Raw genomic sequence first — 57252 nt, forward strand, 5'->3', positions numbered from 1 at the left:
CACGGCAACGCTGACCAAAAACAGCGCGCGGTTTGTGGGTTTGGCAAGGTTATCCATCGGGTCCTCCCGTGGTCAAAATCGACAAAGATACGTTTTATTGTAGAGCGAGCGTTGCCCGAACGAGCCAACCGTCTGCACCGCAAACGGCACCATTGGGAGTCATAGTGGGGCAGGCTCAAGACTCATCCATTAATAATCGAGGCAATCTCGCGCAAATCGTCGGCAAAGTAGATGCCGTGCTGGCGCTGCGGGCTCGAAAGTCCTTTATCAATCATGTGCTCGAGCAGCGCCTTAAGATCGTTGTAGTAGCCCCCGAGGTTGCACAGGATGCACGGCGCACTCAAGTGCCCCAACGACACGGCGGACATGACCTCGGCAATCTCCTCGAGCGTGCCCGTACCGCCCGGGAAAGCGATGAACGCGTCGCCGAGCTCGATCATCTTGGCCTTACGCTCGGCCATGTCACTCGTCACGATGAGGTCGTCAATACCGTCGTGTTGAAACTCTGCCTCGATAAAAAAGCTCGGCTCAACACCCGTCACGTGTCCACCCGCCTCGAGCACGCTATCGGCAAGCGCGCCCATCAGGCCCGACTTGGAGCCGCCGTATACCAGCGCGTGGCCGTTGGAGCCAATCCACGTGCCGAGCTCTCGCACTGCAGGCAGAAACGCCGGGTCGTTGCCGACGCTCGCGCCCAGGTACACCGTGATGTTCATATGCAATCCCCCTCGTCGTGACGCGCGGCACCCGTTCTATCGTTGCCGGCGACGGTACTCGCGCACGCGGCGCGACAGGTCAGCGAGCTCGTCACGATCGAGCTCTTCCAAATGCTCAAGATCGTCCATAAAGCGCGCCATGGTGTCCTTTTGGCGCATCTTGATGAGCGTATTGCAGTAGTTCACCGCCACGCCCGTGAGCACGGCGATGTAGAAGATGCTGATGACGCTCAAAACGACAGTGATAGCGCGGGCAACCGGCGTCTCGGCCGGGATATCGCCAAAGCCGATGGTCGATACGGTTTCAAAGCTAAACCAGAGGCCGTCGCCAAACGTAAGGGTCGTGGGCTCGGACAGCCAGACGGCCGTCGAGCACAGCAGATAGAAGACGAGAAACAGGCCCGTGATGCGTGCAAAGCCAGCCTGGCGCAACACGTCGGCAAGCGTCCTCAACTTGTTCATCGCGACCCCTTTTCCAGACGCCCAATCACATTCGCTCGGTATTGTCCCACGCCTCCCCCGCAAACGGAACCAGTCATTGGGGACGTTCTTGTTTGACTAGTCATTTAAGAACGTCCCCAATGACTACCCAACCGGCAGTTAGGGACTGTCCCAACTGCCGGGCGGGACCGTTTAGCGGTGCGGCTGCCGACTAGGCAGGCTGAGCTGGTATCCTTGTGTGATACTGTCTCGACTCGATAGGATTTCATGTGAGACCTTCTGCCGTCCTTCGCTTAGCCCTACGTCGCACCCTGGCTGTCGCGCTTGCCGCACTCGCCATACTGAGCACCATCATGCCCGCCCCCGCCTTTGCCGCCGACTCCGACCAGCAGGTCAAGACAGTCCGCGTTGGCTGGCTCGTCAACAACAAAGGCTTCCAGGAAGGCATGCCGGGCGAGCGACTTTCGGGATGGGGTTACGAGTATCTTCAGACCCTCTCGTATTACACAAAGGGCTGGCAATACGAATACGTTAGCGGCACCTTCTCCGAGCTTATGGACATGCTCGAGGCAGGCGAGATCGACCTCATGCCCAACATCTCGTATTCGGCAGAGCGCGAGCAGAAGCTGCTCTTTTCCTCGAACCCCGAGGGCACCGAGCGCTACTACATCTACGCCAGGCCCGACCGCGACGATCTGGCCAAGGGTGACCCTCAGGCGCTCCAAGGCCTCACCATCGGCTGCAACTCTGGCGTTATGCAAACTATCGTCGGCCAGCAGTGGCTCGCCGACGAAGGCGTCACCTGCACCTATAAAGAAATCGACACCGGCAGTGCCCTCTTTGAGGCGCTTGCAGACGGCGAGGTCGACGCCGTCATCATGAACGATACCATTTCGTCGCCCGATGCGTCACCCATGTTCTACGTAGGCTCGAGCGACTACTATTTTGCCGTTCCCAAAAGCCGCCCCGATCTGATGAACGACATCAACGCCGCCATGACGACCATCGCCCGCGATAACCCGCGCTATAACGAGGAAGTCAAATCGAGTTACTCGACCCAAAACAGTGGCTCGTCATCGCTCACCGGCCCCGAGACCACCTGGCTCAAAGCAAACGGCAATACCATCACGCTCGGCTATCTTAAAAACCAACTTCCCTACTGCACGCAAAATGACGACGGCGAGATGGAAGGATCGCTCGCCTCGCTTGCAACGACGTTGCACGACAAGTTTGGTATTACGGTCAAAACAATCGCACTCTCGAACAACAAGCAAATGATCAAAGCCCTTTCCAACGGAACCATCGATGTCGCCCTGCCATTGTTTCGCGACTACTGGCTCGCCGAGCAGACAGGGGTCATCCAGTCAAACTCGATGGGAACGGTTTCGCTGACCGCCATTCACAGTGGCAAAAACCTGAACAGCGACCTTAAGAACATCGCTTGTACAAAGAGCACAATCGTTAACCGTTTTGAGCTCGAAAGTCTCTTCCCGAACGCAACAGTAACCGAGTACTCGAATGACGGCGAGGTGCTCAAAGCCCTCAATGAGGGGAAGGCACGTTGCATCATTGTCCCCAGCACGCGCCTGGAAACTCTCCGCGACACCTACGACATCGAGGATTTCGAAACACAGGAACTCACCAACACGGCGCAGCTATCGTGTTTAATTTCGCGCGGCAAGCCCGAGCTGCTGGGAATCATCAATAAGGGCATCGTCAATGCAGGTGAATCGCTCTCTGCAAACAGCTATTTCCCCACATCGTACTCGGCGCAAGAATCGGATGCGTTCCGACTTCTCTACCGCAACCGCATCGTCATTGCGGCAGTCGTCATTTGCATTTTGCTCACCGGCATCGTCATCCTTGTCTGGTCGCTTTACCGCGCACAGGAGGAACGGCAGAAAGCCGATGCCGCCAACGCCGCCAAAACCGCTTTCCTCACGCGCATGAGCCACGACATCCGCACGCCGCTCAACGGCATCCTGGGCCTTATCGAAATTGAGGAATTGAGAGAAGGCGACATGCAGGTCGCCCGCGAAAGCCGCGCCAAGGCGCGCGTTGCCGCCAATCACCTGCTGTCACTGATTAACGACATCCTCGAGATGGGCAGGATCGAGGAGCGCAAAGTGACGCTCGAGCACGAATCATTCAACCTTAAAGAGCTGTGCGACAATGCGCTCGTACTGTGCAAGCTCCGCGCATCGGACCGCGGCATAACCATGCTCGACACCAGCGAGCCCTACGCTGTCGACCAATATATGATCGGCAGCCCCACCCATATTCGGCAGATCCTTGTCAACCTGCTCGACAACAGCATCAAGTACAACAAGCACGGAGGCACCGTCACGTTCTCATCGACCATCAAGCCGGTCGACGACGAGCACGCCGTGTTTTGCTTTAGCGTCTCGGACACCGGCATCGGCATGTCGCCCGAGTTTCTAAAGCACATCTACGAACCGTTTGCCCAAGAGGGCAACGATGCCCGCAGTAAATTTCAGGGAACTGGCATGGGCATGCCGATCGTCAAATCGCTCATAGACATGATGGGCGGCACGATTGAGATTTCGAGCGAGGTCGGCATGGGAAGTACGTTCAACGTCCAGATTCCGCTCGATATCGACAAGAACCCTCAGGCAAGAGAAGGTGCGGACGAGCAGGCGATCAGCTGCTCGCTTGCCGGCATGAACGTTCTTTTGGCCGAAGACAACGAGCTCAATGCCGAAATTGCCCAGGCCCTGCTCGAAAGCGAAGGCATCGTCGTAACTCGCGCCGCCGACGGCAAAGAAGCGGTCGAACTATACACTAGTCGTCCCGCCGGCAGCTTCGATGCGATCCTGATGGACATCATGATGCCGGGTATGGATGGCTACGAGGCAACTCGCGCGATTCGTCTGAGCGAGAAGGCCGATGCAGCCGACATCCCCATCATCGCGCTCACCGCCAATGCCTTTGCCGAGGACGCCAAGGCGGCACACGATGCCGGCATGAACGCCCATCTGCCCAAACCGCTCGACTTTAACAAGCTCAAAAACATCCTCGCCCGCATCAAGAAAAACGGAACTGTTTCGCTATAGTTTGTGCCCACCCACCATGCACAGTTAGAAAGGAAGCCAACGATGTTTAGGCCCTTACGTCGAAAGAAACGCGCCATCACTGACGAGGAAGCGCGCGAGTTGCTCGCTATCTGCAAGCGCGGTGTCTTTGCCGTCAACGGCGATGGTGGCTACCCGTATGCCATTCCCGTCAACTACTTCTTTGACGCCGAGCACGACAAGATTTATTTCCATGGTGCCAAGGCTGGCCACAAGGTCGATTCACTCAGGCGTGATGATAAAGTCTGCTTTACCGTTTACGGCAACGAGTGGTACAAGGACGATGACTGGGCTCCCTATGTTATGAGCACCGTGGTCTTTGGTCGTTGCCGTCTGGTAGATGAGACACCTGCGTTTATCGAGGACAAAGTCCGCCAGCTCGCGCTTAAGTACTACCCCTCTGCCGAAGAAGTTGAAGAGGAAATCGCCAAAGACATCAAGGGCGTCCAACTCTACGAGATTTCGATTGAGCATCTTTGCGGCAAGCAGATCCATGAAAAGTAAGCCCAAAAACAGGTCCTGCAAATAGCAAAATGGCTCGGTTCCAACCAGTATTGGAACCGAGCTATTTGTTTATGAAGCGTCGGCGGCTATGTGCGCAAGCGCCTCAACGAGATCCTGAGAACTCACGGGTTTGCTCAGATGCGCGTTCATGCCCGCCTCGCGCGAAAGCCTACGGTCGTCGGCAAAGGCATTGGCGCTCACGGCGATAATCGGCGTGGTCGCGGCGTCCTCGCGATCGAGCGTCCGAATCTGCCGCGTGGCCTCAAGGCCATCGATGCCGGGCATCATGATGTCCATCAATACCACGTCGTACTCGTGCGGCGTGCTCGCGGCAAACGTCTCGACGGCAGACTCGCCATCTTTAACATGTGTCACGACGGCACCGGCGCGGTCGAGCGTAAACTGTGCGATCTCGGCATTCAGGTCGTTATCCTCTACGAGCAAAACACGCAGGCCCTGGAGCACGTCGCTGTCGCCTGCATCCACGCGAACTGCCTGGGGAATCTCGGAACTCTTGCACTTCTCAAACGGCAGGCAAATGGTAAACGTCGTCCCCTGCCCCAAGGCGCTCGTAAAGCTCATGGTTCCGCCCATAAGCTCGACCAACTGTTTGGCAATAGACGCGCCCAGGCCAGTTCCCGATGAAGCGCCTTCCACCTGTTGTTCCTCGCGGCTGAACGGCTCGTAGAGGTGCTGTTGAAACTCCTCGCTCATGCCAATGCCGTTATCGGCGATCGCGTATTCATAGACGGGGACACCGTCCACCGGCTCCACCTCGCGGCATGTCAGGCGAACATAGCCGCCCTGGCGGTTGTACTTGACGGCATTACCGGCAATATTGAGCAACAGGCGCTTGAGGTGCGTCACGCTCACCCGGGCATAGGGATGATCAAGAGTCCGTTGGTCGCAGATAATTGTCACCAGGCGCTCCTCGGCCTGGCGCTCCAGGATATCGCACACCTCACGGTTGAGGGCCACCATATCTGTAGGCACGAGATTCAGGTCGACCTGCCCGCTCTCCAAGCGGCTCATATCGAGTGCCTCATTCGCAAGGTCGAGCAGCAGTCCCGACGCCGTCCAGATCTTTGAGCGGCACTCAGTCTGCTTTTGCAAGTCGTTCGCGTTGGCATTGCCCACCTCGACCATACCGCGAATGCCGTTGATGGGCGTGCGCAGGTCGTGACTCATGCGACGCAGGAACTCCGTCTTTGCAGAGTTGGCAGACGAAGCTTCGCGCGCCGCTTTTGCCAGCTTGTCGCCATAGTCGCGCTCCTGCAGCAACAGGTCGGCAAAGCGTTGGCTCTCGGCGCGGCGGCGCACCAACACAACAGTGGCTATAACACCGCCGTAGAGCGCCAACACACTGGCAACAACAGCGGCAACAACCTCAAAGTAACGCTGCGCGGGAGCATAGGTGTACACGTAAAAATCGCGCGCTTTACCAAATGTGCCCAGATACCACTCACCGCTGTCGTTGACCAATCTGACCTTACCAGCCAGGCAACGCTCCTTAATGCCGTTGACAACGATGGCATCCGTCGCAGGCAAATCGAGCACGCCTGACACGGCGGGCTCAACAGCGTTGGTCGCAACGACCTTACCGTCGTTTTCAATCACGATGTTACCGCTATCGATGGTCTCATAACCATCGAGCAAGCTCTGCAACTTGAGCGTATTGCTCGCGACCGCCTTGGCGCTCTGGTGCCTCACCGCGACAACGATGCCCTCACCGTCCGGCCGGGCCACGCAGCCAATGTCTACGACCGAATCGTCCGCAAGCGTAATGCGAGCGGTATAGGACTTAAGCGGATGGGCTGCCACCTCCAGCACAGGTGCCTCTTTGAGATTCGCAGCGAGCGACTCGTAGCCCACGTCATCCTTCGAGGACTCGGACACCAAGTTGCCCGATGCATCCGTTACGATCAGCGCTGTCACATTAAACTGGTCAGCATATTGCTCCAACGTAGCGTTATCCACCGAGCCGTCGCGCTCCATATCGCGCGCCGCCTCTCCGGCGATCTCCATAACGCGAATCAGGTTTTTGGTCGCATAGGCGCTGTTGAACGCATCATAGGAAAGGCTCTGTGTCGCCACGTAATCGACAACGTCGGCAAAGCGCTGCTCGGCCTGAGCTGTCGTGTAGGCGTAGCTCGTCACGCCGGCAACAATCGAGAGCGCTATCCCCAACAGGACGACGATGAGCCATTCCCGTGCCGAACGGTCGCCCCGCTTCTCTGTGGTGTGGTCGGGTGCATCGATCACGACAGGCCCTCCATATTCAAAAAGGGCGAAGGGTCATCAAAATACTTTGACACCAGGCGCTCCATGGTGCCATCGGCAAGCATTTCTTGGTAGGCATGGGTGAGCTTAACGTCGATGCCGCGTGTGTCGTTGATATCGAAAGCGGTGCCCAAACCAACCTCTAGCAGCGGCTCAGACAAAATGCGATACGTCACGCCATAGTCTTTTTCGTAGGTGAGCAGCGAGGACTCATGCGCGGCGATGGCATCGACCAAGCCCTCGACAAGCGCCGGGTTCAGGTACGAGCGGTCCGAAAAGCTGTAGAGTTCCTTAATCTGCGGAACGTTTTCATTGGTGTGATTGAGCAGAATCGATTCGGGCTTGGTGGTGGACTGGACCGCCACGACCCTACCCTCAAGATCGGCAAGCGTGTATATATCGCTTTCGGGATCGACGGCAACCACCTGTCGGCTTGCAAGATACGGTCCGGCCCAACGATACTCGTTTTCGCGGCCCGTCATACTAAAGCTGCCCATGACGCAATCGAGCTCACCGCTCGCCAGCAGTTCTTTCTTCTTTTCCCAGTCGATCAGCTGGTATTTTGGCTTGTACCCAATGCGGGCCAAAGCCTCGGTCAAAATCTCGACATCCAGGCCAACGATATTGCCGTACTCGTCGCTATACACAAACGGCGGATAGAGGTCGCTGCCAACGTTGAGCGTCTTAAGGCTGCCGTCTTTGACCTGCGAGGCGGCCGGGTTTTCTGATGCAGACGCCGCGGCCCCGTCATTCGACCCGGAACAGCCAGCTATCGCCACGACAAAGGCGCTCACCACTGTAAGCGCAACAAACAACGATATGGCGGCCGAGCGACGAGGTCTTTTCATCGAGCTCCAGACGATCCTGTTTACAGACTCAAGAGCAAAGATATTAGCAGACAAAACCGCACTTGTGCTCAATGGTTACAGATGCTTTACCATACGGGGCCTTCCAGCCAATCTGGCAGACAACCCCGCATGCAGCGCTCACTTATTGTGCATTAAAAACGTAGCGGTCCAAGCGCTCGCACGCCTCCCTTACGCGCGAAAGCGGCAGCGCCAGATTCACGCGAATGTGGCAAGGCCCGTGGAACGGACGGCCGTCCTGATAGCCCACGCCCACACGCGCCCCCTCGTCGAGCAGCCACTGAATATCGCAGCCATGCTCGCGGCACCACTATGGGAATGCGGACAAATGGCCGGTTAGTCCTGCGTGTCGTCGACGGCGGTTACCGTCAGCCTGGTTCCGTCAACCGTAAACGATATATCGAGCCCGGCGTAAGCCAAGTGGTACACGCGGTTTGGCTCGTGCTTGCTGCCCGCGCGGCGCGGATCTTGGCGAAGGACCTCTATCAAGCCGGAGAGCTTTGTGGGCGGGACCATCTCCTGCAGCGTTTGCGGGAAGTCAACGTCGAGCTCTTGCCACGGCGCATCCTCAATCCAGCCGCCGGTCGCATCCGGGTGACAGTCCGCAAACGGAATGTAGGGCTTGATGTCGTAGATGGGCGTGCCATCGCGCAGATCCGCTCCCAGCACATGGATGATGGGACCGTCGTCGGTAAGCTCGACACGATCGAGCTTGACGCAGGTAAGACCGATGGGATTGGGGCGAAACGGGCTGCGTGTGGCAAATACGCCCACGCGCTCGGCTCCACCCAAGCGCGGCGGACGCACGGTCTTCGACCACTTGGCGTTGGTGCCGGACCTGTCCTGCGTCTTGGCATCGGCGGCGATGTCTTCGGCCGTGCCACCGGGCGTTCCGTTTTCAAAGCGCCAGAGCAGCCACAGGTGAGAGAAGGAGTCCAGACCCTCAACTGCCGCGTTGGAGGCAAATTCCGGCTCAAAGACGATGCGTCCCTCAAGATGGGGCGCCAAAAAGCTGTTGCGCGGGATGCCGAACTTCTGCGGCAGGTCGGTATGTATGTGTGCAATAGGTTCCATGCCGGTCATTGTACGGCATGAGGGCATGGACGCTGCGTGCAATCCCCCACCACGACCGCCCTTTTTGCAACCAACGGTTGCTTGGAAGGGCATCGGCCGCCGCGTATGCTTAAAGCCGCAAGCAGCAGAAAGGAACTATCATGGCCTTTGCAGAAAAACTCATCGCCGTCCGTCGTGCCAACAGCCTCACCCAAGAGCAGCTCGCCGCCAAGCTCTATGTCACGCGCCAGGCCGTGAGCCGCTGGGAGCGCGGCGAAGTCATCCCGGGCATCGACATGATGAAGCTCATTGCCGCCGTAACCGGAGAACCGCTGTCGCACCTGCTCGAAATGCCTGAGCACTATTGCCAGAGCTGCGGCATGGTGCTCACGCCCGACGACTGCGGTACCGATGCCGCGGGCGCCGCGACCGACCATTACTGCAAGTGGTGCTACGACCGCGGCAAGTACACCTATGAGACCACGATGGAGGCAATGATCGAAGATTGTGCCCCGCGGCTGGCACAAAGCACCGGCATGTCGCTCGATGAAGCCGTCTCGCTCATGGGCGCCGTGCTGCCGCAACTGGAGCGCTGGCGCTCCGTGCACGAAAACGAGGAGCGCTACGGTGCCGAGGCGCGGGCGCGCTATGGCGATGAGGCTATCGATACGGCAAACGAAGCGCTGTTGGACATGGACCCCGAAACCTGGAACGACATGAAAGAACTCGAGCGCGCGATTTTAGGCCAGCTCTCGATTGCCATGGACGACGGCGATCCAAAGAGTAACGAAGCCCGCAAGCTTGTCGCAATGCACCGCCGATGGGTTGGCCTTAACTGGGGACACGAGCCCCAGGACGAAGCATACCTGGGCCTCGCCAATGGTTATCTTGCCGACCAGCGCTTTGTTGACTACTACGACAAGCCCTGCGGCACCGGAGCCACGGCGTTTCTGGTACAGGCAATCGAGTCGTCGTTGACGCGTGCATAGACCGCGGCGGCTTTGGGTATTTCAATCGAAACCTCAACCGATTGGAGACCTATGGCTACTGATCACGAGCTCGCGCTCTACGTTATGACCGGCTGCCCGTATTGCATAAAGGTCAAGCGCTTCCTGGCCGATAACGGCGTGACCATCCCCGAGCGTAATATCTCGACCGATTCCGATGTCGAGCAGACGCTCATCGCCGTCGGCGGAAAGCGCCAAGTTCCCTGCCTGTTCATTGACGGCACGCCACTCTACGAGTCGGGCGACATCATCGCGTGGATACAGAAGAACCTGCTCTAGCGTTCTATTGCGGTCGGCCGGCCCCAACGCACAAACCCATACGGCACAAACATGTACGTCAGCATCCAAAGTCGATATTTTTCGACATCTTTGGATGCTGACGTACAGCTATTTGTGGGCAGTCGTTGGGGACGTTCTTAAATGACTAGTTACTTGTATTTTTGTCTACAAAATTGTATACAAAAAGAGAAGCCGCCTCATGGAGCTCATCGCTCGATGTTGCCCCGATCGGGATGGTTACATCATTTACCACGCCCTTGTCCCTCCTACGCGCAAGGTGCTCAGGGAAATCGGAATCGATCGATAGGAGGCGCTATGGACGCTAAACAGCTCGAAAAGATGATGGGGTTTGCTCCCGGTGAGCTAGAAAAAGCCGCAGCGGCATACGAAAAAGATGAGTGGCCGAAGGGCCACACCGTCAAGTTGGGAAGGCCGCCGATTTCCGATGAACCAAGCGTTGTTTTATCGGCACGTGTGGGCGAATCGGTTCTTGAAGCATTTGACGCAAAGGCAAAGCGCCATGGGCAAACGCGCACGGAGCGACTCAGGGAACTCATTACACTCGATGCAATGATTGCCTAGTCCCCTGCCGAACCAAACATGTACGTCAGCATCCAAAAACGATATTTTTCGACATCCTTGGATGCTGGCGTACAGTTTTTTGCATGGGTCCGGCACAGGCGATCCGTTCTTCTCCGTCCCCAAGGGATCATTTAGCCACAAAAGCGGGCGATGGGCGCAAGCTGCTGCTCGCGAAAGACACGGTCGACAGCGGCACGGTATTCATCGACCTTTTTGGTCTTGCGTACGAGTTTGTGAACGGTCGCGGGATCGGCGAAGGCGCATTTGGCGTAGAACCACCACTCCTTCATGCGAAAGACCGCGTTGCCCCCAATCTCGTCCGCATAGGCCGCAAACAGCATGTCATGGAAGCGTTGCAGCTCAGCGGCGGTAGCGGCAGGGTCGCCCTTAACCATGCGAGCCAGCGCGGGATTCGCAAGCAAGCCGCGCCCCAACATTACGTGGCGTGTTCCGGGATAGGCCTTCACCAGCGCATCCATGTCCTCAAGATCAAAGATGTCGCCGTTATAGGCCACGGGGAACGGCGCCCGTTCCAGCGTCTCGCCGTAAAACTCTTTGCGCGGTGAGCCCGTATAACGGTCCTTTTGCACGCGCGGATGCACGATCAACTCCGCCAGCGGCATTCGGCAATAGAGGTCGAGCACGCGCTCGTACTCGTCATCGCATTCGAGCCCCAGTCTGGTCTTGACCGACACCGGCAAGGGCGAGCGTTCGCACACGTCGCTCAAGAACACCTCGAGCTCATCCAAATTGCGCAGAAAGCCCGAACCCTTGCCCTTCGCGACCACCGTACCCGAAGGGCAGCCAAGGTTGAGGTTGACCTCGCGGTAACCCATATCGGCAATCACCTGCGCCGCCCACACAAACTCGTCCGCATTCTTGGACATCAGCTGGGGCACCACGTTAAGTCCCTGGTTGTTGGCAGGATCGACCTCTTTAAACGCCTTGCCGCCAAAGCGATTGCCCACCCGCGGCGGCGGCAAAAACGGCGTGTAATAACAATCGAGCGCGCCGAAGCACTCCGCATGCACGCGACGGAACACATGCCCGGTAATCCCCTCCATAGGAGCCAGCGATAAATACATCAACATCCATTCTCAAATCAATGTGACAAAGGGACTGTCCCTTTGTCACATAATACGCCCACCGAGGGCGGGGGTTCTCTATACTGAGTCACATATGACGGTATCGCGCCAAAGGAGAACGCCGTGACCACGTCGCAGATATCCCTGCTCGCGCTCATCTTGGTTGGGGGCATCGGCATCCTGCTTATCGGAGTGAGCGCGCTCATGAAAGCCGCCGCTCGCAAGAAAGCCAAGGCCTGTACCGCCGTGACCATGGGAACGGTCATCGACCATCGCTTTATGGGCGAAGGCAGGATGTATCCCGTTTTGGAATACGCCGTCGACGGCACGCAATACCGCGCGAAAAAACAATTCCGTGGCATAAAGACCAAAAGCTTGTCGGGACTCCCCATCCGCACGCAAGCCACCGCCTACGAAGACGCCAAGGGCTGGCTGCACGTGCAGACAGGCCCCATCGCCCGCCTAGGCACCCTCGCGGAGCAGCTTTGGCCCCTCGGTAGCCAAATGACCGTGTACTACAACCCCAGCAACCCAGACAAAAGCTATGTCGAACGCCCCATCGTGGGCAACTTTGCCACACTGATGTTTAACATCGCAGGCTTCTTGCTCATCGCGATGAGCATCTTGCTCTATGTTCTTATCCAGCGCTAGCTCAAACTGATGCGCCCCGCGCCCCATGCGCCGCAACGACCGTTACGACACCAAGGATCAGCCATGGCAACACTTTCCGAACAAGAACGCAAGCGTATCCAGCGATACTGCATCTATCCCAAGATTGCCGGCGCAGCGCTTGCCATGGCGTTTGTGCTGCCTTTTTTGATTATTCCCTTCGAAATGATTGACGATATCGTCTTCCATCATGAAAGCTTCCAGGAGACGGGCATGATGACCGCCTTGGCGCTCACCGCCGTCGAGCTCGCCATCTTCTGCTACTGCGCGCTCGCGCCGCGCTTTGGCATGCGCGGCAAGCAGTGGAAAGAAATGCAGCACCGACTCGTCGTCGAGCAGGCTGAGAAAGACCGCTCGGCACAAATCGCAGGTGTTATCGGTACGCAGGCCGCCGCGCGCCTGCTCAAGAACAGCGACAACGAGACCGCACGCAACCTGGGCGGCGCGGCAGAAGTCGCCGCTGCCGTAGGCGCCGTCGCCACCGCGGCAGACGTGCTCGCCGAAAGCTTTGCCAACGCAAAGGCCATGGCAGAGGCCTGTGGCGTGCCTATCCCCCGTGCAAAAAAGTGGATCGTCGCGCTTGTGGCGCTGCCCCTCGCGATCGCGTGCGGTGCCTATATCCCGCAGCTGGCGCAGGGAAACATCGAGATGCAACAGAACGCAGCGGCCGCGGCCGAGCAGATCGCCATCGCTCGCAAGGCATTAGAGCCCGCATGCGAGCACGTGTCCGCCGATGATCCCTACGAGCGATATCAAGATTACGGCTATCACGTCCGCGGCTACCTTCACGACGGCGACTCCGATACCCAGAAGACCTATACGTACCTGGATTTCGACAACAAGGGAACGCTCAAGGAAGTGAGTTACATAGCAGAGATCGACCCCGACGCGAGCCTTGAGGACAACCTCGCCCGCATCGAGCTCGACTTGGACGAGCTTTCCTCTGCCGTTCAAACCGTTGACGTCAAGACGGTGAGCCCCGAGCTCTTGGCACCGCAGAAACTCCCCGAAGAGTTTAGGCAGGCATTTTTGAACGGCTCACTCTACGAGAGAATCTCTATCAGGACGAGTGACGACCTCATCAAAACGTATTACTCGTTTGATACGGATCCCGAGGACGAGTTTGACGAGTACACCCATCCAAGCGTCCGTATTACGCTGATGGGCAAAACAAACTAGAAGGCGCGGGAAGGGGCCACCCCCTTCCCGCGCCTTTTCATCCAATGCGACAAAGGGACTGTCCCTTTGTCACATTATTCGGAGCGTAGGGCTTCCACAGGGTCTTTCTTGGATGCGCTGCGGGCCGGCAGCAGGCCGGCAACGACCGTCAGCAGCACCGAAACTGCAATAAGCACCAGCGCATCCTGCACGGGCAGGCTCATCAGATTGGGTACCTGCTTGGCCGCAAGCGCCCAGGCATTAACCGGAAGGCTCACAGCCACCACGACGACAATGGCAAAGACGCCGGCAATGAGACCTTCGATAAAGGTCTCGGCATTAAATACGTTGGCCACGTTGCGCTTTGACGCGCCAATCGCGCGCAGGATGCCAATCTCCTTTTTGCGCTCCAGCACGCTGATGTAGGTGATGATGCCGATCATGATGGAGCTCACCACCAAACTGATACTCACGAATGCGATGAGCACCAAGCTGATGGTGTTCACGATGTCGGTCACCGAACCCATGATGATACCCATGTAGTCGGTGTACGAGATCGCCTGTTCATCATGGCCGGCGGCTTTGACCTGCTTGTTGTACGCATCGATGTGATCGAGCACGCGCTCCTTGGCCTCAAAGTCGCGCGGGAAAATCTTGACCGAGATGGGGTCCGCCTCGTCCGCATAGCCCAACGTGGCCAGATTGTTTTCGTAGGTGAGCTTTGACGCCTTGGCATAGCTCATCATGAGCGAACTCAGGTCCTCAGCGTCCATGCTAAAGTGGATAGCGCGAGCAAAGGCGTTTGCATCCACGCGCATGGCGCTCGCCAAGTTGGCAAAACTCGAAGACATCTGCGTCGCCATTTGGTCCATGAGCCCTGCCGCACCCGCCTTGAGCTGGGTTGATACCGTCGTCGCAATCTGCTCGCTGACCGCCTTCATCACCTGATCCATAGACTGCTGCAAATACGGAGCCAGCTGCTTTTGCACATAGTCGCCCATCACCTGCTGCAGACGCTCGGCCAGGGCATCGCCGCCGAGTGCCCTGAGCTGAGCCAGGTATTGCTGGGCCGCGGCATCATTCTCAAGATACGCCGAGAATGCGGCAGCAAGCTTTGACGCATCCTTAAGATCTTCGGGCGACAGCGCCTTAAACTGATCGGACTGCATAAAGCCCTCAAACAGCTGATTGGCAAGCGTTCCCACCTGCTGCATTTGCTCGGGCGTGAGCTCCAGACCGTCAAAGATGCCCGAGAAATCCGGGGCCGGCGCCTTGGCCATGATGTCACCGAAGTCGATGTCTCGCCCAACACCCGAAAGGTCAATATCCAGCCCGGACAAATCAAGGCTAGAAAGGTCCATGCCGCCGGCCGCACCCGAGAGCGCAGACGAATCGAGAGAGAACGCGCTCTTCAGTGCCGCCTCGTCTACGCTGAACATACTGCCCAAATCCACGCCCTGCTTGGCTTCGCCCTGCAGCTCGTCGAAGGTTTTGCCCGTAAAGACATCCGTCTCGGGGTGGGTAAGCTGTTCCTGCACAATCTGCGAATCGGCAGCACGCTCCATAAGCTGGCGAGTCAGCGCATGCGTATAGACAATGCCCGGGGACAATGCGCTCGCGTTTGCCGTCTCGTTGGGTCGCACCACGCCCACAATGCGCACGTCAATACCGTCGGCAACCTTGGCTTTCATAAAGTCGGCGTCGCCAGACATGTCAGTCCACATGCCGGTCTCTTCGTTTTTGCGATAGGCATCGGCCGGCGACAACACCTTAAACGTCGTGGACAGTGCATCGTCGTAGGTAAAGTCGCTGCCGGTCTTGGGCGTCTTGACCTTGCCGTCGGCCGTCATGGCACTGTTAACCAGGTCGTTGAGCTCATCGATATCCAGCGCGCCGATACTGTAGAGCGTGTAGTCGCCCACCGTTCCGCGGCTCGAAAGCACCATCACGGCCTCGTTGGCGGACGTAGGCCAATGGCCGGCAACGACATCGTACTGGCTGTCGAGCAGGCTCTGGTCGTCAATCATCTCGTTAAAGACCGAGGTTCCCATGGAATCCATGCTCACCGTTGCCGCCGAGCTCGCGCCTCCGCTCATGGCCTCGGTCATGGCGTTGGGCACCAGCCGGACAGGCTTCTCATCGCCATTCCCGGCACGATAGACAACCGGCGTCACGCCGTAGCCGTACTGAATGGCGTTGACCTCTTTATCGATGCCGTCGCCACCGGCATCGAGCCATGCCTTAAAGCTCGTCATGTCGTTGGACTTAACGCTTGCGAACATATCCTTTACGGCCGTGACCACAGGGATCTTATCGGTCCCCTGAGCCTTGCCGTCGGTGCCGTCGTCGGACGAACCCTCGTTCTTGGACGTATCGTCATCCGTGGCCCCATGCCCGCCCATCATGGACGACAGGTCGTAATCTTGTTTGGAAATCGTAAGCGGGTAGCTCGAGAGTGTGTCCTCCTCGACCTTTTTGATGTAGCCGTTTACGCCATTGGAGAGCGCCAGAATCGCCGCGATGCCAATAATGCCAATCGAACCTGCAAAGGCCGTCATAGCCGTACGGCCCTTCTTGGTCATGAGGTTTCGGGCAGAAAGCCCCAGCGCCGTTACAAAGCTCATCGAGGTTTTGCGCGTGGGCTTGGCCTCGCGACGCGCGGCCTCGGCAGCATCAAAGGGATCTGAATCGTCGGTGATCTTGCCGTCCGCCAGGGTGACGATGCGCGTGGCGTACCTGTATGCCAACTCGGGATTGTGCGTGACCATGATGACCAAACGATCGCGCGCAACATCCTTGAGCAAATCCATGACCTGTACGGATGTCGTTGAGTCCAAGGCGCCGGTCGGCTCGTCAGCCAGCACAATCTCGGGGTCATTGATCAGGGCGCGGGCAATGGCCACGCGCTGCATCTGCCCGCCCGAAAGCTGGCTCGGGCGCTTGTCAACGTGCTCGCCCAGACCGACTGCCTCGAGCGCCTTGCGCGCACGTTGGCGGCGCTCGGCATGCCCCACGCCCGTGAGCGTAAGCGCCAACTCCACGTTTTCCAAAATGCTCTGATGCGGAATGAGGTTATAGCTCTGGAACACAAAGCCGATGCGATTATTGCGATAGGCATCCCAATCGCGGTCGTTGAAGTCCTTGGTCGAGATGCCGTCGATCAGCAGATCGCCCGAATCGAAATGGTCGAGTCCACCGATGACGTTGAGCATCGTAGTTTTACCCGAACCCGAGGGACCCAGAACGGCTACGAACTCGTTATCGCGAAAAGACAGGCTTACGCTGTCGAGCGCTACCTGCGTAAACGACTGCGTAACGTACCTTTTGCAAATAACTCTGAGATCCAGCATGGACGGCAACCTCTCTCGCGCGGGCGCGCTCGCCCGCTCCCCCGCCGTTCACGTTCGGCGCGTTTGTCCTACTCTATCCTCATTTTTGGCCGATACCAGTGAGGAATGTAACGAACCGCGCCAAAAAACGAACGGGACAGCACGCCGCATGGCGCACCATCCCGCATATAACATCCCCGATGCGACAAAGAGGCTGTCACTTTGTCACATTCCAATGCGCGCTACTTTTCGAACCCGCACGGCATAACGTTAGCGCTGCCGCGGCGAGCCTCAGTCACGGCTGCAAAGAAGCGATAGCCGCCCGAGAAGTTAAAGCACTCAAAGCCATGCTGCGCCAAAATGCGGCAAGCAATGTAGCTGCGAATGCCGCTCTGGCAAATCACGTAGACCGGCTTGGCCCGGTCGAGCTCGCCCAGGCGATTGCGCAGATCATCGACGGGAATGTTTACGAAACCATCGATATGCCCGCGCTCATACTCCCCTTCCGTACGAACATCGAGCAGCTGCACGCTGCCATCGCGTGGCAAGTTGGGCTCATCCTCCCAATGCCACTGCGCCAGTATGCCGCGATTGAGGTTCTCGATCATAAAGCCCGCCATATTGACGGGATCCTTCGCCGATGAATACGGCGGCGCGTATGCTAGGTCCAAATCCTTAAGCCTATCGCCGCGCATGCCTGCCTGGATGGCAGTCGCCAGAACGTCGATACGCTTGTCCACACCATCGATGCCCACGATTTGCGCACCCAGCAGGCGCAATCCCTGCTTCTCGAAGACAACCTTCATGGTCATGGGCGTTGCACCCGGATAATAACCCGCATGCGAACCGGGCGACAGGACCACGCTGTCGCAGTCAACTCCCGCCGCGTGTGCCGCCTTTTCGGATAGTCCCGTGCTTGCCGCCGTCAAGTCGAATACCTTGATAACCGATGAGCCCAACGATCCGAAGTAGCAGCTGTCCATGCCGGCTATGACATCGGCGACGACACGCCCCTGCTTGTTGGCGGGGCCGGCGAGCGAAATGACCGCGTCCTCGCCGGTCACCTGATGCGTGACCTGCACGGCATCGCCCACGGCATACACGTCGGCAGCAGAGGTCTCCATGCGGTCGTTGACCACAATAGCCCCCTTGATGCCCAGTTCGAGCCCCGCCTCTTGCGCCAGATGGCTCTCAGGTGCCACGCCAATGGCAAGCAGCACCATATCGGCTCCGATAGGGTCATCGCCCGCAACATGGGTGACAACGCGGCCATCAACTTCCTCAAAACCTGTCACATCGGCCTTGAGGCGCAGATCGATACCGTGCTCACGCACCTCGGTATGCAAAAGGGTCGCCATGTCGTAATCCAGGTTGTTCATAAGCTGGACGGGACGCTGCAGAAGGGTCACCTGGAGCCCCAGCTCGCACAGATTCTCCGCCGTCTCGACGCCAATGAAGCCGCCGCCGATCACGACGGCACTGCTCGGTCGCCGCTCTCGAACATAGCTGTGAATACGCAGCGTGTCCTCAACGGTGCGTAGGCTAAAGATTTTATCCGAGTCGATGCCCGGCAACGCAGGGCGAATCGGCTTTGCACCCGGCGACAGGATGAGCTTGTCATACGTCTCGACAAATTCCTCGCCCGTCAGCATATTGCGAACCTCGACCGTATGCGAATCGGGATGGATGGCAAACACCTCGTGACTCGTCTTGACCGCAATGCGAAAGCGATCCCAAAAGCCCTTGGGAGACTGCAGCGTCAATGCGCTCTCTTCTTCTATCACGCCGCCAATGTAGTACGGAAGCCCACAGTTGGCATACGATACAAAACCCGTGCGCTCAAAGATGACAATTTGGGCCTGCTCGTCGAGTCTGCGCAAACGTGCCGCCGCCGATGCGCCGCCCGCGACGCCTCCAACGATAACCACCTTCATAGCTAACGCACCACCTTTCCCGTGTAGCCGCTTATGCCGCCGATATTCTTGACACTGCCATACCCAGAACGCTTAAGAAAACTCACAGCTTGGTTGCTTCGCGCACCGCTCAGGCAATGCACGAAAAGCTGCGTGCCCTTTCGACATATACCCATGATGCTACCCCGAAGCAGAAAAAAAGAGTCGCTGTTTCCAGCGACTCTCCTTCAGTTGTCTGTCCCACGGATTTACTGTTCGCTCTTCGCGAGTGCCTGATCGATCAGTTTGTTGAGCGCCTCGCGCTGCTCAGCGGAGTTGATGCCGCCCATGATCGGCTCTCCCACAATGTTACCGTTCTGGTCGATCACGTAGGTGGTCGGGAACGAGTACAGGTTGGAGGTGAACTTTCCGGCCTCGCTGTCCGACTTAAACCAGATGTTTTTGTACGTCACGCCTTTCTTGGAAAGCACGTCCTTGGCATCGGCCACCTCGTCTTTGTTGCCATCGAGCGTAAAGGAATTAACGCCCACGACCTGGCCGCCCTTCTCGGCAAGCTCCTTGTTGAGCTTCTCCAGATCACCCAGCTCTCCCACGCACGGCTTGCAGGTGGTAAACCAGAAGTTCATGACGGTGACCTTGTTCTTGGAGAACAGCTCGTCGCTGTTTACATCGTTGCCGTCCAAGTCCTTGCCCTTAAAGCTGGGGAACTTCGTCTCCCCGCTCTCGCCGTTGGTCATGCCCGCGGTCGAGGCATCAACACTCTCCCCCTCGCCGGGCGTGCTGCCACATCCGGGGAACTCCTTCTCCAGCGCCATGAGCTTGTCCTCGATCTCCTTGACCTGCTGCGCGCCGGCCTTAAGCGTCTTAAGCTCGTCAGCCGCAAACTGATCCTTGGCGCCCTCGATGGTATCGAGCAAGAAGTCACCGTAGTTCTTGCCGTCCTCAATCATGGGAGTGTCTTTGTTGGCCGCAAGGAACACCTTTTCCCATAGGGCGTTATCGCTCGCAAAGATCTCGTTTTCCTTTTGCAGCAGCTGCTGGTACAGCTCGGCCGCCTCCTCGGCACTCGACGGCTTTTGCGCTATGAGCTCGGCAATCTGCGCATCGCCGCTCGTGGCGTCCTTCGCGTCGCCCTTGGGGGCAGAGCACGCCGCGAGAGTCAGCGCCAGCACGGGCAGCATCAACAGAGCCGCAATTTTTGACAGTTTCATGGTTCCTCCGTTTATATCGAAACTTATATAGGTACCTATTTGTTTTCGCGGGCTTGCGTGGACTGCGCGGGTTTGTCGCCCGTCACACCCAGCCCGTAGCGAAAGCTAATAGCATCGACGGGGCACGCGCCCACGCATTTGCCGCAACGAATGCACTCGGCATGGTCGGGCGTACGCGTAACGTCCACGTCCATCTGGCACACCTTGGCGCACTTGCCGCACGAGACGCATTTACAATGATCGACCTGAATCCCCAGCAACGACACCTTGTTCATGAGTGCATAAAATGCGCCGAGGGGGCAAATCCATTTACAGAAGGGGCGGTAGAACAGCACGCTCAGCACCGCAACCGCAATGAGGATCGCGAGCTTCCAGGTAAAGAGCTTTCCCAGCGCAGAGCGGATTCCCATGTTCATGATGGACAGCGGAATCGCGCCCTCGAGCACGCCCTGCGGGCAGATGTACTTGCAAAAGAACGGGTCGCCCATACCCACATCGTTGACCACCAAGACGGGCAGCAGCACCACGGCAAACAGCAGCACGGCATACTTGATGTACGTGAGCGGCTTGAGCTTTTTCGTGGAGAGCTTCTTGCTGGGAATCTTATGCAAAAGCTTTTGCAGCCATCCAAACGGGCACAAAAAGCCGCATACAAAACGTCCCAGCAGCACGCCGATTAGAATGAGCGTTCCGGTGACGTAATACGAAAAGCTAAACTTAGACGAGCCCACCACCGACTGAAACGACCCGATGGGACACGCACCCGAGGCCGCCGGACACGAGTAGCAGTTGAGCCCCGGCACGCAGACGGCTTTGCCCGCCCCCTGGTAGATGCCCCCCTTGGCAAAGTTAGGCAGGTGAATATTGGTCGCAAGCGTCGCCGCCGCCTGAATCAATCCGCGGAATCTCGCCAAAAGATGCGATGCAGTGTTTTTTCTTTTATCCAATTCCGATACACTCCAAGCACAGCCTGATTGCCTTGGCCAGCACGGCATCCGCTTCGCCGCGCATAATTCCAAAGCCAACCATGGCTACCCCAACGATCAGCAAAGCCACCTGCGCCACAGGCTTAATCGCTTTGAACAATCTGACCACTCCTTTCGTTTCGCGACCCATTGGACCATACCGACTATAAAATCCGTGTTAAGCGTGAATGACTATGCAAGGAGAACGTTATGCGCATCTTGGTCATCGAGGACGAGCGGGCACTGTGCGATGCGATCGCACGCAGCCTGCGCAACTTGGCCTATAGCGTCGACTGCTGCTACGACGGGCAGCAGGCCCTCGATCTGCTCGATGTCGAGACCTTTGATCTTGTCGTGCTCGACCTCAATCTCCCCCATGTCGACGGCATGACCGTGCTCAGGCAACTCAGGACAACTGATTGTGAGACCAAGGTGCTTGTGCTCTCGGCACGTGGCGAGGTCTCCGACAAGGTAGCGGGGCTCGATGCGGGCGCCAACGACTACCTCACCAAGCCGTTCCATCTTGACGAGCTGGCGGCACGTATACGCAGCCTCACGCTCAGGCGCTTTACGCAAAGCGACGTTGTCCTGACCTGTGGATCGCTGAGCTTTGACACCAAAGCGCGCCTCGCCTCCGTGGGCGGCGAGACCCTACCCCTCACGCGCAAGGAGACCGGCATCTTGGAATACCTGATGCTTAACCAGGGGCGGCCGGTGAGCCAGGAAGAGCTTATCGAGCATGTATGGGACAGCAGCGTCAACAGCTTTAGCAACGCGACCCGCGTGCACATCTCGTCGCTGCGCAAAAAGCTGCGCGGTGCGTTGGGGCACGACCCCATCCGCAACCGAATCGGCGAAGGCTACGTTATGGAGGACGGCAAATGAAGCGGCTGTCGCTGCAGTGGCGCATCACGTTAATGACGGCCCTGCTGGTATGCTCGACCTGCGTACTTATGAATTGTCTGGTTGGCTACTCCGGCATGCGCTACATGGACTCGATCGGCAATGAACTATCGGCGCACAGCAAGGTGGAGGCGGCCTCGCCCAGCTCATTTGACCCGACAAACAAAGAGCTCGACGACGCGCTGACCATCGTCGTGAACGACGCCCAAGAATCGTTTGGCGCGACGAGCTGGTATATAACTGCGGCGGTGACGCTGCTCGGCGGCGTACTGGCCTACTTTGTAAGCGGACATGCGCTGCGGCCGTTGCGCTTCTTTGCGACGCAAGTCGAGAGCGTGCGGCCCGACAACCTCGCCGACACAAAAATCAGCGAGGACGTGCCCTCTGAACTCAGGCGCTGCAGCGCGTCGTTTAACGACATGATTGCCCGCCTTGACGAGGGATTTTCCGCACAAAGACAGTTTACGGGCAATGCGGCGCACGAACTGCGCACGCCGCTTGCGCTCATGCAGGCCCAGGTTGAGCTGTTTTGCGCCGAGCACCCCGACGTCGACGCCGATACAGCGAGCCTGCTCGGGCTGTTGCAGGAGCAGACCGAGCGAATGACGCACATGACAAAGACCCTGCTCGAGATGAGCGAGCTGCGCAGTGTCCCTTGCAACGATGCGATTGACCTTGCGCCGATGATCGAAGAAGTACTCACGGACCTGGCGCCCCTTGCCGAGCAAAAAGACATCACGCTTACAAGTGAGGGCGACGCGCAAACGATCGGCAGCGATACGCTAATCTATCGGCTGCTGTTCAACTTGGCCGAAAACGCCATACGTTACAGCGCGCCCAACTCGACCGTGCAAATCAACGCCTGCGCCGAAGGCGACCACGTGCTGCTACGCGTGCGCGACCAGGGGCCGGGCATTCCCGAGCAATACCAGACGAGCATCTTTCAGCCCTTCTTTCGTGTCGACAAATCGCGCAGCAGGGCATACGGCGGCGTGGGGCTGGGGCTTGCGCTGGTCTGGGAGATCGCCGCGCTCCACGGCGGCTCCATCGAGGTCGAAAAGAGCTCGGAGCGCGGAACGACCATGCTCGTGACCCTTCCCGCGCATAACATCGAAGATGCGACAAAGGAACTGCCCCTTTGTCACATCTGTTAGTTCGCAGGATACGTGAGGCCCAAGATGCGCGAAATTGGGCGAAGCGCCAGCAAAAAGCCCCCGCTTCCAAGCGGAAACGGGGGCTAGGTGAGTTAGCTTACTCCCACTCAACGGTGCCAACGGGCTTCGGCGTGAGGTCGTAGCACACGCGGCAGATGCCGGGAACCTCGGCGGTGACGCGAGCGGTAATACGCTTGAGTAGCGCCCAGTCGAGCTCGGGAACCTCGGCAGTCATGACATCGACGGTGTTGATGCAGCGGATGATGCAGGGCCAATCGTAGGCGCGCTTGCCCTCGCGCACGCCGGTGGCGCGGAAGTCGGGCACGACGGCAAAATACTGCCAGATGGTCAGACCCGCCTTGTCGATCTCCTCGCGCACGATCGCGTCGGCTTCGCGCAGCGCCTCAAGACGGTCGCGGGTGATGGCACCAAGGCAGCGGACGCCCAGGCCGGGACCGGGGAACGGCTGGCGCTCGACCATGTTCTCGGGCAGGCCGAGCTCGCGACCGACCACGCGGACCTCGTCCTTGTACAGCAGTTTGACGGGCTCGCAGAGCTCAAACTGTAGGTCCTCGGGCAGACCGCCCACGTTGTGGTGAGCCTTCACGCCGTCTTGGGACTCAAGAATGTCGGGATAGATGGTGCCCTGGGCGAGGAAACTGACCTCGTCGCCAACCTTGCGGGCCTCCTCCTCGAACACGCGAATGAACTCGGCGCCGATAATCTTGCGCTTTGCCTCGGGCTCCTCGACGTCCACGAGCTTATCCAGGAAGCGATCAGTAGCGTCGACATAGACCAGGTTCGCATCCATCTGGTTCTTGAAGACGTCGACGACCTGCTCGCTCTCGCCCTTGCGCATCAGGCCGTGATTCACATGCACGCAGATAAGCTGCTTGCCGATGGCCTTGATCAGCAGTGCCGCGACAACGGAGCTGTCAACGCCGCCGGAAAGGGCCAGCAGGACTTTCTTGTCGCCGATCTGCTCGCGGATTGCAGCGATCTGCTCTTCGATGAACGCCTGGGCAAGTTCGGGAGTGGTGATTCGCACCATGTCGTCGGGACGCTTGTTGGGATCCATGCAGAGCTCCTTTTCGGTTCGATGGGAGTGCGTTGCATGTATGCAAACGCACCGTCATATGACCTCATTATATGCAGAGCAAGGTCCGTTTCCCATCGCTGCGGCAGAGCTTTTTGCAGGGGTGGCAGTTTTTCTATATTCCAAGGTCAGCTAGGCTTCGACAGCCACCTTGGGAGCATCGCCAATAGACTCTTCCTTTATACGTTCGGCATAATCGTAGGCGATACCCACAAATTCCAGTCCCGAGCAACAGGAGTACAATTGCTGCTAATGTTGCCACCTGATGGGAGATGGAAGATGGACTGCGATGGCTACCCATGCGTTCCCATGCCGTTGATGTGTACCGCCTTTGTGCCGGGGCAGATTGACGCTGCGGTTGCAGGCATTTCCGACCCCGATTCGCGCGCCATTGCCACGGCAGAAGCGCTGTACTTTCGCGGACAGGCCACCCTCGCCGCCGAGACAGCACGCCCCCATCTTGACGCCACCGACCCCGCACTGCGCTATTCCGCATGCTTTATCTGCGGATATGCCAGTCTGTCGCTCAACCGTATCGCCGATGCCCGCCGTTGCCTTGCGGGCATCCTCGATACGCCAACTGACGAGGAATCACCCGCCGTCCACGCCACGCATATCCTGTTCGCCTCGGCCGCGAGCGTCCTGCTGCACTTGCCTTCCCCGTATTCCGCCGAAGAGTTTTATCCGCTTGCGGCGCATCTGCCCGAAGGCCTGCGCCTGTTCGCCAGCTACGTGATGGCGCATGCCCTGTACCTGCGCGGCGAATATGGCCGCAGTCTGGGCATGGCGGAAAACGCCCTGATCATGAAACAGGGAAGTTATCCGATCTCGGAACTGTTCCTGCACCTGGCAGCTTCCATGGCATGCATGAGCCTCAAGGACATCGACGCCGCAAAAACGCACTTCGGAGCCGCTTGGGACATTGCGCGCCCCGACGGCCTTATCGAGCTCATCGGCGAGCACCACGGCCTTTTGCAGGGGCTTATCGAGGCATGCCTAAAAACGCAATACCCTGACGACTTCGCGCGCATCATCGAGATCACGTACCGCTTCAGCTACGGCTGGCGGCGCATCCACAACCCCGATTCGGGCGAGGATGTGGCCGACGATCTAACGACCACGGAGTTCACCATGGCCATGCTCGCCTGCCGCGGGTGGACCAATGCCGAAATCGCTCGTCATATGGGTGTGTCGCCGGGCACCGTCAAAAACCGACTATCCGGCGTATACGCAAAGCTTGGCATCGGCACACGCGCCGAACTGGTCGCGCATATGTTGCGTTAGCGACCGGGCTGCCAAGCGCATCGAACGCGCTCCGGGGCCTGGCGCTTTCGCGCGCTCAATTTGGACATTTTGGCCATCGAACGGCACTACCGCCACGGGGCACCTTCTCGCAAAATTGGATTATTTCCTCCGATGTTTGCGGGATGGGAGCCAAAGATGCTTGATCGCCGTTCGTTACTTGTTGCCGGAGCGTCCTCGCTGGCGAGCATTATGTTGCCGCGCGTGCCGGGAAGCGCAAACGCCTTCATATTGCCGTTCGCGCCCACCGCAGCCTATGCCGACGAAAAAGATCCCTTCAGGGTGCTCGTTCTCTCGCGCACCATGTTTGGTGTGGTCGTGGTCGACGTCGCCAATAAGAATACGCCCATCGCAGGTGCCCAGGTCACGCTCGCATCGCGCTATGCCGCAGACAAGCAGCTCACCGCCACGACCGATGACGAGGGCACGGCCATCTTTGAGGTCGCGCCGCTTTCGGAAGGCTACGTGGACGAGGCAACGCTCCTTGACGCGTACGACTTTAACGGCGGCATCTCCATTAGCATGGCGGGCTACCGTGATGTCGAGATTCCCCTCGCGCGTATCCAGGGCGGCACCGCCATAACCGCGCCCACACGTCCGCTCTCCGACGGCGAGCCGTACTTCCGCCAGCTCACGTTCGACGAATGGGACATCCAGTACGCCGACGCCACGTTTATGGCAATGCCAGCGGACGAAGCAGCAAACGACCAACCCGACACGCACGCCTTTACCGTTCAGGCACATCTGCCACAGGGCGGGCAGGCAACATTGCATATCAATAAAGTGATGCCCGCTGCGGGCAGCTCACCCGAAACCGTCACGCAGATTGGCCAAGTCAAGGCCAGCGCATCGGGCGCGGATAATCTGGCGACGTTCACGCTCGAAGACAAGTTCCTCGATGCAGCGTCGAGCCTTCTGGAAGAAGGATGCAAGTTACGCTTTGTCCTCGACTACCAGGGCAAGACCTATACACTCTCCTCCCCCATGGCCGTTGTCACTGCGCCGGCCGCAAAGGCGGAATCGGGCTCGACCACTATCGTCCCCACTACCATGGACCAAGAGATCACTCCGTTTGATTTCCCCGCGGCGTTTCCCGGCATCGGCGGCAATAAGTTCACGTGCTGGATGCCCACATTTCCAATCCTCTTCGATTTCTCGTTTGCTGGATACGTGCTGTTTGGCGGAGGATACAAACCAGCCAGCTATATGAACGATTCGGGCAACCCTGATCCGGAATACTGGAAGAAATCGCCGCGCGAGTCGGGCGCCAAGCAGGCAAACCGCTACCTCGACGAGATGGAGGGGAAGTGGAATCAGTACAAGAGTATGAGTGCCGGTTCGGGTACCGATCCAAGAAACACCAAGCTCCTTCGCCACCATTGCACGCTGCTGTTCACGATGGATATCGCCACACAGCTGTACGGCTCGCTTGCCTACGATTGGGTGGGCAAAACCTGGGGCGACAACAACGACCCCGCATACGGCAATATTAAGGCCCTCTTCCAGGTAAGAACCGACCTCAACTGGACCGAACAGTTCACCTTGGGACCGGTGCCGTTTTTCCTAAACGTCAACCCCTGGGTGCTGGCAAAACTGGCGCTCGCCGTGGGCGCCCACACGCACGGTAGCGGCGCGGCGTTTTTTAAAAACATTTCGCTCGATTGGTCAAACACGTCGGGCTCGTTCACCATCCAGATCGGGCTTGCCGTTACCTTTGGAGCCGGCGTTGCGGGCGTCGCCTCGTCTGCCGTGCGCGGCGCCGCATCCCTCACGCTGTTCATTGGGTACGAGAAGGCAGATGGACACCCGCTTCCGCGACTGCGCGTAGGTGCAGACGTCGATGTCGATGTGATACTCCAGTTCGTTATGTTCAAGTGGACCACCAAGGCTTGGTCGGGATCGTGGCCCACACTCGCCGATTCGTGGAATATGTCGGTGAACAACGGCGACCAGTATGTACTCCAGCGCTCTGAGCTGGCCTTGGGTGGAGATACGCCTTATACGCTGAACGCCTGCTTCGGCTCGGGCGGCAACGCCGAGGCAGGTGGTGTGCCGCAGTTTATCGCGTCGGCCGCCATCGTCACCAACGCCGAGCTGCTCGCACGCGCCGAGGTTAAGGCCACTGCCGTAAACGCCGCGCCTGTCGTGCGCGATTGGGATCAAGCGGTCACGCGCATTGAGCTCGAGGCGGATGCAGAAAGCGACGACACGGGACAGATCGAGCATTTCGTCCATGCACTGATAGAGAACGACGAAAACGCCGCGCCAATGTATAAGTACACCTATATCGGGCAGGCGACGAACGCCGTTGCGGACCCCAACGCCAATTCTGCCGGCGTGTCGGAGGACGAGCGTGGCGGCATAAAACCCTCGAGCGACAACGTGCTGTTTTCCGGCGTGCTCAGCGAAGCCCACATGAAGCTGGCAATGATTGCCGGCGTAGAATGCCTGTTCCGTATCGCCTCGGTGTGCTACGGCGACAATGGCCGCTCGCGCCTGGTGGTGCACACAAGGGCAAACGGCACGTGGTCCGCCCCCACGCCCGTGGACTTCCCCCTTGGGTTTGGCGAGGGCGACGTGGAGCGCGACGGCATATACGATTACGACTTCGACGTGGTGGAATATACGGACGGGAGGGGAAACCAGGACGCCTACGTGCTGCTGGTCTCGGGCGAGCGCCCCGACGGCGACAACACCCTTTTCGATACGGCAAGCACAGCCGGCATACTGTCCGTCGTGCGCCTGCGCATAAGTAATGACGAGACCCGCGTGGTGTCGCATACGTCATGGCGCAGCATCTCGCGCGGCCGCCTGCAAGAGGATGGCTACCATTGCCTGCAGTGCCCACGTATCACGGTGGGCAAGACGCTGGTCGACGGGCGCCTGTCGGGTGCCTACCTCCACCGCCGCGGAACCACCGCAGAAAAGGCGCTCGGCAGCGAGGCTGAGGTTGCGCTGGAGTGCTTTACCCTGTGGTCGGACGTTTCGGGCGACAGCCTGACGTTCCGCCAAGTTCTCCGCTTTCCGCAGGCACCTTCGAGTATCGAGCTGGGCGAGCCCGAAAACATCAACGGCAAAATGGTGGTGCCCGTTGCGTACGAGACCGCAGACGGTTGCGGCTGCGCATCGTACGCCGTGATCGGCCGGTCCATTGCGGGCTGGGGCGTTATGCCGCCGGACGCCGCGGTGCCCCGTGCGGTGCCGTGGCCGCAGCACACGGGCTTTTTGGCAACCGTCAACGAGCAACTGCAGCATATTACTTGGACGCGAGGCGCATCGGCATTTGCAACGCGGCCCGTGGGCGCGGCAGGCTGTGGCCCGGCATCGTTTAGCGTGAGCAACAACGGCAGGTGCGTGCTCTATGTAGAGAACACCGATGGCAAGGTGGGACAAACCTACGACGAAGAAGGCAACCCGGTAGCAGTGATGGGCAAGCACTTCCGCATCTTCGCCAGCACCTTGGCAGGCGATCTGTTCACGGAGCCGTTCGTGATGTGCGAGCTGGACCATCCCGTCGATCAGATAACGGCATTTTTGACGTCGGGAGGCATGCTCTCCGCGCTCGCCACGCACATTGTGAGCGCGGAGCAGAGCGAGGCAGAGCTGCACGGCATCGAAGTGCCCTTGGTGGCGTGTGCCACTCCGACGGGCGCGGTCGCTACCTCGGGCGCGGTGGTGCCCGGAGCAGCAGGCGAGTCCTTCATGGTCACGGTGCGAAACGACGGCAACACTTTGCTGACCGCCGGCACAATCGATCTGTACCGAGAGGGCTCCAGCCAGCCGTTCTCCAGCGCATCCATCGGATTCGGAGCGAACGCACGCATGGCTTCGATCCACGATCCGGAGCTTGCCGAAGACGCTTCGGCCAACGACATGGCACACGTGAAGTACGCACTCGAGACGCTGGGCACACGTTTTGCAACGCACCCGCTGGTAGCCGACAACGGCAACGCCGTGCTGGCACCGGGTTGCACGGCACAGTTCCGCATGAGCTTCGCCATCCCCGAGAGTTGGAGCGACGAAGTGGGCAAACGCGTAACGCTGTATGCGAAGGCACGTAATCTGGTGGCGCTCGATCCCGTAACGTTCGAGGAAATTCGACCGGGCGCAAACTCGACGCTGGGCGCCGTACTGCACGAGCTTCATGTGCCCGACGCGGCATGCGAACGCTCAGAAGTTCAGGTCGGCGTATGCGACAGCGCGGATACGACAGGACTTCACGACGCCCCGATGACAGCAGACGGCGATGGTGGCTCGAGTGGCGGCGGTACCGATGAGGACGGCGACTCCGGCGGAAGCAGCTCCGGCAGCGGCAAGGACCACGGCAATAACATGCGCTCCGGAAAAGCGGGCACGCTTGCGGGCACGGGCGATGCCAACGCTCCCCTTACGGCAGCCGCCGCAGCACTCGCCGCGGCAGGCGCCGGCCTCGTCGCCTACAGCGCCCGCCGCACGGCGCTCGAAACCAACACCGCCAATGAGGTCAATTCTGATAAGCGTCGCTAGCTTCTAGTTACTTTTGTGAGAGACGCCGACCCGGCTCATCGAATATCAAAATGGGCTGGTTCTGGATACCCAGAGCCGGCCCATTACGCATTAAATGTCGTCTGAGGAGTCGAGTTCAGCCTCGAGCTTGGCGCGGCGTCTTTTCGCCGTGAAAAACGTTGCGCACAGGACGGCAAACGTGGCCGCGAAAATCGTCGCTCCGCAGAACACGCCCGTGGCCAGGTTCGCCAACCAAAAGACGCTTTCGAGCGGTACGATCTGCGCCTCAGCGATACAGCGCATTGCGGCAATAACAAGTGCAAACGCGGTGCCGCTAAGACCGCTGACAAGCAGGAAATATCCAACAGGAAGATGCTCGGTTTGCCCAAAACGATTGGTATCGACATAGCCCTTCCGCGTTTGCAGTCCTGCGCAAATCAACATCACGAGAATGAGCCACAAATACATGGCTGCCTCGAACGGCGTTGCAAAGCCACGCGGCATTTCACTGGCGTCGCTGTGAACCCACGCAACCTGTCGAGCTATAAACTGGTAGAAAAAGATCATCAACATGCCAAACGAAAGCAGCACGAAACCAATCTTGTAGATCTTCGCGCTCTCAGCCTCCAGGCGCTCATCCTTTGGACCGGCATATTCACGCCACTTTTGCACGAGTTTTAAATCTTCAAATTTCATAGCGAACTCCTAAAGAGCGTCAGGGTCGACGTTGCTCTCGTCTTCCCAAAACAAGTCGTTCAACGTAACGCGTAGCGCTTTACAGATTGCCACGCACAAATTGAGCGTGGGGTTGTAGCCGCCCGCCTCGATAAGGCCGATGGTTTGGCGCGTAACGCCCACGGCTTGGGCTAAGTCAGCTTGCGAAAGGCCAGCCGCCGCGCGTGCCGCCTTCATGCGTAGGTTCTTTTTGCCCGGCATGGAGTTCCTTTCGTAAATGTGGACAGATATCCGTTGCAACATGACAGAAATATATTGCATCCTTCACAAGATGTCAACTATATCTGTCATTATGGAAACCATGTTCGCCATCGCCATGTGGACATAACAATCTCGATTCGCTATTCAAACTTACTCGGACAGAACCGACTCGGTTTTGTCCGAGTAAACGTGATTGATAGTCGATCGCTGTGCCCGCTCGTGCAATCAGCATCATTCGATTTTGTTTAGTAAAACTAGGTCCCTATTAAATAAAATTCGTTTGTATCCAAATTTGTTTAACAATGCCGCGTTACCACTAAACACTATACCCGTTAATCCGAACGATTGTTCGATGGATTTCGTGTTGGGTGGAATCGTCTGTGGGCTGGGCTATGCTACCTTGACTATCTATATGACTAAAACGCAGCAAGGGAGCACCGAGAGAGCGAGTATGGCAAAAAACACCGCAAACTATGGTAACGACAGTATCCGCCAGCTCAAGGATGAGGAGCGCGTACGCCTGCGCCCCGCCGTCATCTTTGGCTCGGACGGACTCGATGGCTGCGCGCATGCTGCCTTCGAGATCCTGTCCAACGCCGTTGACGAGGCGCGCCAGGGCTACGGCAAGCTCATCACCCTTACCGCCTTTCGCGATGGCTCCATTCAGGTAGAGGACAACGGCCGCGGCTGCCCGCTCGACTGGAACCCTTCCGAGAAGCGCTTTAACTGGGAGCTCGTCTTCTGCGAGCTCTACGCCGGCGGCAAGTACAACAACAACCAGGGCGGCGACTACGACTTCTCGCTCGGCACCAACGGCCTGGGCTCCTGCGCGACCCAGTACGCTTCCGAGTACATGGACGTCACGGTTTGGCGTGACGGTAACAAGTACTCCTTACACTTTAAGAAGGGCAAGGTCGTCGGCGCCAAGAAGAAGGCGCTCGAGATTGAGCCCAGCGACGAGAACCGCACCGGCACCACCATCAAGTGGCGCCCCGATCTTGAGGTCTTTACCTCGATCAGCATTCCCCACGATTGGTATCGCGAGACCATGCGCCGCCAGGCCGTGGTCAATGCCAACGTAACCTTCCGCCTGCGCATCGAAGGCGACGATGGCGAGTTCTCCGAAGAGGACTTTTGCTATCCCAAGGGCATTGAGGACTACGTGCTCGAGAAGGTGGGTGCCGACTACCTCACCGAACCCTTCTTTATCGAGGCCGACCGCCGCGGTCGCGACCGCGAGGACCTGCCCGACTACAACGTAAAGATCACCGCGTGCATGTGCTTCTCGCGCACCTTCATGATGCAGGAGTATTACCACAACTCATCGTGGCTCGAGAACGGCGGCTCGCCCGAAAAGGCTGCCCGCAGCGCTCTGACCAGCGCCATCGATGCCTACATTAAGAACCAAGGCAAGTACAACAAAAATGAGAGCGGCATTAAGTGGCAAGACGTCCAGGACTGCCTGGTGCTGGTAACCAACTGCTTCTCCACCCAGACGTCCTACGAGAACCAGACCAAGAAGGCCATCAATAACCGCTTTATCCAGCAGGCTATGACGGCCTTCTTTAAGGAACGCCTCTCGACCTACTTGATCGAGAACAAGGACGCCGCCAATAAGATCATGGAGCAGGTGCTCATCAACAAGCGTTCGCGCGAGAACGCCGAGAAGACGCGCCAGAGCATCAAGACCAACCTGCAGCAGAAGACCGACATGGCCAACCGCGTGCAGAAATTCATCGACTGCCGCTCCAAGGACAAGAGCCGTCGCGAGATCTACATCGTAGAGGGCGACTCGGCAGCAGGCGCCATCCGCACGTCGCGCGATGCCGAGTTCCAGGGCGTTATGCCCGTCCGAGGCAAGATCCTCAACTGCCTTAAGGAGGACTACCCGCGCATCTTTAAGTCCGACATCATCATGGACCTCATGCGCGTGCTGGGCTGCGGCGTGGAGATCAAGGACAAGCGCATCAAGAACCTTGGCGCTTTTGACCTGGACAACCTCAACTGGAACAAGGTCATCATCTGTACGGACGCCGACGTCGACGGTTACCACATTCGCACGCTCGTGCTCACCATGCTCTATCGACTGGTGCCCACGCTTATCGACGAGGGCTACGTGTATATCGCCGAGTCTCCGCTCTACGAGATCAACTGCAAAGAGAAGACCTACTTTGCCTACACTGAGCTCGAGAAAAACGGCATCCTCAAAGAGATCGGCGACCAGAAGTGCTCGATCAACCGCTCCAAGGGTCTTGGTGAGAACGATCCGGACATGATGTGGCTCACCACCATGAACCCCGAGACGCGCCGCCTAATCAAGGTGGAACCCGAGGACGTCACCAAGATGGAAACCATGTTCAACCTGTTGCTGGGCAACGACGAGGCGGGCCGTAAGCGCCACATCTCCGAGCATGGCAAGGAATACCTGGGCCAGCTGGACCTGCAATAGCAGCAAATCGATAGCGACGGCTCATAAGAAGTTCAAGAGGAAATCGTGGCAAAGAAGAAGACGAAGAACCAGCCAAAGAAAAAGCAGGTCAACGCCGAGAACGTCATCGGCCTGCACTCCGAGGTCACCGACCAGCCGATTACGCAGACGCTCGAGGTCAACTACATGCCCTACGCTATGAGCGTCAACGTCTCGCGTGCATTCCCCGAGATCGACGGTTTTAAGCCCTCGCACCGCAAGCTGCTCTACACCATGTACAAGATGGGCCTGCTCAAGGGCGAGCGCCAGAAGAGCGCCAACATCGTGGGCCAGACCATGAAGCTCAACCCGCACGGCGATGCCGCGATCTACGAAACGATGGTGCGTCTGGCCACCGGCAACGAGGCGCTGCTTGCCCCCTTCGTGGAGTCGAAGGGCAACTTTGGCAAGTACTATTCGGGCGACCTGAGCTACGCCGCCTCGCGTTACACCGAGGCCAAGCTCTCCCCCATCAGTGCCGAGATCTTCAAGGACATCGACAAGGACCCGGTCGACTTCGTTGACAGCTACGACGGCGCCATGAAGGAGCCGCGCCTGCTGCCCACCACGTTCCCCAACATCCTCGTCTCGGCCAACAAGGGCATCGGCGTCGCTATGGCGTCCGACATCTGCGGTTTCAACCTCAACGAAGTCTGCACCGCCACGATGCACTACCTGCAGGATCCCGACTGCGACCTGCTCGAGTACATGCCTATGCCCGACTTCTCGACCGGCGGCGAGATCATCTACCGCCGCGAGGAGATGGAGAAGATCATCGAGACCGGCCTTGGCAGCTTCCAGATCCGCTCCCGCTGGCGCTGGATTCCCGAAGAGCGCATCATCGAGGTCTACGAGATCCCCTACACCACCAAGACCGATGTCATCATCGAGCGCATCGTCAAGCTCTCCAAAGAAGGCAAGGTCAAAGAGATCGCAGACATTCGCGACGAGACCGACCTTTCGGGTCTGCGCATCGCTATCGACCTTAAGCGCGGCGTCGACCCCGACAAGCTCATGGCCAAGCTCTATCGCTCGACCACGCTGCAGGATTCGTTCTCGTGCAACTTCAACGTACTGGTCGACGGCTATCCCCGCGTTATGGGTGTGCGCCAGATCTTGCACGAATGGGTCAAGTGGCGTATTGAGTCCACGCGCCGCCGCATTAACTTTGACCTGGGCAAAAAGTCCGAGCGCCTGCACCTGCTGCACGGCCTTGAGGCGATCTTGCTCGACATCGACAAGGCGATTGCCATCATCCGCGGCACCAAGCTCGAGGCCGAGGTCGTGCCCAACCTTATGAAGGGTTTCGACATCGACGAGACCCAGGCCGAGTTTGTTGCCGAGCTCAAGCTCCGCAACATCAACGAGGAGTACATCCTCAACCGCACCAAGGACATCGCCAAGCTCGAGGGTGAGATCGCCGAACTCGAGGAGATCCTCTCGAGCGAGGACAACATCAAGAAGGTCATCAGCGACGAGCTGGCCACGGTTAACAAGAAGTACGTGATGCCGCGCCGCACGGGCAGGATCGAGCCCCATGAGGTTATCGAGGTAAGCTTGGAGCCCGAGGTCGAGGAGTACCCGGTTACCATCATGCTTTCGCGCGATGGCTACCTCAAGAAGATGACGGACCGCGTGCTCAAGAAGGCGACCACGCTCAAGTACAAGGACGGCGACAAGCCCTTTATCGAGTTCCCGTCCTCCAACACCCACGAGCTGCTGGTCTTTACCAACAAGAGCCAGGTGTACAAGTGCAAGGTCGCGGCGTTTGAGGATACAAAGTCGGCCCAGCTGGGCTCGTACCTTCCGACCGATCTTGAGATGGAACCCGACGAGAGCGTCATCTGGGTCATCGACCCCGAGGACTACAAGGCCGACGTGCTGTTCGTCTTTGAGAACGGCCGCGTGGTGCGTGTCGCGCTTTCTGGATACGTTACCAAGACCAACCGCAAGCGCCTCAAGAACGCCATCTATGGTGGCAGCAAGCTGCTGTATGCCCAGGTGCTCAAGGAAGATCGCGACATCGCGCTGGTCTCGAGCGACTATCGTTTGATGAACTTCAACACGTCGCTGCTTAAGACCAAGACGACCACCAACACGCAGGGCGTCCAGGCCTTCACCGCCAAGAAAGGCCGCTCGGTCACCACGGTGGGCACGACCGAGGAGATTCTTGGCGCCGGCGTCTCGGCCGAAAAGTTCACCGCACAGAGCCTCCCCTCAGCCGGTGCCCTCATGAAGGAAAACGACATGCCGAGTCTGTTTGACTAGGACGACGGCAGCCAAACCGTCATGGTTTAACTAAGCAGCGGGGCCCGGAGTGCAGCAACATCGCGCTCCGGGCCCCATGCATTACAGCAGCATCATCCCTATAGACAAAATGCCGCATAAAGTGGAACAGACATCAGCCCATCATTCATTCCGAAGGGCTTAGTCGATAGCCTGATTCGGCGCACGCCCGGATGGGTCTTTTTAAGTGAGGACAGGCTTCGAGATCTTGTGTTCTCTCCCGCCTTGACTTCAATCGCAGACAAGCATCCCTGCTTCTCTACTACAAAGTCGATTTCCGCACGATTATCTCGCGCCCAATAATGCAGCGGATAGCCCATGGCTGAAAGCTGTTGGGCAACGTAGTTTTCGGTAAGTGCACCCATGAATGTGCCGCCGATACCGGAAAGAATATCGGCGCGTTGAGCACCGGCCTTGGAGACGAGCAGCCCTGTATCCGCCTGATAGATTTTAAAAGCAGAAGGGTTAACGAAGGCCTCTAAAGGGCTTTCGATCTGCCCGACTAGGCTGCAGCGCGCCACCGTACCCGACAATACAAGCCAGTCGAGAGCATCTCCAAAGAGAGACGCATTGCCCCCCGCTCGCACTACCTTGTATTGAAATTTACGATTCTCTTTGGCAAGCTGCTGTGGAATGGAATCGAAGCACGCACGCGTCTTTGCGCTCAAGCGCTCATCAGCATATTTATTAGTGTCGGCGGAGTATCCGTCGAGAATAATCCGATGCTTTTCGGCCACATCAATGATTGACTGATCATCGATGTACGTTTGGACCGCCTCGGGCATTCCGCCAACAACAAGATACTGTCGATAGAGCCCAAGCGCCTTTTCATGAAGGCTTGGCGCAAGAGGACCCATTATCTCGAATGATGAGCGTATCTCGTCGACCAGCTGATCGTGCCCCATCGCCCAGAGAAACTCCTCGAAATCGAGTGGAGTCATCTCGATCAAGTCGGTCTTTCCGACGGGGAACGAATACGACTGATGGTTAATGGCAACCCCAAGAAGCGACCCGGCAGCCGCAACGTAATACTCGGGAGCATCTTCGCAAAAGTATTTAAGGGAAGTGAGCGCTTCCTCGCATGCCTGGATCTCGTCAATGAACAGTAAGGTTTTGCCAGGCACGATACGCTGTCCCGTACGAGCCTCGATCGCACGTACGATCGAATGAGGGTCAAGACCGCCCGAAAAATCCGCTCGCGCCGACCGGTCGTTCTCAAGATTAACGTAGACAACCGATTCGAAAAGATCCTGGGCGTACGTTCTGAGCAAATAGGTCTTGCCACACTGGCGCACGCCTTTGACCAGCAAAGGTTTTCTATCAGCTCTGTCTCGCCATTCCCTAAGGAGCTCGTCTGCCTTGCGACGCATACGTAACCTTCCCTCATGAACTTCTATTTGACAATATTTTAACGCGGATTAATTTGTTTTCAGTTATTTTTCTGCGTTTAAAAATTGTTCTATACGGCACTTGAGGGAATTCGCCCCTATCTCTCGGTAAGGACAGCAAGCATTTCCACCAACGCTGATTGCCATGCGTTCTTCTTGTCCTTAGGCAAGCTTGCGAGCGAGCTCTCGCACCTCTTTCAACTTGGGCGAGGATGCCATGCTGTCGCGCTCGGTCATACCGCTGATGGTGACAATGCCCTGGTCCTCCCACTTGCAGTACGCGCAGGTTGACTTGTACATAGCGATCGCCGCATCATAGACACCCTCGCTGTGGCTATCGAGTAAAAGGGCCGTCTTGGTGAACGGGAATCCCGTGGCACCGAAGGCGTACAGGCGGTCGATGGCGGTCTTTTCCTGCGCAGTGATATCAAACCAGTAGATAGGCGAAGCGAAGACAACCATGTCGGTGTCTTTCAGCGACTCAATCACGTTGGCCATGTCATCCTTCTGCACGCAGACGCCCTCATGGGCGAAGCAGTACTGGCATCCCAAGCAGCCGGCGATCTTCTTGCTGGCAACGCGGATGACCTCGACCGTATGGCCGCCCTCACGCGCGGTCTCGGCAAACGCCTCGACCATGGTATCGGTATTAGCGCCCTTACGCGGGCTGCCGCTCAATACAACGATATTCATAGGATTCCCTCTCCCTCATGCTGCAGGCGCGCAGCATGCTTTCTTGTAACCAAAACGAATGGTGTTAATCAATCGCCAGCAGGCCATATCTCTTGTTCAAGTTCCCTAAAGAAGCTCAAGACGATTGCGATTGCCTTATACAACGTCGAAAATCAAAGAGGGCCCATAGCAACGCCACCTACCTGAAATGACATGCGGTCAAGACGAGCTACGAGGATCGTGACGAGCCGATACCGCCCGCATGCCCCCTTCGGAATAGGCGCTGAGCAGCTCCTGAGCGTGAGCAAACTCGGGCCCTCGCCTCCAACCGAGCAGGCGGTTGACCGCGAGATTTCCCTGGACGTTGTGGACGAAGAGCAGATAGGCGTCCTCGCGCGAAAGCCCAGTCTCCTCCATGATCGAGGGAACCATCTGCTCGGCGCCGCGCTCGACGACGCGCTGTGCCACCCGGGCGTACGCGTCGTCATCCGAGTAGAGCAGATAATAGTCATCGTTTGCCGGCGGACGCTGGCAGAGGGCACCCGCCTCCGTTCCCTCGAGCGGCGGCACCGCCGCCAAGGCCTCGTCGATAAGCGCGTCGAGCAGGGCGAACTTGTCCTCGTAGTGCAGATAGAACGTGCCACGGTTGATATCGGCGCGGCGGCAAATATCCGCTACCGTCATCTTCGCGAAGCCGACCTCGGCCAGCAGCGCGAAGAACGCCTCCCGTATGACCGAGAGTGTATAGCGTCGGCGACGATCGATCTTCCCCGCTTCCATTACCCCTCCAATTGCAACGCTCGACAATGCCCGGCAAACGCTCGTTTATCGACAGCAGGCCGAAGCTGTTCATTGCTCTTAAGCAAATCGACATGGATACTTTTTATAGACACCTGTTTATAATAGCTGAAAGAAGGTATCCAGTGACCCTGTACGAGCAGCTCGTTATCGAGCTCACCAACCGATCGTTTTCCCTTCATGCCGCCTACCGCAGCGGCAGCACGCCCTATGAGCTGAGTGACCGCGAGCCCGAGCCCTACGACCAGCAAATCGAGGACTTCGCCCGTATGATCGAAGAAGCCGATTGCGTGCTGGTGGGCGGGGCCTCCGGGCTCTCCGCGGCGGGCGGCGGCGACTTCTACTACGAGGACAACGCGACCTATCGCAAGCATTTCGGCAAATTCGCCGAGCGCTACGGTTTCAAGGGCGCTTTCGAGGGGTCGTTCTACCGCTGGCCCACCGCCGAGGCGCGCTGGGGATACCTCGCCACCTTCCTCGACACCACGCTCAACGCCCCGCTGCGCAAGCCCTACAGGGACCTCGACGCCATTCTCGCCGAGAAGGATTTCTTCGTGCTCACCACCAACCAGGACACGCAGTTTGTGAAGCTCTATCCCTGGGAGAAAGTGGCAGAGATCCAAGGCGACCACCGCTTCTTTCAGTGCTCCCGCTGTTGCACCGACGCGGTGTGGGATGCGGTCGAGCCGGTCTCCAACATGGTAGAGGCCATGGGAGACGGCCTTGAGGTTCCAACAGAGCTCGTGCCGCGCTGCCCGCACTGCGGGGCAGAGGCGTTCCCCTGGGTTCGCGGCTACGGCAACTTCCTGCAGGGCGAACTCTACGAGGAGCAGTACCGCAAGGTGTCCGAATGGCTCGACGCGCACGCACGGCAGAGGATCCTCTTCCTCGAGCTGGGTGTGGGCCGCATGACGCCCGCGTTTATCCAGGAGCCGTTCTGGGCCCTCACGGCGCAGTTACCGCAGGCCAGCTACATCGCCGTAAACAACAAGACGCAGTTTCTCCCCCGCGCGATCGAGGATCGGGGGCTCGCCGTTCGCGCCGACATCGCCGACGTGCTTGCCGACGTGCGCAAGACGCTGGGGAGGTAGCGCATGGAGACGGCGAAAGCAGTTCGCATAGGCAGGGCGCTAGCCGAAGCGGATCTTGTCATCATCGGCGCTAGCAACGGACTCGACATGGCGGAGGGGCTCAACCTTTTCTGCGCCGATGCTCATTTCCAAGAGGCGTACGGGGACCTCGCCCAGGCAGACGGCATCGGCTGCATACTGCAGGGGCTCGCTTCCCCGGATGCCAGCGTGCGACGCCGATGGGCCGAGCGGTTCCATCAAAAGGAGTATCTCGAATATGAGCCCGGCTCGCTCATGAACGGGCTGCGGCGTCTTACGGAGCACGCCGACACCTTCGTGGTCACATGCAACATCGACGGGCACTTCGCGCGCGCCGGGTTCGACGAGAACCGCGTGCTCGAGACGGAGGGGGGCATACGCACGTCGATCGACGAGCGGCGTCTCGCCCATCCAGACGCCCTCGCCACGGCCCAGCTCGAGGAGCTCGAGCGCCTTGTGCAAGCCCATCGCAACGGCAGGGTCGCCATCCTCGAACTTGGCGTGGGACTGCGCAACGGCATCATAAAGCACATGCTCGCCCAGATCGCGAACGTCTGCGAGCACGCCACCTACATCGTGTTCAACTACAGCCAGGCTATGGCGCCCGATGCATCGTGCGAGACGATTCTCGTTGACGGCGATATGGCCCCGGCTTTCGAGGAGATTGCCCAATGCCGTCTCTAGAGAGGGAAGCGTATAGGCTTCGAAGCCTTATCGACGATGCCGACGCCATCATCGTCGGCATCGGCTCGGGCATGTCAAGCGCCGCCGGGTTCAACCATTACAACCGCGCAGGCATGGCGCGCGCCGGAATGACGGACTGGCAGCAAGCCTTTGGCTTCAAGAGCCTTTTCGACGGCTTCTACCACCTCTACCCCAGCCTCGAGCAGCAGTGGGCATACTATGCGCGATACATCGACTTCATGCTGCGCGAGCTGGCCTCGCAGCCCTATCTCGACCTACGGTCCCTCATCGGCCATAAGGACTACTTCATCCTGAGCACCAATGTGGACACCCAAGTCGAGAAGACGTTTCCCACCGAGAGGATCTGCAACTATCAGGGAAGCTTCGCGCACCTTCAGTGCAAGCAGCCATGCTGCGACGAGCTCTTCGACGCGAGCCCCTACGTCGAGCGCATGCTCGCGGGCATGGCGGGGTTCGAGGTCCTCAGCGAGGATGTCCCCCGATGCCCGCACTGCGGCTGGCAGCTTGTGCCGTGGGTGCGCGACGACACGTTTCTGCAGGGTGCGGCCTGGCGCGAGAGCCTCGGACGATACGAGCGCTTCGTGCGCGAGCGCAGCGATCGCCGCGTGCTGTTGCTGGAGCTCGGCGTGGGCGAGATGACCCCCGGCATCATCACGCTCCCGTTCTGGAGCATGACCGCGAAGCTGCCGGATGCGCACCTGTTGAGCGTCAACATCTCGAACGGCTCGGCTCCGCTGCAGCTCGGAAGCAAGGCAGAGGCGATCCAGGCCGATTTGGGCACCCTGCTCTCGGTGGCGCGGGCAGGTGGCGAGTAACGCGGAGCGGTAGACGCGCAATGAGGTTTTAGCCGCAGCCTCCGAACGAGAGGGCTCGGAGGCTGGTATTCCTGAATCGCAGGTCACGATGGGTTATCGGAATCGCGAAGAGCGGATACCGCCAGTAAGCCCCCTTCGGAATAGGCGTTGAGCAGCTCCTGGGCATGGGCGAACTCGGGGCCTCGTCTCCAGCCGAGCAGGCGGTTGACGGCCAGATCGGCCTGGACGTTGTGGACGAAGAGCAGGAAGGCGTCTTCGCGTGAAAGCCCTGTTTTCTCCATGACCCAGGGAACCATCTGCTCCGCTCCGCGTTCTATGACGCGCTGGGCTACGCGAGCGTATGAGTCGCTGTCCGAATAAAGCAGGCGATAATCGTCGTCTGCCGACGGACGCTGGCAAAGCGTTGCCGATTCAACCCCCTCAAGCGGGGGAGCCGCTGCCAATGCCTCGTCGATAAGCGCATCGAGCAGCGCGTACTTATCCTCGCAATGCAGATAGAACGTTCCCCGGTTGATCTCGGCGCGGCGGCAGATGTCCGCCACCGTCATCTTCGCGAAGCCGACCTCGGCCAGCAGCGCGAAGAACGCCTCCTGTATGACCGAGAGGGTGTAGCGCCGCCGGCGGTCGATCTTGGTTTCTCCCATCGCCTCTCCAATCTGAGTCGTTTGACAATGTCCAGTAGCTGTTCGTTTATCGACAGGTGCACGCGTTTGTTCATTGCCCCTGCGAAAATCAACAAGGATACTGTTTATAGACACCTGTTTTTTATAGCTGAAAGGGAGCACGGATGACCCTGTGCGAGAAGCTCGGCATCGGGCTTGTCAGCCGATCGTTTTCCCATCGGGCCGTCTATCGAAACGGCGGCACGTCATACGATTTGAGCGATTGCGAGCCTGCTGCTTGCAAGCAAGATATCGAGGCTTTTGCCCGCAAGGTGGGGAAGGCTGATTGCGTGTTTACGGGAGAGGCAGGTAGGCAGGCGTTATGAGCATCTGCATCAAAAATCAGATTCAGAATATGAATATCGTCATCGGCTGCACGGTGGGGTGTCCATATTGCTATGCCCGTAACAATGTGAAACGTTGGCATATGATTGACGACTTCGCTGATCCTGCGTTCTTCCCGAGCAAGCTCAAGATGATGGAAAAGAAACGCCCGCAGAACTTTCTCCTTACCGGCATGAGCGATCTCTCCGGGTGGAAGCTGGAATGGCGAGACGAGGTATTTGCAAAGATCCATGAGAATCCACAGCATCAGTTCCTGTTCCTGACCAAGAGACCCGATTTGCTGGATTTAGATACCGACCTGGAAAACGCATGGTTCGGCGTTACGGTGACGAGGAAAGCGGAGCTGTGGCGTATCGACGCCCTTCGGAAAAACGTCAAAGCAAATCACTTCTTCGTTACTTTTGAGCCGCTATTCGACGATCCCGGTACGGTCGACCTTTCCGGAATCAACTGGATCGTCGTCGGTACCATGACCGGGGCGCAGAGCAGGAAGGTTCATACGGAACCGGAGTGGGCATGGTCTTTGACGGACCAGGCGCACGCGCTTGGCATTCCAATGTTTATGAAGGAAGACCTCGTCTCTGTCATAGGGGACGAAAACATGATTCAGGAATTGCCGGAAGAATTCGAAAGAGTGCTGGAGGTGCAGAGAACATGGCGGAAGTGATCGATGGAATCCTCATCAATGAGGTGGAAGCAAAGAACATCATGACCAAGTCCAGCCTGCCGGTAGGCGGCTACTCGGTCAATCCCTATGTAGGCTGCACGCATGCCTGCAAGTATTGCTATGCCTCCTTTATGAAGCGCTTTACCGGACACAAGGAGGAATGGGGCACCTTTCTTGATGTGAAGCATTGGCCGGAAATCAAGAATCCGAAGAAATACGCTGGACAGCGGGTGGTTATCGGTTCTGTGACGGATGGCTACAATCCACAGGAGGAGCGATTCGGGAATACCAGGAAACTCCTGGAGCAGCTGATTGGCAGCGATGCAGATATTCTGATCTGCACAAAGTCCGATCTTGTGGTACGGGATATCGATCTGCTGAAGAGGCTTGGACGAGTGACCGTTTCATGGTCGATCAACACGCTGGATGAGAACTTCAAGAACGATATGGACTCCGCGTCGAGCATCGAGCGTCGTATCGCTGCTATGAAGCAGGTGTATGACGAAGGTATCCGTACGGTCTGCTTCGTGTCCCCGGTATTTCCCGGCATCACGGATTTTGAGATGATTTTTGAGCGAGTAAAAGATCGGTGCGATTTGTTTTGGCTCGAAAATCTCAATCTTCGGGGTGGTTTCAAAAAAGCGATCCTGGATTATATCGCCGAGAAACATCCCAATCTCGTACCGCTTTACGATGAGATCTATAACAAGCGCAACCGTAGCTATTTTGAAGCGCTTGAAGTAAAAGCCGAGGAAATGGCCAAGAAGTACGATTGCCCCTTTGTGGACAACGAAATGCCTTATGGCAGAGTCCCCCAGGGGCATCCGGTGATCGTGGACTACTTCTATCACGAGGAAGTCCGAGGGTCGGATAATAGCGGAAAAAGAAATCGTTAAACGGAAACCGACGACGATTCGCTCGAGCGATTAGCGTCCACGCGTGGCTTCTGCCGATTGGCGCAACGGGCGACGGATTAAGGGATCGCTCGGGCGGATGATCCCGCTGCAGTACAGGCGGTCGCTCAATTTAGCGGCATGAGCGTTTTCGCACGGAAAACCAGTATCCCCTGTGCCGAGTTTAATCGTAGCGAATACAATGGGCACTGAGCATCAATCGAAAGTAGTCAAGAGCCTTTTCGACGGCTTCTACCACCTCTACCCCAGCCTCGAGCAGCAGTGGGCATACTATGCGCGATACATCGACTTCATGCTGCGCGAGCTGGCCTCGCAGCCCTATCTCGACCTACGGTCCCTCATCGGCCATAAGGACTACTTCATCCTGAGCACCAATGTGGACACCCAGGCCGAGAAGACGTTTCCCGACGAGAGAACCTGTAACTATCAGGGAAGCTTCGCGCACCTTCAGTGCAAGCAGCCATGCTGTGACGAGCTCTTCGACGCGAGCCCCTACGTCGAGCGCGTGCTCGCGGGCATGGCGGGGTTCGAGGTCCTCAGCGAGGATGTCCCCCGATGCCCGCACTGCGGCTGGCAGCTTGTGCCGTGGGTGCGCGACGACACGTTTCTGCAGGGTGCGGCCTGGCGCGAGAGCCTCGGACGATACGAGCGCTTCGTGCGCGAGCGCAGCGATCGCCGCGTGCTGTTGCTGGAGCTCGGCGTGGGCGAGATGACCCCCGGCATCATCACGCTCCCGTTCTGGAGCATGACCGCGAAGCTGCCGGATGCGCACCTGTTGAGCGTCAACATCTCGAACGGCTCGGCTCCGCTGCAGCTCGGAAGCAAGGCAGAGGCGATTCAGGCAGATTTGGGCGCGCTGCTCTCGGCGGCGCGGACGGGCGACGGTGCTTAAGCCTCCTTGTTGGTCGCTTTAAGGTATGCATCGTCGCCCACGGGCTCCAGCCACTCGTTGGAGGTCTCCTCGCCCGGAACCTCCAACGCGAGATGCGAGAACCAGCTGTCGGGCGCGGCGCCGTGCCAGTGCTTCACCCCCGGGGCGATGTTGACCACGTCGCCGGGGCGCAGCTCCTGTGCCGGCTTTCCCCACTCCTGGTAAAACCCTCGACCAGCCACGCAGACGAGGATCTGCCCACCGCCGCTTTTGGCGTGATGGACGTGCCAGTTGTTGCGGCAGCCGGGCTCGAACGTCACGTTGTGGACACCGACCTGCTCGGTGGAAAGGGGCGCGAGGTAGCTTTGCCCGATAAAGTACTTCGCGAAGGCGTCGTTGGGGGCACCGATGGGGAAAACCATCTCGTTTTGGTGCTGAGCCCTTGCGTCGGCGGCATCGTCGGCCGCCCAGACCTCCTTCGCCATGCGGAAGGCAGCCCACGCCTTGGGCCAACCCGCATAAAACGCCGCGTGCGTAAGGATTTCCGCTATCTCCGTCCTGGTCACTCCATTGTTCTTTGCGGACATCAGGTGATATTTGAACGAAGAGTCCGTCAGCCCCTGCGACATCAGGGCAACCACCGTCACCACGCTGCGGTCGCGCAGGGAGAGCTCACTCTCTCGGCTCCACACCTCGCCGAACAGCACGTCGTCGTTGAGCTGTGCGAATTTGGGAGCGAACTCCCCCAGGGCGTCTCTGCCTGCCGTCTGTTTAACTGCCATGATCGATTTCCTCCTGTCGATAGTTTTGGCACAAATCTGTTTCCGCGCGGCCAAACAGCCCGGCTAGATTCCCATGCCCATTCGCCGCGCCTGCTCCAGAGCGGGATGCCCGGCGATTTCGCCCACGCCGTTCACGCCGCCGGCGAAAACCGTTCCAGCGAGCGTGCAGCGGGAGAAACAGTCAACCCATCCCTGCATCGCCTTTTTCGCCCCGTCGAAGGTCGAGCGCCCGTTCTCCGCCGCCGTCGCCAACAGATATGCCTCGGTGAATGCATAATCGGAGCCAAAAAGCGGGTTAGCGCGGTCCAGCATGGTTTTGAGCTGGCCGCAGACGCTGTAGTAGTAGACGGGCGTTGCAAACACCAGCACATCCGCATCGTGCATTTTGGCGGCAATTTCCACGGCATCGTCTTGGATGACGCAACGCCCCAACTTTAAGCAGGCAAGGCAGCCCCTGCAGAAGCCCATTTGCTTCTCGCGCAGACGCACGGTCTCAACGCTGTGACCTGCCTCCCGCGCGCCGTTGGCGAAAGCCTCCGCCAGCGTCTCGGAATTGCCATTCTTTCGTGGACTTGAAGAAACTATCAAAACCGTTTTGCCCATTACGGAACACCCCTTGCGCTCCCGATTTACATTATCGACAATGACGGTAATACCTAAACCTAACTTTAGGTCAAGGAACGAGCTCGAGATTTATCCGGAGGGGCCATGTACACAATCGGACAGGTGGCGGAGATGTTCGGTCTGCCCGCCTCCACGCTGCGGTATTACGACAAACAGGGATTGTTCCCGGGACTGGAGCGGGCGTCCGGCATCCGTCGATTCGGCGATAAGGAACTCGAGGCGCTCCGGGTCATCGAATGCCTCAAGAAGGCGGGGATGGAGATCAAGGACATCCGGCTGTTCATGGAATGGTGCGCGGAGGGACCCTCGACATACCCCCAGCGCAAGGCCATGTTCGAGGAGCGAAAGGCCCATATGGAGGAGGAGATCGCGAAGATGAACCGTGCGCTGGACATGCTGAAGTACAAATGTTGGTTCTACGAGCAGCTGAGTCAGGGCGAAAACGAGGCCGAACTAAGGGCCATGATTCCCGACGGTTTGCCGACAGAGATTAAAGAGGCCTACGAGAACGCCCACGCCCGATAGTGCCGCCCGATGCTCGGAGGGCTTCGACGAGGAGTCGTTTTCGGGCAGGAATGCAAGGAAAAGGCCTCCGAACCAGAGGGTTCGGAGGCCTTTATTCCCGTTATTTCGCTGGTGGCTTTGCTTTGCGGCGATGTCAAAACAACATCAGACGATACTCGGCAGTACTAAAACGCGAGTTCAGAACACAGTTCCCGCTATTCCCACTCGATGGCTTCGGTTCTGCCGTCCCGTCACTCCAGTTATACCCAGTTTTCGGCATCGACACGGAACGCGTGCCGCCGAATGACGCGATGTCGCGTTTCGTCGGCTTCGGGGACAAAAGCTGGGACAACCTCAAAAACTTTTTTCAAACTCAGGGCTTTGAGTTTTTGTTTTTGTCCCAAAGTGCGCGGCGGGTCGCCTTTGGAGGCTCGATGGCGCCGAAAACGCCCGTTTTGAAACTCAACCGCCCTTTTGCCCGCAAGCCGCCAGCTGCAATCGCAAGTGAATTAACGCGGGTGGCTTGCGCGCCATTTGCAAAACCCCAGGTCGCAGGTCTTCGCCATTCGTGAACAAAGTGAGTAGTCTCAGGTGGCTTGCTTATGAGTTGGCGAACGGGCCTTCAGGATTCAGGGCAAACATGCTGGTAGAATAGGATTCTCAAATCAATGACAGGAGACCGAGCATGGCCGAACCCCACGATAGGAAGCCGATCCTCACGATCGAGCAGCAGATAGAGCACCTCAAGCAGAAGGGCGTAGCCTTCGAACTGTGTTCCGAGGAAGAGGCCGCGGACTACCTGCGCGACAAGTGCAACTTCTTCAAGCTCGCATCCTACCGCAAACTCTTCTCGAAATACGAGGGAGGCCCGCGCGACGGCCGCTACGTAGACCTCGACTTCGGCCAGCTGCGCCTGCTCGCGGCGCTCGACCAGGAGCTGCGCCACGCCCTGCTCGGCATGACGCTCGACATCGAGCATTTCCAGAAGGTGACACTGCTTCGCGAGATGGAGGACCGTGGAGAGGACGGCTACGCCATCGTGGCCGACTACATGGCATCGCTTACCACTGCAAACAGGGAGTACCGCCTGCGCGAGCTCAAGATGAGCGGCCGCAGCCCCTACAGCTCGAGCCTCTACGCGAAGTACTCCGGCGACATGCCTGCCTGGGCCTTCCTTGAGCTCACCTCGTTCGGCACCCTCATCGACTTCGTGCGCTTCTGCGCCAGGCGATGGGGCGACAGGCGCCTCGAGGCCTCCCACTACGACCTCAAGCGCGTGAAGTCCGTCCGCAACTGCGCCGCGCACGGCTCGTGCCTGATCAACTGCTTCGCCGAGAGGGGCGCCGCCCGGGGCTCGGCGTCCAGCGGCGTCTCCCGAAGGGTCGCCGCCGTGGGGATTCCCAAGGCGACCAGGAGGAAGTGGATGGGGAATACGGCCATGCAGGAGGTCGCGACCGTGCTCGTGGCGCACTCCGGCTTGGTACCCGAGGGCTCCTCGCGCTCGCGCGCCGCATCCGAGCTCGCCGAGATGTTCGCCAGGGCCGACGGCGAAACCGAGGCGCTGCCCGACAAGGGGCCCGACGCCGCAGCTCGCTCCGCGCTCGAGTTCCTTCGCAGGTTGACAGAATCGCTCGGGTTGGTAGAATAGCCTGCAGATAGCAAAACCTTCACGGTTTTAGGGGCGGACTTGCGCAAGCGACTCTGCCCTATTTTTATATTCACTCGCTATAGGAGACGGATGATACCTGGGTCAATGACAGAACTGAGAAGCCCGGAATAATGGAGCCAGTTAGAAACCCTCGGGTTTGCGGGGCGGGATCGTGAGAGCGATTCTGCCCTATTTTTTTCCTCCGTCTGCCCCAACCAAGTAGTTCGAAGATAGCCTGTAGGTGTCCTCGTGGGCGCCTTTTATTTTCAGGGAATCGGCCGCTTCATGAACGAGCGACCGGCTTGACCTAGATCGAACCGCCTTCATCTCCGTCTAGGCGCCGGCAATCAACATCGTGAATCCGCGCGTGCTACAATGCGGGCACCAGAGATGAAAACACAGTCCCCGTCGGGTAGTCGTGGGCGTGCGGGAGTCCGCATCAGTAACCTGCCTCCTTGGTTGTCCCTTCTCTGCATGGTCATCTACATAAAGGAGGAACCAGCCATGCAGATCAGCGTGTCGTCCACCCTGACCGTATATCACGACGGCCAATTCTGGGTCGGGCTGGCGGAGCATGTCGAGGACGGCAGGTACGGCGTCGCCCGCATCGTCTTCGGCGCAGAACCGTCCGATGAGGAGATCCTGCGATTCGTTACAAGCAAATGGGCGAAGCTCGCGTTCTTCGGTGACGATCCGTCCGAGGCGAGCGAGCCCGCGAAGAACCCCAAGAGACGCGCCCGCGAGGCGGCGAAAGCCCTCAAGCAGCCGGCGATGAGCACCAAGGCGCAGCAGGCGCTCGCGAATCAGCGGGAGACGATGAAGCGGGAATCGGCTCAAGCAAGAAGCCAGCGTCGTGCGGATGAGGCGGAGGCGCGCTTCGAGCAGCGAAAACTGAAGCGCAAACAGAAGCATCGCGGTCATTGATACCACCATCAACCCATATATAGCAGCAGGCGTAGCTTCGATTGAAACTACGCCTGCCACCTGGTGCTATAACGTTATACAGAACGTATGTTCTATACCCACTCGATGACTAACCCAGTCCGAGCACTACCGATGCGTGTCGCGTCATACCGCCTAAGAGCTGATTCGTTCAGAAAAGGTTCAGGGGGATCGTCGAGTTTATTGCACCCTCGCGTTTTACAAAAGAGAGTACAAGGCCCTTTAGCTCGAATTATTGCATTTAGAACCCCGCCGCTCATCCATCCTAGCTTGCCCAAACAGCCCTCCCGCGATGTCCATGTTCCAACGGATGGGTACCATTTACCCGGGTGCACCTGGGGCAACGGGCCGGCAGGCCCGCGCAAGGTCGCTCGCATAACACACAACATCAAACACGACAGAAGAGGCGAACGACAGATGCCGGACCCCGGACGACAGCACCGCGGAAGAGAAGCATTCCAACCACAACCGAACGAACATCGCTCCTAGGCAGGCGCCCGCATGGGCGCCTTTTACTTTTCAGGGACTTAGCTGAGAGCTAAGGCACGCGGCTCATGGCCGTTTCGTGGAGGCCCGACCAGCTCGACCCACCTCGACCCGTCTCCGTTCCCGTCATGCGCGCGATGCGCCAGCAGGCGGTTCAATCGTCGCGCAGACGAAAAGGGACACTGTGCCGCGCGGTGTGCCCGCACGGTGCCGCACGGGAAGATTGGAGGAACCATGGCACGCACAGCCGAATGCGCCGCGCCCGAGAACAACCAGGGCCGCGACGAATGGATGACGGTGATCGAGATGCAGCAGTACATGAGGGCGAGCCGAAACAAGGCGTACGACCTCATCTGGTCGGGAGAGATCGACTCGTACAGGCTCGGAAGGAAGCTCCTGGTGTCGAGGGCGTCAGTGGACGCCTACATCGAGTCGAGGAGCGGCAGGAAATGACGGCGGCGACCGCCCCAGGAGCCGCCCGCGGCCGGGCACGCGAGGGAGCCTCGAGACGAAAGGAGCTCGAGGACGACCATGACCAAGAGCATTAGCAGGAGCCAGGTGAGGCTCATCGCATCGACCAACGCGATATTCGGCGCCGACGAGGCGTGCGCGATGCTGCGCATCAGCCGCGACGCCATGTACCGGCTCGCCAAGGACCCCGACGACCCGTTCCCGATCCGCTACATCGGCGGCAAGACTCGCGACGGCATCGTGCTGCACGACGAGCTCGTCGCATGGGTCGAGCGCAACAGCGTCGTCGGCTCGCCCAGAAGGGGCTAGCGCCGATGGCGGCCGCAGGCCCGAAGGGGCGCGACGGCCCCTCCCCGCGCGAGTTCACGACGGTACGGCACTTCATGATGGCGGACCTGGGCCTCTCCGGCCTTCCCCTGCTCGTCTACGCGCGCATCTTCGGCTTCTGCGACGCCGGGTGCGGCTACTTCGAGAGCAAGGGCGGCCTGGCCCGCTTCCTCAACGTGCAGGAGCGCAGCGTCCACCGCGCCATCCGCGACCTGCTCGACCGGGGCCTCATCGAGGAGTGCGGCGTGCACGCCCCGGCACGCGGGCACGCCACCAAGCGGTACCGCATCGTGCGCGAGAGGCTGCCGCCCGGAGCGCTGGCAACCCCTGACGGTTCGTCAGGGTTCCCGGCGCGAAAGGGTGACGAAATGACAGGGTTCGCCGAGAACAAGGGTGACGAACCGTCAGGGTTCGCAGCCCGAACCCCTGACGAGATGACAGGGAAACCCCTGACGATATGCCACCCAATAAGCAAAAGGGACAACAAGGACTTCAGAAGATAAGGAAGGGGCGCCCGATGGACCGAGCGGGACTCATCACCCTGGAGCAGGCCCGTGCGGCCGGGCTCTCCTTCGACGAGCCGGAGCCGAGGGCGTGCCCGCACTGCGGCGCCGCCCTCGATCCGCTCGGCGCGGCGCTGGCGGGCAGGGTCGCCTGGGTCTCCGCCGCCCCCTGCCCGTGCGAGGGCGCAGCCAGCGAGCGGGAGTCCGAGGCGCGAAGGCGCGCGGCCCTCGCCGCCAAGGAGGAGGCCGCCCGCCGGGAGAAGGCGCTCTCGCGCGCGGGCATCCCCAGGCGCTACTGGGCCGCCGAGGCCGACCGCCCCGAGTTCGCCGAGTACATCGCCTCGTTCGCGGGCAACGGGGGCGCCGGGCTCTACATACACGGGGGCGTCGGCGCCGGCAAGACGCACGCCGCCTCCGCCATGGCCAGGCTGTTCGCCGAGGCCGGCTACGACGTCGCCTTCACGACGGCCAAGGGCATGCTCGAGCGCGTGAAGGCCACGTTCGACGAGGGCGGCACCGAGGCCGCCGTCGCGCGGTACGCCAAGTGCGACGTCCTCGTGCTCGACGACCTCGGCAAGGAGGACGCGACGGAATGGTCCGTCGGCACCGTGTTCAGCGTGCTCGATGCGCGCTACGAGGACATGCGCCCGACCATCGTCACGTCGAACTACGCGCCGGGCGCGCTGGCGGACAGGCTCGCAAGGCGCGGCGAGCGCGTCACGGCAGAGGCGATCGCGAGCAGGATCTCCCAGACCTGCAGGACCGTCTACCTGGGCGGAAGGGACAGGCGCCGCCTCGGCTAGCTTGTGCGCTTCCCGTGGAGGCGCGGACGGCTCGACCCAGCTCGACCCATCGCAGGCGGCCCCGATGCCCGCCGCAATCGAAATCGCTATACACGTCTTGGGCGGCGCCGACGCGCCGGCACGCACGCCTGCTCCGACTCGCACCGTGCCCCCATCGCGAGGACGCCGCCCGCCAAGCAACAAACGAAAGGCGGAGGGCCCATGGACGGCTTCGAGAGGATAACCGGCCGCGAGCACGACGGGCTCGTGGAGAAGTGCCAGGAGAACGGCTGGCTCAAGGTCGGCGGCTTCGACTGGCAGGACGACCCGTTCCTCGAGGAGTACCCCTACGAGTTCTCCCGCACGGACAGCGTCGACAGGCTCCGCGAGGCGCTCGGCTCGGGCAACTGGGCCATACGCCAGGGGTTCTGCTACCGCGACCTCGCGTTCATCCAGCAGGTGAACGGCGGCGACGAGTGGTGGACGCTCAAGCGCGACGGCGACGCGTGGACCGGCTTCGAGAGCTGGAGCTTCGGCGCCATCGCCCAGGAGCCCGAGCGGTTCGAGCGCGCCATGCGCGACATGTGCGAGGCGACGCCGGAGCAGTGCCGCAGCGGCGAGTGGGCCCATCTGCACGAGAAGGCTCCCGAGCCGCTGGCGCAGCGCGCCGCGTCCGCCCGCGAGGCGAGCCGCGCGCACGCCGGGCAGGAAGCCCGCGCCCCAATGGCGCGCGAGAGGGCCGTCGGGGCCGAATAGGGACGACCGGGGCGCGAAGGCGCCCTTTTTCATCTCGACTGGAAGGGAGGCGCGGGATGGCGAGCGACTACGGGGACGAGGCGGGCGGCAAGCTGCTCGACTGGATGCTGAGGATCGGCCAGGAGGCCGGCGCCGAGGCAATGGCGCGCAGCGCGAGGGAGCTCTCCGAGCGCCTCGCGGGAATCCGCGGGACCATCGCCGGCGGGCGCGCCGAGCCCATCGCGGCCGACGGCGTGCCGGCCTACGCGAAGCTCAGCCTCGAGGAGCTCTCTGGGCTTCCCGAGTACGCGACGATCAAGGAGGTCGTCTCCGACAAGCTGCGCGCCGCGTCGGTCGAGCACCACATCATCCCCGGCGAGGGCCGCGACTGGCTGCTCTTCAAGGTGGAGGACGCCCCCGAGGTCGACGAGGCCTTCCGCCAGCTGGAGCAAGAGACGGGAAAGGCCGCCGATCGCGCAAGGGAGCGGCTCTCCGAGATCGCCGAGAGGCGCCAGGCGCCCGAGCGGCTGGCGGTGCGCGCCGAGCGGGCGCGCGAGGCGTCGAGGGCCCACAGCCAGGGCATCGGCTGGGACCGCGGCCCGCGCCAGATCGAGGGGCCCGAGAGATGAGGTGGCAGGCGGCGGCCGCGCTGGCCGCGGCGGCGTTCGCCGCGGGAGACTTCGCGGCCGCGGCAATCGCGGCGTCGGGCACGAGCCCGATCCTCGACCCGGAGGCCGCCATGGCGGCGATCCCCGCGGCGCTCCGCGCGGGGCGCGTCTTCTCCGCGGAGGCGGTTCCCCTGTGCGCCGGGACCGCCTGCGCGTGCGGCGCGCTCCTCGCCTGGGCCCGCTCACTGGGGACCAAGGGGGCCCGGCGCGACGGCGAGGAGCACGGTAGCTCCAGGTGGGCCACGCGCAAGGACATCGCGCCCTTCGGCGACCCCAAGGACCCCGACAACAACATCATCCTCACCGACAACGCGCGCATCCGCCTCGTGAGCCGCAGGTTCGACCTCTCCACCGACACCAACGACAACGTGCTCGTGGTGGGAGGACCCGGCACCGGCAAGACGCGCTACTACGTCAAGCCGAACCTCCTGCAGGCCAACGCCAGCTTCTTCGTGACCGACCCGAAGGGCACGCTCATCCGCGAGATGGGCAGCGCGCTGGCGGAGCTCGGCTACGAGATCCGCGCGTTCGACACCATCGACTTCACGCGCTCCATGCGCTTCAACCCCATAGCCTACATACGCGACGAGGCGGGCGTCATCCGCTTCGCCCGCGGCATCGTCGCCAACACCGAGGGCGACGCCGACCACAAGGGCGACCCCTACTGGGAGAAGGCCGAGCGCCTGGTCTACACCGCGCTCACGGCCTACCTCGTCATGCACTGCGAGCCCGCCGACCGAAACCTCGACGGGCTGCTCACGCTGCTCTCGCTCGCCGACGCCCGCGACGACCCGGGCTACATGAGCCCGCTCGACATGGTGTTCCGCGAGCTGGAGACCGGCGAGCGCTACGTCAGGCGCGGCGGCGCCTCGGCGGAGGGCGGATCGCTGCGCGGCTTTTCCGAGGAGGACGGCGCGTGGGAGTGGGTCAAGGTCCGCGAGCCCGCGCCGCCCGACGACTTCGCGCTCGCGAGCTACCGCGAGTTCCGCGTGGCCGCCGGCGACACCATGAAGTCGATGCTCTCGAGCTGCAACGTCCGCCTGAAGCCGCTTTCCATCCGCGCCGTGCGCGACCTCACCTCCAAAGACGAGCTCGACCTCGCCCACATGGGCGACGAGGGCGCCAAGGTCGCGCTCTTCGCGTCTATGAGCGACACCGACTCGACCTTCGACTTCCTGTTCGCCCTGCTCATGGATACGGCCGTGAGCGCGCTTTGCGCCGAGGCGCTCGAGGCGCACGGCGGCTCGCTGCCCACGACGGTGCACTTCGTCTTCGACGAGTTCGCCAACATCGGGCGCATACCCGACTTCGAGCGGACCATCGCCGTCACCCGCAGCAGGAACATCGCCGTCTCGATGATCGCCCAGTCGCTCTCGCAGCTGAAGGAGACCTACGGCGACAACAACGCCGAGACCATCGTGAACGCCTGCGACACGCTGCTCTACCTGGGCGGCAAGGCGAACGAGACCAACGAGGAGATCAGCAAGATGGCCGGCAAGCAGACGGTGGCGAGCGAGACGCAGAGCGACTCGCGGGGCGCCGGCTGGACCCGGACCGTGAACCGCGGCATCTCCGAGCGCGACCTCATACAGCCCGCCGAGGTGGCGCGCATGCCGCGCGAGGACGCGCTCGTGCTCGTGAACGGGTGCATGCCGCTCATGGACCGGAAGTACCGGCTCGAGCGCCACCCGCGCTCGCGCCTGCTCGAGGAGGCCACGCGCCGCGGCCCGTTCGACTTCGCGGAGTACCGCAGGCGGAAGGACGGCGCCTCGTGACGGGGCCGCGGAGGGCGCGGGCCTCCCCCGCCGCGGGGGAGGAGCAGCAAGGAACATCGTCAACCGAAAGCAAAGGAGAGCAGCATGCTCGCAAACGTCATCAAGCTCGTGTCGGGCTGCGTGACCTTCCTCGGCGGCTTCCTGGTCGTGTGGGGAGCGGTCTCGCTCGGCCTGGCCATCAGGGAGCAGCAGGGCGGCCCGCAGATCGCGACCGCCATTTCCACCATCGCCGGCGGCGCGATCATCATCGCCGCGTCGGTCTACTTCGGGCAGCTGGACACGTCCTGGCTGCCGGCATAGGGGGCGTCGCGGATGGCGCTCCGGATACCGGTGCAGAAGGACATCGGGGAGTACGAGGAGAAGATCGTCGGGAAGATGAGCCTGCGCACGCTCGCATGCGTGTCGCTCGGCTTCGGCAGCGCGGTCGGGGCGGCGGCCTTCGTCCACCTGGGCCTGCACGCCGACGTCGCGGACGCGGCCTTCCCGATCATGCTCTGCAGCATGCCGTTCTGGCTCGCCGGGTTCTGGCGGCCCTTCGGCATGCGCGCCGAGGAGCTGCTGCCGCTTTTGGCGGCACACGAGCTCTCCCCGCAGCTGCTCGCGTACGAGCCCTGCCTCGCCGGGAGCCTCCCCGAGGGCTCGCCGCGCCCGGGCCGCCCGGGACGTCGCGCGAGGCGCAGGGCAAGGAAGAAAGGAGCCGAGCTCTATGAGCCGAGCAAGAAGCAACAAGGAGAATAGGCCGAAGCGCCCGAGCACCCTCGGGCTGCTCCTCGGCGGCACGGGCGGGCGCAAGGACGCCTCGAAGGGCGCGGAGGCCGAGCGGCAGAGGCGCCGCCGGGAGCGCGACCGCTCGCGCGAGATGGCCGCCTACGTCGGCTACGACGCCATGTACAGGGACGGCATCGCCCAGGTGATGCCCGGGGTGTTCAGCCAGACGGTCGAGTTCTCCGACATCAGCTACCAGTCCGCGCGCAAGGAGGCGCGCGAGACGGCCTTCACCGTGATGAGCTCGCTGTTCAACTACTTCCCGGCGGACTCCCACGTGCAGCTCCAGGTAGTGAACGCGCCCATCCCCGCCGACGAGGTCGGCCGCAAGGTCTTCTTCGAGCCCGGGGAGCGCGCCACGGCAGGGCTCGCCGAAGAGTACAACCGGATCCTCAACGACAAGATGCGCGAGGGCGTCTCGAACCTCGTACGCCACCGCTACCTGACCTACGCCGTGGGCGCCGACGACGTCGACGCCGCGGTGCCCAAGCTCGCGCGCATCCGGGGCGACGTGGAGCAGACGCTCGCGCGCATACGCTGCTCGTCGCGCGCCCTCGACGGCGCCGAGAGGCTCGAGCTTTTGCAGGGGCAGCTGCGCCCGGGGTCGCGCTTCGAGTTCTCCTGGGACAAATTGTCCCCGACGTCGGGCGCGCGCACGAAGGACTTCGTCATGCCCTCCACGCTCGACTTCAAGCCCGAGGGCAGGTCGGACTGCTTTTGCAGCGACGGGCGCTACGGCGCAGTGCTCGCGGCACGCAGCTTCGGGTCGGTCATCGAGGAGACCTACCTCGCCTCCATCATCGACCTGCCGCTGCCGCTCAACGTGACGCTGCACGTGCAGCCCATCGCGCAGAGCGAGGCGCTCGCGCTCGTGAAGCGCCAGATCGACTGGATGGACAAGGAGATCATCGACGAGCAGATGAGCGCCGTGAAGAAGGGCTACGACTACCAGATCCTGCCGCCCGAGCTGCGCTTCTCGAAGGAGGAGGCCGAGGAGCTGCTCGACTTCCTGCGCAACAAGTCCGAGCGCCTGTTCGTCTACACGGGCCTCGTCTACACCTGGGCCGACAGCCTCGAGGAGCTCGACCGCCGCGTCCAGCAGGTGACGAGCGTCGCGCAGGGCTGCACGATCGGCCTCGAGCCGCTCCACTTCCGGCAGCGCCAGGCTCTCAACTCGGTGCTCCCGCTCGGGGACAACCACGTCACCGTGAGCCGCTACCTCACCACGGGGCAGGTGGCTATGCAGATGCCCTTCGCCAGCCAGAGCCTCGACGAGGCGGGCGGCGGCTACTACGGGCAGTCCAAGGAGAGCGGGAACCTGGTGCTGTGCGACCGCAAGCGCCTGGCGAGCCCCATGGGCTTCGTGTGCGGCAAGCCCGGCTCGGGCAAGAGCTTCTCGGTCAAGCGCGAGATAACCAACACCGTGCTCGCGCACCCCGAGGACGAGGTCGTGATCTTCGACCCGGCCGGCGAGTACGGCAACCTCGTCGGCGCGCTCGGCGGCGCGAACGTCGA

Annotated in this window: 56 protein-coding genes (2 of these 56 running past the window's edge); 34 read left to right on the forward strand and 22 right to left on the reverse strand. The window is 59.9% G+C overall.

The window, feature by feature from the left end:
* From DXB86_RS05815 to DXB86_RS05825, 3 genes are all read right to left on the reverse strand, one after another.
* A protein-coding gene (locus tag DXB86_RS05815; RefSeq protein WP_117736495.1) for a chloride channel protein crosses the window boundary here: on the reverse strand, window positions 1-57 show its 5' end (the start). 1245 nt of this gene lie to the left of the window's left edge; the window shows 57 of its 1302 coding nt (coding positions 1-57); it begins with the start codon at window positions 55-57; its stop codon lies beyond the left edge, outside the window.
* A gap of 125 nt (window positions 58-182) precedes the next feature.
* Window positions 183-716, reverse strand: coding sequence for a TIGR00730 family Rossman fold protein (locus DXB86_RS05820; RefSeq protein ID WP_117736496.1), 534 nt, complete (start codon window positions 714-716; stop codon window positions 183-185).
* A 36-nt stretch (window positions 717-752) separates the two neighbouring features.
* Window positions 753-1178, reverse strand: coding sequence for a potassium channel family protein (locus tag DXB86_RS05825; protein WP_117736497.1), 426 nt, complete (start codon window positions 1176-1178; stop codon window positions 753-755).
* A gap of 248 nt (window positions 1179-1426) precedes the next feature.
* Between DXB86_RS05825 and DXB86_RS05830 the strand changes: the two genes are divergently transcribed.
* Both DXB86_RS05830 and DXB86_RS05835 read left to right on the forward strand, forming a co-directional pair.
* On the forward strand, window positions 1427-4231 hold the full coding sequence (locus DXB86_RS05830) for a transporter substrate-binding domain-containing protein (protein ID WP_117736498.1): 2805 nt from the start codon (window positions 1427-1429) through the stop codon (window positions 4229-4231).
* Between the two features lie 42 nt (window positions 4232-4273).
* A complete protein-coding gene (locus tag DXB86_RS05835; protein ID WP_117736499.1) occupies window positions 4274-4753 on the forward strand; it encodes a pyridoxamine 5'-phosphate oxidase family protein in 480 nt (159 codons plus the stop codon).
* Between the two features lie 69 nt (window positions 4754-4822).
* Here the strand turns inward: DXB86_RS05835 and DXB86_RS05840 are convergent, their stop codons facing one another.
* From DXB86_RS05840 to DXB86_RS05855, 4 genes are all read right to left on the reverse strand, one after another.
* The gene (locus tag DXB86_RS05840) at window positions 4823-7015 is read right to left on the reverse strand and encodes an ATP-binding protein (RefSeq protein WP_117736500.1); all 2193 of its coding nucleotides are present in this window, start codon (window positions 7013-7015) and stop codon (window positions 4823-4825) included.
* Entirely contained in the window at window positions 7012-7881 is an 870-nt protein-coding gene (locus DXB86_RS05845; protein WP_117736501.1) for an ABC transporter substrate-binding protein, read from the reverse strand. Before DXB86_RS05845 ends, DXB86_RS05840 begins: the two co-directional genes overlap by 4 nt.
* A 142-nt stretch (window positions 7882-8023) precedes the next feature.
* A complete protein-coding gene (locus DXB86_RS10150) occupies window positions 8024-8155 on the reverse strand; it encodes a hypothetical protein (RefSeq protein ID WP_255413438.1) in 132 nt (43 codons plus the stop codon).
* Between the two features lie 80 nt (window positions 8156-8235).
* Window positions 8236-8973, reverse strand: a complete 738-nt coding sequence (locus tag DXB86_RS05855; protein ID WP_233504166.1) for a tRNA (N6-threonylcarbamoyladenosine(37)-N6)-methyltransferase TrmO — start codon at window positions 8971-8973, stop codon at window positions 8236-8238.
* 140 nt (window positions 8974-9113) lie between these two features.
* Between DXB86_RS05855 and DXB86_RS09990 the strand changes: the two genes are divergently transcribed.
* The 3 genes from DXB86_RS09990 to DXB86_RS05870 all read left to right on the forward strand — a co-directional run bounded on the left by DXB86_RS09990 (window position 9114) and on the right by DXB86_RS05870 (window position 10820).
* A complete protein-coding gene (locus DXB86_RS09990) occupies window positions 9114-9941 on the forward strand; it encodes a TipAS antibiotic-recognition domain-containing protein (protein WP_158555293.1) in 828 nt (275 codons plus the stop codon).
* A 51-nt stretch (window positions 9942-9992) separates the two neighbouring features.
* A complete protein-coding gene (locus tag DXB86_RS05865; protein ID WP_117736503.1) occupies window positions 9993-10238 on the forward strand; it encodes a glutaredoxin in 246 nt (81 codons plus the stop codon).
* Window positions 10239-10553: 315 nt separating this feature from the next.
* Window positions 10554-10820, forward strand: coding sequence for a ribbon-helix-helix protein, CopG family (locus DXB86_RS05870; protein WP_055252530.1), 267 nt, complete (start codon window positions 10554-10556; stop codon window positions 10818-10820).
* Between the two features lie 131 nt (window positions 10821-10951).
* Here DXB86_RS05870 and DXB86_RS05875 read toward each other — a convergent pair whose 3' ends face one another.
* Entirely contained in the window at window positions 10952-11905 is a 954-nt protein-coding gene (locus tag DXB86_RS05875) for a tRNA-dihydrouridine synthase (protein ID WP_117736504.1), read from the reverse strand.
* A 123-nt stretch (window positions 11906-12028) separates the two neighbouring features.
* Here DXB86_RS05875 and DXB86_RS05880 point away from each other — a divergent pair, with 123 nt between their 5' ends.
* Entirely contained in the window at window positions 12029-12556 is a 528-nt protein-coding gene (locus tag DXB86_RS05880; protein ID WP_117635840.1) for a DUF3592 domain-containing protein, read from the forward strand.
* 63 nt (window positions 12557-12619) lie between these two features.
* Window positions 12620-13753, forward strand: a complete 1134-nt coding sequence (locus DXB86_RS05885; protein ID WP_117736505.1) for a hypothetical protein — start codon at window positions 12620-12622, stop codon at window positions 13751-13753.
* Between the two features lie 74 nt (window positions 13754-13827).
* Here the strand turns inward: DXB86_RS05885 and DXB86_RS05890 are convergent, their stop codons facing one another.
* From DXB86_RS05890 to DXB86_RS05910, 5 genes are all read right to left on the reverse strand, one after another.
* Window positions 13828-17082 (reverse strand): ABC transporter ATP-binding protein/permease, encoded by a 3255-nt coding sequence (locus DXB86_RS05890; protein ID WP_117736506.1) that lies wholly within the window; start codon window positions 17080-17082, stop codon window positions 13828-13830.
* Between the two features lie 221 nt (window positions 17083-17303).
* Window positions 17304-18995, reverse strand: coding sequence for an FAD-dependent oxidoreductase (locus tag DXB86_RS05895; protein WP_117736507.1), 1692 nt, complete (start codon window positions 18993-18995; stop codon window positions 17304-17306).
* A 227-nt stretch (window positions 18996-19222) separates the two neighbouring features.
* A complete protein-coding gene (locus DXB86_RS05900) occupies window positions 19223-20185 on the reverse strand; it encodes a redoxin domain-containing protein (protein WP_117736508.1) in 963 nt (320 codons plus the stop codon).
* A gap of 35 nt (window positions 20186-20220) precedes the next feature.
* A complete protein-coding gene (locus tag DXB86_RS05905) occupies window positions 20221-21132 on the reverse strand; it encodes a 4Fe-4S binding protein (RefSeq protein WP_233504167.1) in 912 nt (303 codons plus the stop codon).
* The gene (locus tag DXB86_RS05910; protein WP_197032826.1) at window positions 21125-21271 is read right to left on the reverse strand and encodes a CD1871A family CXXC motif-containing protein; all 147 of its coding nucleotides are present in this window, start codon (window positions 21269-21271) and stop codon (window positions 21125-21127) included. The genes DXB86_RS05905 and DXB86_RS05910 overlap by 8 nt, the downstream gene beginning before the upstream one ends.
* A gap of 89 nt (window positions 21272-21360) precedes the next feature.
* Between DXB86_RS05910 and DXB86_RS05915 the strand changes: the two genes are divergently transcribed.
* Together DXB86_RS05915 and DXB86_RS05920 are read left to right on the forward strand one after the other, a co-directional pair.
* Window positions 21361-22035 carry a response regulator transcription factor gene (locus DXB86_RS05915; protein WP_117736510.1) on the forward strand — a complete coding sequence of 225 codons (675 nt, stop codon included), beginning with the start codon at window positions 21361-21363 and terminating at the stop codon, window positions 22033-22035.
* Window positions 22032-23207: an ATP-binding protein gene (locus tag DXB86_RS05920; RefSeq protein ID WP_117736511.1), complete on the forward strand. Its 1176-nt coding sequence runs from the start codon at window positions 22032-22034 to the stop codon at window positions 23205-23207. Before DXB86_RS05915 ends, DXB86_RS05920 begins: the two co-directional genes overlap by 4 nt.
* A 97-nt stretch (window positions 23208-23304) precedes the next feature.
* Here the strand turns inward: DXB86_RS05920 and guaA are convergent, their stop codons facing one another.
* Complete coding sequence (gene guaA / locus DXB86_RS05925; RefSeq protein ID WP_117736512.1) at window positions 23305-24285, reverse strand: glutamine-hydrolyzing GMP synthase; 981 nt, start codon at window positions 24283-24285, stop codon at window positions 23305-23307.
* Window positions 24286-24582: 297 nt separating this feature from the next.
* Here guaA and DXB86_RS10055 point away from each other — a divergent pair, with 297 nt between their 5' ends.
* Window positions 24583-25587, forward strand: coding sequence for a helix-turn-helix transcriptional regulator (locus DXB86_RS10055; RefSeq protein ID WP_199408144.1), 1005 nt, complete (start codon window positions 24583-24585; stop codon window positions 25585-25587).
* Between the two features lie 156 nt (window positions 25588-25743).
* Entirely contained in the window at window positions 25744-30111 is a 4368-nt protein-coding gene (locus DXB86_RS05935) for a hypothetical protein (protein ID WP_117736513.1), read from the forward strand.
* A gap of 90 nt (window positions 30112-30201) precedes the next feature.
* Here DXB86_RS05935 and DXB86_RS05940 read toward each other — a convergent pair whose 3' ends face one another.
* Window positions 30202-30786, reverse strand: a complete 585-nt coding sequence (locus tag DXB86_RS05940) for a hypothetical protein (protein WP_117736514.1) — start codon at window positions 30784-30786, stop codon at window positions 30202-30204.
* 9 nt (window positions 30787-30795) lie between these two features.
* Window positions 30796-31026 carry a helix-turn-helix transcriptional regulator gene (locus tag DXB86_RS05945; protein ID WP_117736515.1) on the reverse strand — a complete coding sequence of 77 codons (231 nt, stop codon included), beginning with the start codon at window positions 31024-31026 and terminating at the stop codon, window positions 30796-30798.
* A 451-nt stretch (window positions 31027-31477) separates the two neighbouring features.
* Between DXB86_RS05945 and DXB86_RS05950 the strand changes: the two genes are divergently transcribed.
* Together DXB86_RS05950 and DXB86_RS05955 are read left to right on the forward strand one after the other, a co-directional pair.
* The gene (locus DXB86_RS05950) at window positions 31478-33475 is read left to right on the forward strand and encodes a type IIA DNA topoisomerase subunit B (RefSeq protein ID WP_117736516.1); all 1998 of its coding nucleotides are present in this window, start codon (window positions 31478-31480) and stop codon (window positions 33473-33475) included.
* A 45-nt stretch (window positions 33476-33520) separates the two neighbouring features.
* Window positions 33521-35761: a DNA gyrase subunit A gene (locus DXB86_RS05955; protein WP_117736517.1), complete on the forward strand. Its 2241-nt coding sequence runs from the start codon at window positions 33521-33523 to the stop codon at window positions 35759-35761.
* Between the two features lie 98 nt (window positions 35762-35859).
* On the opposite strand, the gene DXB86_RS05960 is transcribed toward DXB86_RS05955, so the two are convergent.
* The 3 genes from DXB86_RS05960 to DXB86_RS05970 form a co-directional block, all read right to left on the reverse strand.
* Window positions 35860-37149: an ATP-binding protein gene (locus DXB86_RS05960; protein WP_117736518.1), complete on the reverse strand. Its 1290-nt coding sequence runs from the start codon at window positions 37147-37149 to the stop codon at window positions 35860-35862.
* Between the two features lie 180 nt (window positions 37150-37329).
* A complete protein-coding gene (locus tag DXB86_RS05965; protein WP_055252412.1) occupies window positions 37330-37860 on the reverse strand; it encodes a flavodoxin family protein in 531 nt (176 codons plus the stop codon).
* Between the two features lie 198 nt (window positions 37861-38058).
* Complete coding sequence (locus DXB86_RS05970) at window positions 38059-38619, reverse strand: TetR/AcrR family transcriptional regulator (RefSeq protein ID WP_089572815.1); 561 nt, start codon at window positions 38617-38619, stop codon at window positions 38059-38061.
* A gap of 143 nt (window positions 38620-38762) precedes the next feature.
* On the opposite strand from DXB86_RS05970, the gene DXB86_RS05975 reads away from it, so the two are divergent.
* From DXB86_RS05975 to DXB86_RS05985, 3 genes are read left to right on the forward strand one after another with little or no spacing between them, the layout of a single operon-like run.
* A complete protein-coding gene (locus tag DXB86_RS05975; protein ID WP_197032824.1) occupies window positions 38763-39728 on the forward strand; it encodes a Sir2 silent information regulator family NAD-dependent deacetylase in 966 nt (321 codons plus the stop codon).
* A gap of 3 nt (window positions 39729-39731) precedes the next feature.
* Window positions 39732-40430, forward strand: coding sequence for a hypothetical protein (locus tag DXB86_RS05980; RefSeq protein ID WP_055252414.1), 699 nt, complete (start codon window positions 39732-39734; stop codon window positions 40428-40430).
* Window positions 40418-41266 carry an NAD-dependent protein deacetylase, SIR2 family gene (locus DXB86_RS05985; RefSeq protein ID WP_117736519.1) on the forward strand — a complete coding sequence of 283 codons (849 nt, stop codon included), beginning with the start codon at window positions 40418-40420 and terminating at the stop codon, window positions 41264-41266. The genes DXB86_RS05980 and DXB86_RS05985 overlap by 13 nt, the downstream gene beginning before the upstream one ends.
* Window positions 41267-41349: 83 nt before the next feature.
* Here DXB86_RS05985 and DXB86_RS05990 read toward each other — a convergent pair whose 3' ends face one another.
* Window positions 41350-41910: a TetR/AcrR family transcriptional regulator gene (locus DXB86_RS05990; RefSeq protein ID WP_117736520.1), complete on the reverse strand. Its 561-nt coding sequence runs from the start codon at window positions 41908-41910 to the stop codon at window positions 41350-41352.
* A gap of 143 nt (window positions 41911-42053) precedes the next feature.
* Here DXB86_RS05990 and DXB86_RS05995 point away from each other — a divergent pair, with 143 nt between their 5' ends.
* The 4 genes from DXB86_RS05995 (at window position 42054) to DXB86_RS06010 (ending at window position 44746) form a co-directional block, all read left to right on the forward strand.
* Window positions 42054-42254 carry a hypothetical protein gene (locus DXB86_RS05995; protein ID WP_055252679.1) on the forward strand — a complete coding sequence of 67 codons (201 nt, stop codon included), beginning with the start codon at window positions 42054-42056 and terminating at the stop codon, window positions 42252-42254.
* Complete coding sequence (locus DXB86_RS06000; RefSeq protein ID WP_055252677.1) at window positions 42251-42940, forward strand: radical SAM mobile pair protein A; 690 nt, start codon at window positions 42251-42253, stop codon at window positions 42938-42940. The genes DXB86_RS05995 and DXB86_RS06000 overlap by 4 nt, the downstream gene beginning before the upstream one ends.
* Window positions 42928-43836, forward strand: coding sequence for a radical SAM mobile pair protein B (locus DXB86_RS06005; protein ID WP_055252675.1), 909 nt, complete (start codon window positions 42928-42930; stop codon window positions 43834-43836). Before DXB86_RS06000 ends, DXB86_RS06005 begins: the two co-directional genes overlap by 13 nt.
* A gap of 199 nt (window positions 43837-44035) precedes the next feature.
* Window positions 44036-44746, forward strand: a complete 711-nt coding sequence (locus DXB86_RS06010; RefSeq protein WP_117736521.1) for an NAD-dependent protein deacetylase, SIR2 family — start codon at window positions 44036-44038, stop codon at window positions 44744-44746.
* On the opposite strand, the gene DXB86_RS06015 is transcribed toward DXB86_RS06010, so the two are convergent.
* A complete protein-coding gene (locus DXB86_RS06015; protein ID WP_055251066.1) occupies window positions 44743-45507 on the reverse strand; it encodes a carboxymuconolactone decarboxylase family protein in 765 nt (254 codons plus the stop codon). The two genes, DXB86_RS06010 and DXB86_RS06015, sit on opposite strands and share 4 nt — an antisense overlap.
* 63 nt (window positions 45508-45570) lie before the next feature.
* Window positions 45571-46110 carry a flavodoxin family protein gene (locus tag DXB86_RS06020; RefSeq protein WP_117563601.1) on the reverse strand — a complete coding sequence of 180 codons (540 nt, stop codon included), beginning with the start codon at window positions 46108-46110 and terminating at the stop codon, window positions 45571-45573.
* 105 nt (window positions 46111-46215) lie between these two features.
* Between DXB86_RS06020 and DXB86_RS06025 the strand changes: the two genes are divergently transcribed.
* The 14 genes from DXB86_RS06025 to DXB86_RS06095 all read left to right on the forward strand — a co-directional run.
* Window positions 46216-46656: a MerR family transcriptional regulator gene (locus DXB86_RS06025; protein WP_117736522.1), complete on the forward strand. Its 441-nt coding sequence runs from the start codon at window positions 46216-46218 to the stop codon at window positions 46654-46656.
* Between the two features lie 272 nt (window positions 46657-46928).
* A complete protein-coding gene (locus DXB86_RS09910; protein ID WP_129583900.1) occupies window positions 46929-47207 on the forward strand; it encodes a hypothetical protein in 279 nt (92 codons plus the stop codon).
* A 113-nt stretch (window positions 47208-47320) separates the two neighbouring features.
* A complete protein-coding gene (locus tag DXB86_RS06035) occupies window positions 47321-48283 on the forward strand; it encodes an Abi family protein (RefSeq protein ID WP_075844146.1) in 963 nt (320 codons plus the stop codon).
* A 504-nt stretch (window positions 48284-48787) separates the two neighbouring features.
* The gene (locus DXB86_RS06040) at window positions 48788-49207 is read left to right on the forward strand and encodes a YjdF family protein (RefSeq protein ID WP_117648540.1); all 420 of its coding nucleotides are present in this window, start codon (window positions 48788-48790) and stop codon (window positions 49205-49207) included.
* Window positions 49208-49945: 738 nt separating this feature from the next.
* On the forward strand, window positions 49946-50164 hold the full coding sequence (locus DXB86_RS06045) for a helix-turn-helix domain-containing protein (protein WP_073293326.1): 219 nt from the start codon (window positions 49946-49948) through the stop codon (window positions 50162-50164).
* 78 nt (window positions 50165-50242) lie between these two features.
* On the forward strand, window positions 50243-50491 hold the full coding sequence (locus DXB86_RS06055; RefSeq protein ID WP_042433145.1) for an AlpA family transcriptional regulator: 249 nt from the start codon (window positions 50243-50245) through the stop codon (window positions 50489-50491).
* 5 nt (window positions 50492-50496) lie between these two features.
* Window positions 50497-51012, forward strand: a complete 516-nt coding sequence (locus tag DXB86_RS06060) for a hypothetical protein (RefSeq protein WP_117736524.1) — start codon at window positions 50497-50499, stop codon at window positions 51010-51012.
* A 14-nt stretch (window positions 51013-51026) separates the two neighbouring features.
* Window positions 51027-51815, forward strand: a complete 789-nt coding sequence (locus DXB86_RS06065; protein WP_033500214.1) for an ATP-binding protein — start codon at window positions 51027-51029, stop codon at window positions 51813-51815.
* 201 nt (window positions 51816-52016) lie between these two features.
* Window positions 52017-52550 carry a hypothetical protein gene (locus DXB86_RS06070; protein ID WP_033500213.1) on the forward strand — a complete coding sequence of 178 codons (534 nt, stop codon included), beginning with the start codon at window positions 52017-52019 and terminating at the stop codon, window positions 52548-52550.
* Window positions 52551-52606: 56 nt separating this feature from the next.
* The gene (locus DXB86_RS06075; RefSeq protein ID WP_117736525.1) at window positions 52607-53158 is read left to right on the forward strand and encodes a hypothetical protein; all 552 of its coding nucleotides are present in this window, start codon (window positions 52607-52609) and stop codon (window positions 53156-53158) included.
* On the forward strand, window positions 53155-54972 hold the full coding sequence (locus DXB86_RS06080) for a VirD4-like conjugal transfer protein, CD1115 family (RefSeq protein ID WP_096227025.1): 1818 nt from the start codon (window positions 53155-53157) through the stop codon (window positions 54970-54972). Before DXB86_RS06075 ends, DXB86_RS06080 begins: the two co-directional genes overlap by 4 nt.
* An 84-nt stretch (window positions 54973-55056) precedes the next feature.
* Window positions 55057-55272 carry a hypothetical protein gene (locus DXB86_RS06085; RefSeq protein ID WP_006234636.1) on the forward strand — a complete coding sequence of 72 codons (216 nt, stop codon included), beginning with the start codon at window positions 55057-55059 and terminating at the stop codon, window positions 55270-55272.
* Window positions 55273-55284: 12 nt separating this feature from the next.
* A complete protein-coding gene (locus DXB86_RS06090) occupies window positions 55285-55710 on the forward strand; it encodes a PrgI family protein (RefSeq protein ID WP_073293314.1) in 426 nt (141 codons plus the stop codon).
* On the forward strand, window positions 55679-57252 hold part of the coding region annotated (locus tag DXB86_RS06095; RefSeq protein ID WP_199411001.1) for a VirB4-like conjugal transfer ATPase, CD1110 family (this coding region is incomplete at its 3' end). Its footprint extends 513 nt past the window's final position; 1574 of 2087 annotated nt are visible. The genes DXB86_RS06090 and DXB86_RS06095, both read left to right, overlap by 32 nt.

The organism is Collinsella sp. OM06-18AC (genome assembly GCF_003438785.1).
Lineage (GTDB): Bacteria > Actinomycetota > Coriobacteriia > Coriobacteriales > Coriobacteriaceae > Collinsella.

Coding starts and splice junctions, on each gene's coding strand:
- DXB86_RS05820 (WP_117736496.1), bottom strand. CDS start 716: ATGAACATCACGGTGTACCTGGGCGCGAGCGTCGGCAACGACCCGGCG.
- DXB86_RS05825 (WP_117736497.1), bottom strand. CDS start 1,178: ATGAACAAGTTGAGGACGCTTGCCGACGTGTTGCGCCAGGCTGGCTTT.
- DXB86_RS05835 (WP_117736499.1), top strand. CDS start 4,274: ATGTTTAGGCCCTTACGTCGAAAGAAACGCGCCATCACTGACGAGGAA.
- DXB86_RS05845 (WP_117736501.1), bottom strand. CDS start 7,881: ATGAAAAGACCTCGTCGCTCGGCCGCCATATCGTTGTTTGTTGCGCTT.
- DXB86_RS05855 (WP_233504166.1), bottom strand. CDS start 8,973: ATGGAACCTATTGCACACATACATACCGACCTGCCGCAGAAGTTCGGC.
- DXB86_RS09990 (WP_158555293.1), top strand. CDS start 9,114: ATGGCCTTTGCAGAAAAACTCATCGCCGTCCGTCGTGCCAACAGCCTC.
- DXB86_RS05865 (WP_117736503.1), top strand. CDS start 9,993: ATGGCTACTGATCACGAGCTCGCGCTCTACGTTATGACCGGCTGCCCG.
- DXB86_RS05870 (WP_055252530.1), top strand. CDS start 10,554: ATGGACGCTAAACAGCTCGAAAAGATGATGGGGTTTGCTCCCGGTGAG.
- DXB86_RS05875 (WP_117736504.1), bottom strand. CDS start 11,905: ATGTATTTATCGCTGGCTCCTATGGAGGGGATTACCGGGCATGTGTTC.
- DXB86_RS05885 (WP_117736505.1), top strand. CDS start 12,620: ATGGCAACACTTTCCGAACAAGAACGCAAGCGTATCCAGCGATACTGC.
- DXB86_RS05890 (WP_117736506.1), bottom strand. CDS start 17,082: ATGCTGGATCTCAGAGTTATTTGCAAAAGGTACGTTACGCAGTCGTTT.
- DXB86_RS05895 (WP_117736507.1), bottom strand. CDS start 18,995: ATGAAGGTGGTTATCGTTGGAGGCGTCGCGGGCGGCGCATCGGCGGCG.
- DXB86_RS05900 (WP_117736508.1), bottom strand. CDS start 20,185: ATGAAACTGTCAAAAATTGCGGCTCTGTTGATGCTGCCCGTGCTGGCG.
- DXB86_RS05915 (WP_117736510.1), top strand. CDS start 21,361: ATGCGCATCTTGGTCATCGAGGACGAGCGGGCACTGTGCGATGCGATC.
- DXB86_RS05920 (WP_117736511.1), top strand. CDS start 22,032: ATGAAGCGGCTGTCGCTGCAGTGGCGCATCACGTTAATGACGGCCCTG.
- guaA (WP_117736512.1), bottom strand. CDS start 24,285: ATGGATCCCAACAAGCGTCCCGACGACATGGTGCGAATCACCACTCCC.
- DXB86_RS10055 (WP_199408144.1), top strand. CDS start 24,583: ATGGACTGCGATGGCTACCCATGCGTTCCCATGCCGTTGATGTGTACC.
- DXB86_RS05935 (WP_117736513.1), top strand. CDS start 25,744: ATGCTTGATCGCCGTTCGTTACTTGTTGCCGGAGCGTCCTCGCTGGCG.
- DXB86_RS05940 (WP_117736514.1), bottom strand. CDS start 30,786: ATGAAATTTGAAGATTTAAAACTCGTGCAAAAGTGGCGTGAATATGCC.
- DXB86_RS05945 (WP_117736515.1), bottom strand. CDS start 31,026: ATGCCGGGCAAAAAGAACCTACGCATGAAGGCGGCACGCGCGGCGGCT.
- DXB86_RS05950 (WP_117736516.1), top strand. CDS start 31,478: ATGGCAAAAAACACCGCAAACTATGGTAACGACAGTATCCGCCAGCTC.
- DXB86_RS05960 (WP_117736518.1), bottom strand. CDS start 37,149: ATGCGTCGCAAGGCAGACGAGCTCCTTAGGGAATGGCGAGACAGAGCT.
- DXB86_RS05965 (WP_055252412.1), bottom strand. CDS start 37,860: ATGAATATCGTTGTATTGAGCGGCAGCCCGCGTAAGGGCGCTAATACC.
- DXB86_RS05970 (WP_089572815.1), bottom strand. CDS start 38,619: ATGGAAGCGGGGAAGATCGATCGTCGCCGACGCTATACACTCTCGGTC.
- DXB86_RS05980 (WP_055252414.1), top strand. CDS start 39,732: ATGGAGACGGCGAAAGCAGTTCGCATAGGCAGGGCGCTAGCCGAAGCG.
- DXB86_RS05985 (WP_117736519.1), top strand. CDS start 40,418: ATGCCGTCTCTAGAGAGGGAAGCGTATAGGCTTCGAAGCCTTATCGAC.
- DXB86_RS05990 (WP_117736520.1), bottom strand. CDS start 41,910: ATGGGAGAAACCAAGATCGACCGCCGGCGGCGCTACACCCTCTCGGTC.
- DXB86_RS05995 (WP_055252679.1), top strand. CDS start 42,054: ATGACCCTGTGCGAGAAGCTCGGCATCGGGCTTGTCAGCCGATCGTTT.
- DXB86_RS06000 (WP_055252677.1), top strand. CDS start 42,251: ATGAGCATCTGCATCAAAAATCAGATTCAGAATATGAATATCGTCATC.
- DXB86_RS06005 (WP_055252675.1), top strand. CDS start 42,928: ATGGCGGAAGTGATCGATGGAATCCTCATCAATGAGGTGGAAGCAAAG.
- DXB86_RS06010 (WP_117736521.1), top strand. CDS start 44,036: ATGGGCACTGAGCATCAATCGAAAGTAGTCAAGAGCCTTTTCGACGGC.
- DXB86_RS06015 (WP_055251066.1), bottom strand. CDS start 45,507: ATGGCAGTTAAACAGACGGCAGGCAGAGACGCCCTGGGGGAGTTCGCT.
- DXB86_RS06020 (WP_117563601.1), bottom strand. CDS start 46,110: ATGGGCAAAACGGTTTTGATAGTTTCTTCAAGTCCACGAAAGAATGGC.
- DXB86_RS06025 (WP_117736522.1), top strand. CDS start 46,216: ATGTACACAATCGGACAGGTGGCGGAGATGTTCGGTCTGCCCGCCTCC.
- DXB86_RS06035 (WP_075844146.1), top strand. CDS start 47,321: ATGGCCGAACCCCACGATAGGAAGCCGATCCTCACGATCGAGCAGCAG.
- DXB86_RS06040 (WP_117648540.1), top strand. CDS start 48,788: ATGCAGATCAGCGTGTCGTCCACCCTGACCGTATATCACGACGGCCAA.
- DXB86_RS06045 (WP_073293326.1), top strand. CDS start 49,946: ATGGCACGCACAGCCGAATGCGCCGCGCCCGAGAACAACCAGGGCCGC.
- DXB86_RS06055 (WP_042433145.1), top strand. CDS start 50,243: ATGACCAAGAGCATTAGCAGGAGCCAGGTGAGGCTCATCGCATCGACC.
- DXB86_RS06060 (WP_117736524.1), top strand. CDS start 50,497: ATGGCGGCCGCAGGCCCGAAGGGGCGCGACGGCCCCTCCCCGCGCGAG.
- DXB86_RS06065 (WP_033500214.1), top strand. CDS start 51,027: ATGGACCGAGCGGGACTCATCACCCTGGAGCAGGCCCGTGCGGCCGGG.
- DXB86_RS06070 (WP_033500213.1), top strand. CDS start 52,017: ATGGACGGCTTCGAGAGGATAACCGGCCGCGAGCACGACGGGCTCGTG.
- DXB86_RS06075 (WP_117736525.1), top strand. CDS start 52,607: ATGGCGAGCGACTACGGGGACGAGGCGGGCGGCAAGCTGCTCGACTGG.
- DXB86_RS06080 (WP_096227025.1), top strand. CDS start 53,155: ATGAGGTGGCAGGCGGCGGCCGCGCTGGCCGCGGCGGCGTTCGCCGCG.
- DXB86_RS06085 (WP_006234636.1), top strand. CDS start 55,057: ATGCTCGCAAACGTCATCAAGCTCGTGTCGGGCTGCGTGACCTTCCTC.
- DXB86_RS06090 (WP_073293314.1), top strand. CDS start 55,285: ATGGCGCTCCGGATACCGGTGCAGAAGGACATCGGGGAGTACGAGGAG.